Origin of the sequence: Methyloceanibacter sp. (genome assembly GCF_050726195.1) — a bacterium.
Lineage (GTDB): Bacteria > Pseudomonadota > Alphaproteobacteria > Rhizobiales > Methyloligellaceae > Methyloceanibacter.
Genome location: NZ_JBOHJC010000014.1, coordinates 57,397 through 97,988, shown reverse-complemented (window position 1 = coordinate 97,988; position 40,592 = coordinate 57,397). Strand labels below are relative to the sequence as shown.

General features: G+C 64.8%; 41 protein-coding genes and 3 tRNA genes (1 of these 44 running past the window's edge). 20 read left to right on the top strand and 24 right to left on the bottom strand.

Annotated elements, in window-relative coordinates; translation table 11 throughout:
• On the bottom strand, nt 1-485 hold a 485-nt coding region (locus tag ACRECX_RS11235; protein WP_431558926.1), incomplete at its 3' end, for a hypothetical protein.
• A gap of 217 nt (nt 486-702) precedes the next feature.
• Nucleotides 703-927, bottom strand: coding sequence for a hypothetical protein (locus tag ACRECX_RS11230; RefSeq protein WP_431558925.1), 225 nt, complete (start codon nt 925-927; stop codon nt 703-705).
• Nucleotides 928-1,377: 450 nt separating this feature from the next.
• On the opposite strand from ACRECX_RS11230, the gene ACRECX_RS11225 reads away from it, so the two are divergent.
• A tRNA-Arg gene (locus tag ACRECX_RS11225) sits at nt 1,378-1,453 on the top strand.
• Nucleotides 1,454-1,468: 15 nt separating this feature from the next.
• Here ACRECX_RS11225 and ACRECX_RS11220 read toward each other — a convergent pair.
• Entirely contained in the window at nt 1,469-2,389 is a 921-nt protein-coding gene (locus ACRECX_RS11220; RefSeq protein WP_431558924.1) for a leucyl/phenylalanyl-tRNA--protein transferase, read from the bottom strand.
• Between the two features lie 198 nt (nt 2,390-2,587).
• On the opposite strand from ACRECX_RS11220, the gene ACRECX_RS11215 reads away from it, so the two are divergent.
• Nucleotides 2,588-2,764 (top strand): hypothetical protein, encoded by a 177-nt coding sequence (locus ACRECX_RS11215; protein WP_431558923.1) that lies wholly within the window; start codon nt 2,588-2,590, stop codon nt 2,762-2,764.
• Nucleotides 2,765-2,774: 10 nt separating this feature from the next.
• On the opposite strand, the gene ACRECX_RS11210 is transcribed toward ACRECX_RS11215, so the two are convergent.
• On the bottom strand, nt 2,775-3,356 hold the full coding sequence (locus ACRECX_RS11210) for a hypothetical protein (protein ID WP_431558922.1): 582 nt from the start codon (nt 3,354-3,356) through the stop codon (nt 2,775-2,777).
• Between the two features lie 217 nt (nt 3,357-3,573).
• Between ACRECX_RS11210 and ACRECX_RS11205 the strand changes: the two genes are divergently transcribed.
• The 7 genes from ACRECX_RS11205 to ACRECX_RS11175 all read left to right on the top strand — a co-directional run bounded on the left by ACRECX_RS11205 (nt 3,574) and on the right by ACRECX_RS11175 (nt 9,395).
• A tRNA-Gln gene (locus ACRECX_RS11205) sits at nt 3,574-3,647 on the top strand.
• Between the two features lie 131 nt (nt 3,648-3,778).
• The gene (locus ACRECX_RS11200) at nt 3,779-5,446 is read left to right on the top strand and encodes a tryptophan halogenase family protein (RefSeq protein WP_431558921.1); all 1,668 of its coding nucleotides are present in this window, start codon (nt 3,779-3,781) and stop codon (nt 5,444-5,446) included.
• Nucleotides 5,447-6,185: 739 nt separating this feature from the next.
• Nucleotides 6,186-7,259, top strand: coding sequence for a calcium-binding protein (locus tag ACRECX_RS11195; RefSeq protein WP_431558920.1), 1,074 nt, complete (start codon nt 6,186-6,188; stop codon nt 7,257-7,259).
• Nucleotides 7,260-7,454: 195 nt separating this feature from the next.
• Nucleotides 7,455-7,889, top strand: coding sequence for a curlin (locus ACRECX_RS11190; protein ID WP_431558919.1), 435 nt, complete (start codon nt 7,455-7,457; stop codon nt 7,887-7,889).
• 30 nt (nt 7,890-7,919) lie between these two features.
• The gene (gene csgH / locus ACRECX_RS11185; protein WP_431558918.1) at nt 7,920-8,315 is read left to right on the top strand and encodes a curli-like amyloid fiber formation chaperone CsgH; all 396 of its coding nucleotides are present in this window, start codon (nt 7,920-7,922) and stop codon (nt 8,313-8,315) included.
• 28 nt (nt 8,316-8,343) lie between these two features.
• The gene (locus tag ACRECX_RS11180; RefSeq protein WP_431558917.1) at nt 8,344-8,748 is read left to right on the top strand and encodes a curlin; all 405 of its coding nucleotides are present in this window, start codon (nt 8,344-8,346) and stop codon (nt 8,746-8,748) included.
• A 158-nt stretch (nt 8,749-8,906) separates the two neighbouring features.
• The gene (locus ACRECX_RS11175; RefSeq protein ID WP_431558916.1) at nt 8,907-9,395 is read left to right on the top strand and encodes a hypothetical protein; all 489 of its coding nucleotides are present in this window, start codon (nt 8,907-8,909) and stop codon (nt 9,393-9,395) included.
• A 10-nt stretch (nt 9,396-9,405) separates the two neighbouring features.
• On the opposite strand, the gene ACRECX_RS11170 is transcribed toward ACRECX_RS11175, so the two are convergent.
• A complete protein-coding gene (locus tag ACRECX_RS11170) occupies nt 9,406-10,773 on the bottom strand; it encodes an OprD family outer membrane porin (RefSeq protein ID WP_431558915.1) in 1,368 nt (455 codons plus the stop codon).
• A gap of 212 nt (nt 10,774-10,985) precedes the next feature.
• On the opposite strand from ACRECX_RS11170, the gene ACRECX_RS11165 reads away from it, so the two are divergent.
• Nucleotides 10,986-11,996: a CFI-box-CTERM domain-containing protein gene (locus tag ACRECX_RS11165; RefSeq protein WP_431558914.1), complete on the top strand. Its 1,011-nt coding sequence runs from the start codon at nt 10,986-10,988 to the stop codon at nt 11,994-11,996.
• Between the two features lie 8 nt (nt 11,997-12,004).
• Here ACRECX_RS11165 and ACRECX_RS11160 read toward each other — a convergent pair whose 3' ends face one another.
• A complete protein-coding gene (locus ACRECX_RS11160; RefSeq protein WP_431558913.1) occupies nt 12,005-12,586 on the bottom strand; it encodes a hypothetical protein in 582 nt (193 codons plus the stop codon).
• Nucleotides 12,587-13,133: 547 nt separating this feature from the next.
• Between ACRECX_RS11160 and ACRECX_RS11155 the strand changes: the two genes are divergently transcribed.
• Entirely contained in the window at nt 13,134-14,480 is a 1,347-nt protein-coding gene (locus ACRECX_RS11155; RefSeq protein WP_431558912.1) for a hypothetical protein, read from the top strand.
• A 1-nt stretch (nt 14,481) separates the two neighbouring features.
• Here the strand turns inward: ACRECX_RS11155 and cysN are convergent, their stop codons facing one another.
• The 6 genes from cysN to ACRECX_RS11125 all read right to left on the bottom strand — a co-directional run bounded on the left by cysN (nt 14,482) and on the right by ACRECX_RS11125 (nt 21,484).
• Nucleotides 14,482-16,401, bottom strand: coding sequence for a sulfate adenylyltransferase subunit CysN (cysN, locus tag ACRECX_RS11150; RefSeq protein WP_431558911.1), 1,920 nt, complete (start codon nt 16,399-16,401; stop codon nt 14,482-14,484).
• Nucleotides 16,401-17,309, bottom strand: a complete 909-nt coding sequence (gene cysD, locus ACRECX_RS11145) for a sulfate adenylyltransferase subunit CysD (RefSeq protein ID WP_431558910.1) — start codon at nt 17,307-17,309, stop codon at nt 16,401-16,403. The genes cysN and cysD overlap by 1 nt, the downstream gene beginning before the upstream one ends.
• On the bottom strand, nt 17,306-18,199 hold the full coding sequence (gene pssA / locus ACRECX_RS11140; RefSeq protein WP_431558909.1) for a CDP-diacylglycerol--serine O-phosphatidyltransferase: 894 nt from the start codon (nt 18,197-18,199) through the stop codon (nt 17,306-17,308). The genes cysD and pssA overlap by 4 nt, the downstream gene beginning before the upstream one ends.
• Nucleotides 18,200-18,204: 5 nt before the next feature.
• Nucleotides 18,205-18,945: a phosphatidylserine decarboxylase gene (locus ACRECX_RS11135; RefSeq protein WP_431558908.1), complete on the bottom strand. Its 741-nt coding sequence runs from the start codon at nt 18,943-18,945 to the stop codon at nt 18,205-18,207.
• 25 nt (nt 18,946-18,970) lie between these two features.
• Nucleotides 18,971-20,905 (bottom strand): ABCB family ABC transporter ATP-binding protein/permease, encoded by a 1,935-nt coding sequence (locus tag ACRECX_RS11130; RefSeq protein WP_431558907.1) that lies wholly within the window; start codon nt 20,903-20,905, stop codon nt 18,971-18,973.
• Between the two features lie 129 nt (nt 20,906-21,034).
• A complete protein-coding gene (locus ACRECX_RS11125) occupies nt 21,035-21,484 on the bottom strand; it encodes a hypothetical protein (RefSeq protein WP_431558906.1) in 450 nt (149 codons plus the stop codon).
• A 163-nt stretch (nt 21,485-21,647) separates the two neighbouring features.
• On the opposite strand from ACRECX_RS11125, the gene ACRECX_RS11120 reads away from it, so the two are divergent.
• Together ACRECX_RS11120 and ACRECX_RS11115 are read left to right on the top strand one after the other, a co-directional pair.
• Nucleotides 21,648-22,268, top strand: coding sequence for a TIGR00730 family Rossman fold protein (locus ACRECX_RS11120; protein WP_431558905.1), 621 nt, complete (start codon nt 21,648-21,650; stop codon nt 22,266-22,268).
• A gap of 70 nt (nt 22,269-22,338) precedes the next feature.
• The gene (locus tag ACRECX_RS11115; RefSeq protein WP_431558904.1) at nt 22,339-22,542 is read left to right on the top strand and encodes an integrase; all 204 of its coding nucleotides are present in this window, start codon (nt 22,339-22,341) and stop codon (nt 22,540-22,542) included.
• 5 nt (nt 22,543-22,547) lie between these two features.
• Here the strand turns inward: ACRECX_RS11115 and cimA are convergent, their stop codons facing one another.
• From cimA to cysS, 3 genes are read right to left on the bottom strand one after another with little or no spacing between them, the layout of a single operon-like run.
• A complete protein-coding gene (cimA, locus tag ACRECX_RS11110; protein WP_431558903.1) occupies nt 22,548-24,146 on the bottom strand; it encodes a citramalate synthase in 1,599 nt (532 codons plus the stop codon).
• A gap of 3 nt (nt 24,147-24,149) precedes the next feature.
• Nucleotides 24,150-24,272, bottom strand: coding sequence for a hypothetical protein (locus ACRECX_RS11105; RefSeq protein WP_431558902.1), 123 nt, complete (start codon nt 24,270-24,272; stop codon nt 24,150-24,152).
• Nucleotides 24,269-25,669 carry a cysteine--tRNA ligase gene (gene cysS / locus ACRECX_RS11100; protein ID WP_431558901.1) on the bottom strand — a complete coding sequence of 467 codons (1,401 nt, stop codon included), beginning with the start codon at nt 25,667-25,669 and terminating at the stop codon, nt 24,269-24,271. The genes ACRECX_RS11105 and cysS overlap by 4 nt, the downstream gene beginning before the upstream one ends.
• Before the next feature lie 270 nt (nt 25,670-25,939).
• On the opposite strand from cysS, the gene ACRECX_RS11095 reads away from it, so the two are divergent.
• The gene (locus ACRECX_RS11095) at nt 25,940-27,106 is read left to right on the top strand and encodes a DUF2865 domain-containing protein (protein WP_431558900.1); all 1,167 of its coding nucleotides are present in this window, start codon (nt 25,940-25,942) and stop codon (nt 27,104-27,106) included.
• A 7-nt stretch (nt 27,107-27,113) separates the two neighbouring features.
• Here the strand turns inward: ACRECX_RS11095 and gltX are convergent, their stop codons facing one another.
• Genes gltX through ACRECX_RS11080 form a run of 3 tightly spaced genes read right to left on the bottom strand, consistent with a single transcriptional unit; the run spans nt 27,114 to nt 31,576 of the window.
• Nucleotides 27,114-28,451, bottom strand: coding sequence for a glutamate--tRNA ligase (gene gltX, locus ACRECX_RS11090; protein WP_431558899.1), 1,338 nt, complete (start codon nt 28,449-28,451; stop codon nt 27,114-27,116).
• Nucleotides 28,452-28,453: 2 nt separating this feature from the next.
• The gene (locus ACRECX_RS11085) at nt 28,454-30,127 is read right to left on the bottom strand and encodes an NAD+ synthase (protein ID WP_431558898.1); all 1,674 of its coding nucleotides are present in this window, start codon (nt 30,125-30,127) and stop codon (nt 28,454-28,456) included.
• 57 nt (nt 30,128-30,184) lie between these two features.
• The gene (locus ACRECX_RS11080; RefSeq protein WP_431558897.1) at nt 30,185-31,576 is read right to left on the bottom strand and encodes a class II 3-deoxy-7-phosphoheptulonate synthase; all 1,392 of its coding nucleotides are present in this window, start codon (nt 31,574-31,576) and stop codon (nt 30,185-30,187) included.
• Between the two features lie 130 nt (nt 31,577-31,706).
• On the opposite strand from ACRECX_RS11080, the gene ACRECX_RS11075 reads away from it, so the two are divergent.
• Complete coding sequence (locus tag ACRECX_RS11075; RefSeq protein WP_431558896.1) at nt 31,707-32,432, top strand: VIT1/CCC1 transporter family protein; 726 nt, start codon at nt 31,707-31,709, stop codon at nt 32,430-32,432.
• A gap of 48 nt (nt 32,433-32,480) precedes the next feature.
• Nucleotides 32,481-33,659 (top strand): carboxylate-amine ligase, encoded by a 1,179-nt coding sequence (locus tag ACRECX_RS11070; protein ID WP_431558895.1) that lies wholly within the window; start codon nt 32,481-32,483, stop codon nt 33,657-33,659.
• On the opposite strand, the gene ACRECX_RS11065 is transcribed toward ACRECX_RS11070, so the two are convergent.
• From ACRECX_RS11065 to rpiA, 3 genes are read right to left on the bottom strand one after another with little or no spacing between them, the layout of a single operon-like run.
• Nucleotides 33,656-34,411 carry an SDR family NAD(P)-dependent oxidoreductase gene (locus ACRECX_RS11065; protein WP_431558894.1) on the bottom strand — a complete coding sequence of 252 codons (756 nt, stop codon included), beginning with the start codon at nt 34,409-34,411 and terminating at the stop codon, nt 33,656-33,658. The two genes, ACRECX_RS11070 and ACRECX_RS11065, sit on opposite strands and share 4 nt — an antisense overlap.
• Nucleotides 34,398-35,792 carry a glutathione-disulfide reductase gene (gor, locus tag ACRECX_RS11060; protein ID WP_431558893.1) on the bottom strand — a complete coding sequence of 465 codons (1,395 nt, stop codon included), beginning with the start codon at nt 35,790-35,792 and terminating at the stop codon, nt 34,398-34,400. Before gor ends, ACRECX_RS11065 begins: the two co-directional genes overlap by 14 nt.
• Nucleotides 35,793-35,799: 7 nt before the next feature.
• Nucleotides 35,800-36,519 (bottom strand): ribose-5-phosphate isomerase RpiA, encoded by a 720-nt coding sequence (gene rpiA, locus ACRECX_RS11055; protein ID WP_431558892.1) that lies wholly within the window; start codon nt 36,517-36,519, stop codon nt 35,800-35,802.
• A gap of 94 nt (nt 36,520-36,613) precedes the next feature.
• Here rpiA and ACRECX_RS11050 point away from each other — a divergent pair, with 94 nt between their 5' ends.
• The 3 genes from ACRECX_RS11050 (at nt 36,614) to ACRECX_RS11040 (ending at nt 37,870) form a co-directional block, all read left to right on the top strand.
• Nucleotides 36,614-37,315 carry an HAD-IA family hydrolase gene (locus ACRECX_RS11050; RefSeq protein WP_431558891.1) on the top strand — a complete coding sequence of 234 codons (702 nt, stop codon included), beginning with the start codon at nt 36,614-36,616 and terminating at the stop codon, nt 37,313-37,315.
• A gap of 83 nt (nt 37,316-37,398) precedes the next feature.
• Nucleotides 37,399-37,653 (top strand): hypothetical protein, encoded by a 255-nt coding sequence (locus tag ACRECX_RS11045; protein ID WP_431558890.1) that lies wholly within the window; start codon nt 37,399-37,401, stop codon nt 37,651-37,653.
• Nucleotides 37,654-37,794: 141 nt separating this feature from the next.
• Nucleotides 37,795-37,870, top strand: a tRNA-Val gene (locus ACRECX_RS11040).
• 116 nt (nt 37,871-37,986) lie between these two features.
• On the opposite strand, the gene ACRECX_RS11035 is transcribed toward ACRECX_RS11040, so the two are convergent.
• Entirely contained in the window at nt 37,987-38,388 is a 402-nt protein-coding gene (locus ACRECX_RS11035) for a DoxX family protein (protein ID WP_431558889.1), read from the bottom strand.
• 148 nt (nt 38,389-38,536) lie between these two features.
• On the bottom strand, nt 38,537-39,571 hold the full coding sequence (locus tag ACRECX_RS11030) for a glutamine synthetase beta-grasp domain-containing protein (protein WP_431558888.1): 1,035 nt from the start codon (nt 39,569-39,571) through the stop codon (nt 38,537-38,539).
• Between the two features lie 427 nt (nt 39,572-39,998).
• Here ACRECX_RS11030 and ACRECX_RS11025 point away from each other — a divergent pair, with 427 nt between their 5' ends.
• Nucleotides 39,999-40,193 carry a DUF2735 domain-containing protein gene (locus ACRECX_RS11025; RefSeq protein ID WP_431558887.1) on the top strand — a complete coding sequence of 65 codons (195 nt, stop codon included), beginning with the start codon at nt 39,999-40,001 and terminating at the stop codon, nt 40,191-40,193.
• A 96-nt stretch (nt 40,194-40,289) separates the two neighbouring features.
• Here the strand turns inward: ACRECX_RS11025 and ACRECX_RS11020 are convergent, their stop codons facing one another.
• Nucleotides 40,290-40,592, bottom strand: partial view of a type III PLP-dependent enzyme gene (locus ACRECX_RS11020; RefSeq protein ID WP_431558886.1) — the 3' portion only. Its footprint extends 888 nt past the window's final position; 303 of the gene's 1,191 nt are visible here — the last part of the coding sequence; the start codon falls outside the window, past its right edge — the gene reads right to left on this strand; it ends in the stop codon at nt 40,290-40,292.

Sequence of the window (40,592 nt, the reverse complement as noted above, 5' to 3'; positions counted from 1 at the left end):
AGCACGACAATATTGTTGGTCACGAAGCGCTTGATCGGCTCGTCGAGGGCAAGCTCGATAAGGAGGAACGTAACCCCGACGAGAAGGCCGGCGAGCGCCGACTTGGCGAGAATGCGAGTCTCGTCCGCGGGGTGCAGAATAAAGGACGAGGCGACGAGAAACGCGGCCGCCACCAAACCGAGGACCGCCCCCGCCTTGGCGAAAGCGGCGCCGGGGTCCGACCCCCAGCACGCATTGACGAACAGATAGGCGATGAACAGGCCGAGCGCGATGCCGACCGGCGTGCGAAGCAGCGCCAGCGGGTGCCGCGGCTCGGCGCGCCAAACGTGGATCGCGGCAACAACCGCCAGCGCGCCCAGGATTGTCGGCAGCAGCCGCGGGATGGCCGCCGACGAGAAGCACAGAAGACCGAGCAGTCCGGCTTGAAGCCGGAACAGCGCGCTGCCACGAAGCGACAGGGTCTCTCCGGCGCGATGGACCGTCATGCTATGCCTCTCGCCCGCGGCCTAGCGGCCGGAGCGTTCCGGTTCCGCCGCCAACTCGATATGCCTGCAAGGTTCCCCCCTTGACCCGTGGGCAAAAGCTAGCGGTCTAGCCGCCGTTTGCCTATCGCTAGACCTTCTCCAACAGCAATAAATCCTGGAGTCTGTGGGACCAAGGGCGAGAATTTGGCGCTCCGGCCGCCTTTTTTCTTGACGGGGGCTAAGCCGCCTCGCTCTGGGAGGGGGTTTCGATGCCGCAAGGGCCCGTCGAGTCCGCGTCGACCGCCAGCGCGGCAATGATGGCCCTCATCATGGCCTCACGCAGTGAGGCACCGTGGGTCGCCAAGGCCAGTTCCAGCTCGACGGGGCTGATGCTGAGATAGACGGCAAGCGGATGGCGCGACGGCGTGACGTCGAGTTCGCATTCGAAGTCTGTATCGGTCATGGCCCTTCTCCTGGTCCGCAAGCCGGACCTTATTTGGGCTTTGCAAGCTATTGGAAGAATAGGACAGCTGGGCCCCAGGCGCCTTGATCTCGCTCAACAGAAAAACCCGTTGCCCTGCCCCAATTTGGGGAACCCAGAGCCAGCATCTTGGTTTAGCTCCCTGGCGACCCTCCGCCCGCATGGGCAACGGACGTCGCCAGCGCCGAAGGGGGTGCTCGATGATGCGAGATCTTATCATGGCTCTGATCCTGCTCGCCCTTGCCGCCATCCCCATGGCTTGGCTTGGCGGCGAGCCGAGGATCGCCGTGCAGAACATTGAGGCAAACCTCGGAAGGTGATCGGGGCGCTGTGACCCCCTCCTTCGCGCCGCCCTACGGCAATTGCTCGAGGGGAAGATGGAGAGCGGGCGCCCTCAGATGGTATAGCTTGGCAATACCGCCACGTGCCAATGCGCCCGTAGCTCAACGGATAGAGCACCAGACTTCGAATCTGGCGGTTGCACGTTCGAGCCGTGCCGGGCGCACCATTTTTCGCGAGAGAATCAGTTGTCGTCGCCAGGCCGCCAGTCAGCGACGGCCGCAAGGCCTGCCTCGGCCTGCCATCGTCCGCCGTGCGCCGGCGCGTCGGCCAGCGTGGCGAGCCAGCGCAGATACTCGGCCCGCGGGATCTCGCGAAAGCCCATCTGCGCCGTAGTGGCGTTCAGCCATTTGTTGTCGCACATGACGAAGCCCCAGCGGGCGAGATGCCAAGCGAGCACGGTGAAGCCGATCTTCGATGCGTTCGACTCGTGGAAGAACTGCGATTCGATGACGAACACGCGGCCCACGGCCACGCCATAGCCGCCGCCCGCCAATTCGCCGCACCGGTTCCACACCTCGAAAGTATGCACGTGCCCTGCATCGTAAAGCGCCGCATAGGCGCGCATCATGCGCGGCGTGATCCAGGTCAGGTGCAACCGGCCCTGGCGGCGCCCGGCACAGGCCTTGATCACGCCCTCGAAATCGCGATCGAAAGTGACGGTGTAGCGGTCCTGCCGCATCATGCTGCGCAGTCTTGTCGTGATATGGAACTCATCGAGCAGGAGGACGCCGCGCTTGGGCGGTGACAGCCACTTGGCCGGTCCGAAATGCGCATGGGGGAACAGGCCGCGCCGGTACGCGGCGAGCAGGGTCGGCACCGACAGGTCGTGCGCGATTCCGGCAAGCTCGCTATTGCCGCGGAGCGCGCCGGCATCCGGCAACGCGCGGCGCGGCGTGAACAAGCTTAAGAGCCATAGCCGCGCGAGCGGCAGAAGCCGCAGCACGCGTTTCAGCCTTAGCGCCCAGGCCGTGCCCAATACGACCCGCTCACAGGCCTCGAACGGCGTCTCGCGAAACAGGGCCGAGCGCTTGTCCTCTCTCGCGCCTCGCGCCGGACCGAACGATGCCGGCATGGCACGCGCTATGACCCTTTGCTCAGACAAGGCTTCTCCCCTCGCGGCTGTTCCCGACGGCCAACAGGAAAGCAAAGACTAGCAAGCGCCGTGCCGCCACCGGAGCCCGTATCAGAACGAGGTTAATCAAGGTTGTTCTGGCGTCACGCCACCCGCCGGACCCGTGGCAACGAAAGGCCGCGCCGGGCGTTTACCTTCCACGAACGGAAAAACCAGGAGAGACCGACCATGATGGACAAGTCTCATGAGCAGGTCCGGGACACCGGCGGCGCCACACCGAACCTGGGTCAGAAGAAGGCCGCGCGCGAGAAGGCGAGCGACGAGAAGCTGAGCCACATGGAGAAGGGCTCATCGCCCGGCCAGGCGAAGCACAAAGAACAGAAGACAGACAAGAAGCGGAAGTAACCCGGGCCGGCTACCGGGGATTGCGCCTGCGGTCCCACAGCCGGCCATCGAGCACGCGCTGCACGCGCTCGCCGGCCGGAATGGCTTCCAGCTCGCGCGTGAACGCGCGGTATTCGTGCTTGGCATCCTCTTCCCCGAAGCCCTGGAGAATGGTGTTCCGCCATTCGAGGAGCCGTCGCCAGCCGCGCGCATCGCCGCCTTGCGTGGGCGGCGGCACGCCGGCGCCGACCATGCGGCGCATGACGATCTGCGCCGCTTCGCTTTCGTCATAGCCGGCCTTGACCAGGAGATCGATCACCGCGGCGGCGCGCGCGAGCAGGGTCGGACTGGGAGAGGCGCTGCGGCGGCGATCGCGTGCTTCGCCAGCAATTTCGGCTTCGCCCCGCTGCTTATTCGTGCCGAGGGCGGCTTCGAGATCGACGAGCGGCTGCAAGTCTTCCGGCGTGACCCCTTCCGCCGCAAGCTGGGCGATGACCGCATGCAGGCACTTCGCGCCGAGCGCGGTCTTGTCCCCGGCGCCGGGCGTATGGGTCTGCCGCAGCGCCCGGAGCGCCGCGCCAATACGATCCGCGGATGGCGAAATCGTTTCCATGTCTGCCATCCTAGCCAGGAAGACGTGCAAAAGGCCGCGATCGCCAGGATCGTCGGCGCCTTCATCTTGGCCCCGAGGGTTAAAAAATCGTTAGATGGCCGGCTTTGGTTCTCTTTGCCCCAGCCTTGCCAAGGAAGCGCGCCAGCGGCTAGAAGGGGCCGGTCAGGCCTGCTCGCTGCTTGCAAGGCCGCCACGCAAGGCCACATGGTGGCCCTGGTGGGGGATCGTCTAACGGTAGGACAGCGGACTCTGACTCCGCCAGTCTTGGTTCGAATCCAAGTCCCCCAGCCACCATCGCCTGATTTCAGGCTCTCAGTCGACGCTCACCAAACACTCCCGTTGCCCAAAAATCGCCCTGGGCATTCCGGCTTGGCACTCGCCGGCCGGGCGTCTAGTTTCGGTCTGGACACCGGGGAACCAAGATGGGCCGACCTCTGCGCAGCATCACGATCGTCGGCGGTGGCACCGCAGGCTGGCTTGCGGCCGCCTTTCTCAATCGCTTCTGCAAATCGCAAGAGACAAGGCACAAGCTCGAGATCACGCTGATCGAGTCGCCGGCGATTCCGATTATCGGCGTCGGCGAAGCCAGCCTTCCCGGCATGGTCGTGCTGCTAAACCAGCTCGGCATTTCGGAGTCCGAACTCTTCAAGCAAACGGATGCGACCTTCAAGGTCGCGGCGCATTTCATCGACTGGAACCGCGACGGCAAGGGCCGGCCGATCGAGTTCCTGAATGTCCTCAATGCCCCCGGCGCGATCGATGGACGCCAGCTCGCTGACTATTTCATCACATTCCACCCGGCGCGCGACGCGTCGGACGCCGGCCTCGAGTATGTGCGCTCGTTTTCGCCGGTCGTAGAGATCGTTCGTGACAATCTCGCACCGCGCCGGCCGGGCGCGCCCGAGTTCAGCGGCGAGATCGGATACACATATCATTTCGACGCCACCAAGCTCGCCGCATTCCTAAAGGACCACGCGACCAGCCGCGGCGTGAAGCACATTCTGGACGATGTCGACGCCGTCAATCTTGACGAGCGCGGCTTCGTCAAATCGCTCAACCTGCGCCGCCAGGGCGAGCACGCCATCGACCTCGTCATCGACTGCACCGGCTTTCGCGGCTCGATTCTTCAGCAGGCTTTGGGTGAACCTTTCGAACCTTATGGCGACTATCTGCTGAACGACCGCGCCGCCGTCGTGCAGATTCCGCACAAGAATCCCAACGTCATCGCACCGACAACGCGGGCGACCGCATTTTCAGCCGGTTGGAATTTCAACATCCCTCTGACGACGCGCGTCGGCACGGGCTACATCTTCTCCAGCAAGTTTATCTCCGACGACGAAGCCATCGCGGAGCTTCTCGCCTTTTACGGCGATCAGGCGAAGGGGGGCGAGCCGCGCATCATCCCCATGCGGACGGGCCGCGTGCGTAATGCGTGGGTCAAGAACTGCGTCGCGTTGGGCCTTGCCAGCGGCTTCATCGAGCCCCTGGAGGCGACGGCGATTTTCATGACGGATCTCGGCGTGCGCTGGCTCCAGCACTACCTGCCGACGCAGGATTTCGAACCGGAACTCGCCGCCGCATATAATCGCCAGATAAGTCGCGTATTTGAAGAGGTGCGCGATTTCGTGCAGGCTCATTATCATCTCAATAATCGCCAGGACACCGAGTATTGGAGAACCGCGCGGGAAGGCATGAAACTCTCCGAGCGCCTCCAAGAAAACCTCAAAGTGTGGCGGCACACGACGCCAGAAGTTCTGGACCTGGAGAGTTCATTTCTCTTCAGCAGTCCGGTTTACACGCTTCTCCTGATCGCCAAAGGCTTTTACAAAGACGTTCGGTTGGCGCGGGCGCCGTCCCTGAACCCTGCCGCGTTCAAGCAGTACCGCGCCGCCGCGCGCCGCGCGCGTCCCGGTCAGCTCACGGGTCTCATCAGCCACGCCGAGTTTCTGAAAACCGGGGGCGCGGCGCCGGTCGACCCATTGGTAAGTCTACGCCCGGCCGAGGCGCCGGCCTTCCGACCAACCAGCACGAGCATCAAGCTCCCAAGCCAGGCGTTATTTCCATCCGTCCGGCCCAAGCCGAAGCGTTGATATTGACGTCCTCGCTTGCGGTCATTCGAAGTGCTTTGCAAGCAAAGCTCGTGTCCCCGCGAAGGCGGGGACCCAGCTGCCACGACTTCTTTTGGCTGCCGGAAATCTGTTCTTCAGGGCCGTGGGTGATCCTCCTGGCTTCTCGTTAGTCACCCCCTGACGGAACCATTCGCCCAGCTAATCAGTTGAGGGAGCTAGCCACCTGGCAAGTGGCCCTCGGAACGGGGCTGGTCGAAAATGTCAACTGCCTTCGATGTCCTCCTGACGACAGCGCTCCTCGTGATAGCAGCGACCACCATTGGTCAGCTTGTTAGCGTGTATAGGGGCACAAGATCGCGGGGAGCGGAGAATTCGTCAGGCGCTTCGCATCCCTCAGCGATGCTCCCGGATTGACTCCGTACGTCACCGCGAAAGCGGGGAACCAGGACTGGGCCCTGACCTAAACATCCGTGAAAGCTAGTTTGGCGCGCCACCGCGGCGTATGATGCCCATGAGAGGCGTGAGCGCCTGTCCCTTGCGGCGATCGACCGCTAGCCACAGCGCTGACGACCATCAAGCCGCCACGGCGGGCGGACCTGGGCCGCCAGTCCTACTCCCTCGAACAAATCTCTAGTGCCGCTCGCGGCCCCCTTGACCTGAAGGGAGGCAAGCCGCCAGCGCGTCGAAGCCGGCGGGACATCATCATTATCAAAAACGGCTAGGAGAATTCCGCAACGAACGCCAGCGAAGGAGAACCACCATGGCATGGCAGATACCACAATCGCAGACGATAGCGGGCATAGTCGCCGATCTTGGCACAACCGACGACGTCTTCGTGGCGAGCGGCGTGACCATCGCATCGACGGCAAGCTTAACGATTTTCGGCACCGGCAGCAGCCACGAGGTGCTGATCTACGGCACCGTCGCGAACCCCGTTACCAATCCGATTCTCCTGGGCGACAACGTGGCGTCCGATAGCGGCGAGACGGTGACCATCAAGCCTGGCGGCCAGGTTCATGCCTTCGAGCTTGGATCCGTGGCGATTGTCTTTTTCGCGATGAATTCACACGTGACGAACCAGGGGCTGATCGCTGCGCCAGACGGCTCTGGAATCGTTCTTGGCGGCGAGAGCGCCACGACGGCGTCGACGATCGTCAACAGCGGCACGATCGATGCCGGTCTCAACGCTATCGCTAGAAATATCGCTTCCACCGAAACGCTTGTTCTCCAGAACAGCGGCCTGATCTCCGGCGGCGACGCGGCTTATGCCCCATTTGGCGGTGGCAATCCCAACGCAAGAGATCTGATCACCAACACTGGGCAGATGATTGGCGACATTCTCCTTGCCGCCGGCAACGACGTCTATAACGGCGCCCAAGGCCGCCTGTCCGGCGATGTCTTCGGCGGAGCCGGCAACGATGTCATCACCGGCGGCATCGACCATGACACCTTCTTCGGCGACGACGGCAACGACACGCTGACTGGCGGTCTCGGCAGGGACCGCCTCACCGGCGGCGCGGACCGCGACTTCTTCGATTTCAACTCGGTCAAGGAAAGCGTCAAGGGCGCGAACCGGGACATGATCTTGGACTTCAACCGCGCGGACGATGATCGTATCGACCTCCGCACCATCGACGCCAAGACGGGCGTTGGCGGCAATCAGAACTTCAAGTTTATCGGCAAGAGCAAGTTTAACGACGAGAAGGGCGAGCTGCGTTATATCGACAAGGGCTCGACGGTGATCGTCCAGGGCGATGTGAACGGCGACGGCAAGGCCGATTTCGAGATCTTCGTCGCCGTGGGCGCGCTCGCCAAGGGCGACTTCATTCTGTAGGACCTTGCAGCGATAGCGCGAGGGCGGGGAGCCGGCTCCGGCGGTTCTCTTCGTCTCGTCCAACGCGCGAAGGCGGCTCGCCGCGTGAACATGCGCTGAACGCTGCGTTCAGGCCCGCTTCAAAGCGATTTTCCTAAAACGCTTACTCGAATGAAGTGCTGCGATCCCGGCGGCACACAAATTGGAGTAAGCACCATGACCTTCCGGACCTTCCTCATCACCGGCGCCGCGGCCTTGACCATGACCGCCGCCGTCGCACCCGCCCATGCCGGCTCGTATATTTCCGTCGAGCAGTATGGCTGGGGCAATGCCTCAGGCAGCGCGCAGACCGGCCGCAAGAATCGCCTGACCGTCTACCAGAACGGCTATTACAACGATGCGATCGGCGCCCAGACCGGCAAGCACAACCGCATCGTCATCGGCCAGGACGGCAAGCGGAACAATGCCAACGCCGCGCAGTACGGGCACGGCAACATCGCCGGCATCGCCCAGTTCGGCAAGGGCCACACGGCCTTCACCACGCAGGACGGTTACGGCAACGCCGTCGGCGTGATCCAAGCCGGCCGCGGCAACAAGGCCAATGTCACGCAAGTCGGCCGGGGCAACATCTCGGTCATCGTCCAGGACTGATCAAGGTTTGAATCGAGAAAGGTGATTCCCATGTCATCCATCATCGCAAAATCGTTCGCCGCTCTGCTGCCGCTCGGCCTTGCCTTCGGCGCGAGCGCCGGAGGCGACGTACCGCCGTCCGCAGCCGACCAGCCGTCATGCGACATCCGCGTCGCCCATCAAGGCGGCAGCGTCGTGCTGGAAGGCCTCGTCTATGCGCCCGAGCCCATCTCGGGCGTCTACCAGCTGCAGGTCTCTCAAAGCGGCGCCAATCGCTCCAATATCCGCCAGGGCGGAGAATTCGAGGCGGTCCCCGGCGCGCCCGCGTCGCTCGGCACGGTGACTCTGTCGCTCGGCTCGGGCGGCTATGTCGCCACCTTGAACGTGCAGTGGGACGGCGGCGCCACCGATTGCACGCGCCATGTCGGCAATGGCACGCAACTCTGACGCTCTCAGCACACCAGGAGACACGACCATGTTCGCATCAACCATCAAGGCCGGCCTTGCCGCCGCCGTCATCGCCGTCGCGGCGAGCGGCCCGGCATCGGCCGGCAGCTTCACCCTGTCGCTGACGCCGAAGGGCGAGAGCGCCGACGTCATCCGCCATGGGCTCCAGATCTACGGCATGGTCAATGAGCTCAAAGGCAAGAACCACGCCAAGGTCGACCAGAAGGGCCGCAACAACGCGGCGGCGGTCAGCCAGAAGGGCAAAGGCAATTCCGGCCTCGTCTATCAGCGCGGCGACAACCACGCCGCCACCCTGACCCAGGCGGGCCGCAACAACGCCTTCGGCATCTTCCAGTTCGGCCGCGCCACCAATGTCGACGTGGCGCAGTACGGCAAGGGCGATGTCGGCCTCGTGTTCCAGGGCGGCTGGTAAGCGCCCATGGCGCTATCGAGTGGCGGATGGCGCGTGGGGCTGCGCGCCATTTGACCCTCGTGCGCAAGACTTTATGGTTGCAGACCGACCCAGAACCGATGCGCCCTGATGGCGTTCCTAGAGCGCGCCGAGCGGGTCGGCTTGCGAAGGGGGAGCACATGCAACGGGCCGCGACATCTCTCATGTGCCTTGGCGTCTTGCTGCTGTTTGGGTGCGGCGATCCAGGTCCACAAGGCGAGCCAGGGCCGACCGGACCGCAAGGTGAAACCGGCCCGCGGGGTCCGGCCGGCCCCGCCGGGCCGCAAGGGGAAGCCGGCCCGGAAGGCCCGACTGGTCCCCAAGGCGAGACGGGGCCGCAAGGACCGGCCGGCCCGCAAGGAGAGCGCGGCGATCCCGGTCCCAAGGGTGAGACGGGAGCGCGCGGGCCGCAAGGCGACCCAGGCGTGCCCGGTACGTCCGGCATCCGCATGCTCGAGCCGGTCGGCGGCGGCAAACGCGCCTCCTGCGCGGCCGGCGAGATCATGATCGGCGCCTACTGCATCGGGACTTACGTCTCCTATCCCCTCCAGGTCGGCAACAACGAGGCATGGTGCTCGGCCGGCGCCGGCTCAGACGTGAAGGTCGTGGTCATCTGCGGCAAGCAGTAGCGCGGCAAGCTTACAAGAGCGGCACGAAGTAGTTCACGATCGCCCGGAACTGCGTGAGGTCGTCGCTCGGAAAGCCCAGCCCGAACACCTGCCAATCGATATATTCCAGTTCCACGCGCAAGCCCTGAAGTCGCCCCTCGTGCGGCTGATACACGAAGCGCAGATCGAGCTCGTCCTGGTCGGCGAACCCGCCATTGGTGGCGAGATCGGGTGTGCCATCCCCTTTGCCCCAGGCCACCTGAAACGTCACGCCTTCGAGGCCGATCCTCGCGAAGTCGTAGGACAGCGACAACATGTAGGCGCGCACGCTGGCCTGCTCGAAACTTGTGATGACCATGGCGGTGTACGACGTGCTGAAGCCGAACGGCTTTTGAATGTCCGCTTCGTCTCCGGTCTGCGACGCCGCGCCGGTGAACACGAACCCCCCATAACTTGCCACGAGCCGGGCCGAAGCCTGATAGGTGTCGCAAGGCGCGCCGGCGATCAGATCCGCGCCCACCGTCCTCTGGTCGAGAATGTTGGCGCCGACCCGCAGGCTCGGGCCGACGTCACCGTCGCGCAACACATAGTCGATCTCCGCATAGGCTGTGTTAAGCGCGTCGCTGACCCAATAATTGGCGATACCGGCATGCCATGATCGCGCGCTGTAGCTCGCGCCGGTGATGAGCATGCCTTCGTCGTCATCGACGCCGAGCCCTTCGCTGAACGAGATGAAGTCGCCGTCGTTCCACGGCTTGTAGCGCGTGAGATAGGACGCGATGTAGTCGAACGGCGCATGGTCCTCGGGTAACAGCACGATGCCCTCGAACGTCAGGGGGATCATCCTGATATCGTACGGATTGACGTAAGGCGTACGCACCAGCTGCCGGCCGGCTGTGACCTGTTGGCCGGCAAACTTGATGCGCCCGTGGATCTGGCCAAGCGTGGTGATTTGATCGCCGTCCGGCGAGAGGTTGTCCGTGTCCCCGGCCTCCGCGTTCGCATAGAGCGGCTGCGTGGTGTAAAGCGCGCCGCGCAGCTGGAAGAAGTCGGCGAGATAGCCCGACTGATAGGCGATGTGGCCGCCGGTCGTCAGCGCCTCGGGCTCGTTAAGACCAAACTGATCCTCGTCGAACCAATAGGTCCGGCTGTGGGCCCTGAGGTTCATATCGCGAATGAACGTCGGGGCGGTCGGCCAGCGCGTCTCGCGCAGCTCTTCGAGCCGCGCCTCGCCCGGATCGACATGGCGCCTCAGGCCTCTCAGGTCCTCGCGCGGTTCGATCGGGCTCTCGAACCCCTCGCGGATCGGGCCATAGGCCTCGATGGCATTCGACGGAATCGGATAGTCCGTCGCGCCCTGAGCTAGCGCCTGGCCGGGCAGCGCAAGGAGGGCAAGCATCAAGACGCCGTTTCGAGCCATACCTCGAATAAGCCCGGCCATAGCCTCAGCCCCCACCGCAACGAGGTCATTCCTGGCTCAACCTGCCGAACCTAGCCGATTCTGAGAGGGGTTGCGAATTGCCGCGGCCCCCTATCGGGCTCCCGCTCGCGCGCCCGCTTTGCTAGTCTCCCGCCACGAAATCTCCCCGGCAACGCTAACAGGGTCGGTTCATGGTCAGACACACACGCCGCCGCGCGCTCGGCCTTCTCATCGCCGCCTGCGCCGGCGCCCGGCTCATGCCACTGCAGCGCGCCATCGCCGCCGAGGAAGACACCGAGGCGACGGACGAGACCGAAGGCACGGAGGAAACCGAGGAAGTCGAATGCTACGACTCCAAAGCCTTCGGCGCCTGGAAGGCGGAAGCGAGCGACAAGAGCGCTGGCGCCAGCATGAACGAGGTTCCCCCGCTCAAGGCCTGCGACCTGACCATGGAGATCCAGGTCAATTCGAAGTTCGAAGCGAGAATTTTCGTCACCGGCGATCCCGACAAGACGCCGCTGCCAGAAGAATTTCTCGTCAAGGCGGAGAATAGGCTGATCGCCAAGGCGGCGGACGGCACGGTGGCAGTCGACGAACCATTGTGCGGCAACTGCACCGACATCTACGACGACGCGGTGAGCATCGTGCTCCCGCTCGCCACGGCGCCCCTGTTCCGCGAGGAGAAGTCCGTCGAGCTCGCCATCAGGCTCGCCGGCAAGGACGAAGACTGCCGCTTCAAGATCGATACGGTCACTATGCGCAAGGCGCTCGACTGGGCCGAGGCGCGGCGCGACGCCTTGGCCAAGCAGCTGACCGACGACGAATGCGTGTCGCCCGAGGGCTGCTTCATCACCACGGCCTGCTGCGAGGTGCTCGGCCTCGGCGACGACTGCTTCGAGCTGCGCACGCTCCGCCGCTACCGCGACGAGGTGCTGGCGAAAGCGCCGGGAGGCGAGGCCGCGATCGCGCGCTATTACGCGATGGCACCGCAAATCCTTGCGCGGCTGCCCGCAGCAACGCGCGACGCCCGGCTCTCTCTCGTCTACGCCTGCTACATCCTGCCGAGCGCCATCGCCGCAAGGCTCGGCTTCGACGCGCTCGCTTACCGTATCTATGTGCGCATGCTGAACGAACTTGCCCCCGAGATGCCGGACATGACAACGGGCGCAGGCTGTGGCCTGCGCCCGTTGCCGCGAACCTAGCCTCGAGCTTAGCTCACAGCCTCGCCGTCCTCGAACGACAGCGGCTCGCCGATGGGCTCGAATGCCCACACCATGGCGTCGCCGGTGGCGTTGCAGAGGAACAGGTCGCCGGCGTCGTTTTCGACGAACACCACATAGCCCGGGTCGTCGGTCAGCCCGTCGGAGGCGCTCGTGAGCACGAAGCCGCCGTCGGTGAGATAGGCCACGCAGACCTCCTCGGCGACGGTCTGCGGGTTATCCTCGAACTCTCCATCGGAGGTCAGCTGCAGGCCGATCAGCTCGGCGCCCGAGCCGTCAAGGAGGTCGTCCTTCACCAGGGTGTAGGAATAAACCGCCCCGGTATCGTCAGCGTCGCACATCCACAAATTGCCCTCGGCGTCGTTGAGCCATACCAGGCTGAAGCCGATGCCGCTGCCGTCCTCGACGGCGCCGATAGCCTCGACCGGCTGGATCGGGTTGATCGCCGAGCAGGCTTCGATCGCCGCTTCGTGGGTGATCTCGCCGGTCTTGGCGTTGACCGGAGCCAACGCAAGCACGGCAAGGGAGAGCGCGCCGACGGCGGCGCCGAGCATCAACGTTTTGGGGGTCATTTTTCAGTCTCCTTCGGACATGTGCCAGGGCGGGATTGCCTTTTGGCTTGGCCCACAAGTGGCGAGCCGAAAGGGCGCTCACTGTGAGCCGTGTCACACTGGCCCAAAGCGGTCCCGGCATCGCCCGATTGAGGCCAGCCCGGCGCCCCACTCCCCGGTTAGGCTTTTTATTCAGCGGCCTAGGAACCCTGAACCGGGGTCGCGCATTGAGATGCGGGAATGCCGGACGGGAGCGGCCGCCGGTCTTCGAGATTGAGGGATCTCGTGCCGTAGCTGTCCTTGCTTACCAAGCGCGAGCGTGCCGGCGGTCCGACCGCGGCGCGGATATGGCGTAACGCCGGAACACGGGGTGGTTTGTGTTGCGTACCAAGCTTCCAAGCTTCGCGTTTGCGCCGACGGCCGTTGCTCCGAGCACGGCACGAGAATTTGTTCAAGCACGACATGGAGTATCAGCGCGCTACGGGGCACGAATGCGCGCGTTCAAGGGGCAGTGGGGCGAATGCCGCGCGGCGTGTACCCGTGCGGCCAAAGAAGGGAGTCAATAACGATGATGAGTTCCACGATGCCCTTGGCCGAGCGCCTCGACTGGCACCCGGTTCATCGCGCTAACGCGCTGCTGCGCCGGGCGCTGCTCAATTCGGCGGCCATCTCCCCCGATCCGGCGGAGATTTGGGACGACCGCATGATGCGTCCCGCCCATGCGTTCACAGGACTCGCCCACGGACCGGTCAGCATCACCTATCCGGCGTCACCGACGGAGCTGCTCGGTCTGACCTCAATCGACGATGAACAAGTCATCTGTCAGCCGCTTGTCACGTACGAACCCGATGGTAGCGCGCCTTATGAAGGTGCAACGGAGGGGTTCGTGATGCTCGATGGGGCTGCGCAGGCACAGCTCAAAGGATTTGTGGAAGCCTTCAACCGGCGGCAGCGGCAGGCGAGCCTGCTCGTGGCCTGCTCGGTCGCCATTGCCTTCACTCTGACCCTTGGCGGTCTCCTCCTCATGTTCAGCGTCACCGACCCGAAACCAACGCCGCAGGAAGACGTGACGCCGAAGGACGTCGCCTCCATCGCACGGAGCGCCGAGATCACGCCCCCTTTTCCTGATCGCATCCGCGTGCGGGCGAACCGGTCCGCCAAGGCCGCCCTTCTCTTGATCCGCGCCAAGGCCGATATGGAACCGCCGGCCATCGGCGCGGCTGCCGCAAGCGATGCCCGGGTTATTCACGCCACCACCGGGCGTCCGCTCGCGCTCGCCTCCCTCCTGCCGCTCGGATCGGCGCGCTACCTCCTACTGCGGGGACTTCCCGACCAAGCGGCGCTCTCGGCCGGGCGCAAGACGGGAACTGGCTCATGGATGGTCAAGGACGAAGACGTGCCAAGCCTCACCTTGACCCTCGGCGGCAGCGCGAGCGGCGACTATCCGGTCGACGTCTATCTGCTCGAAGCGAATAGCGGGCCGCAGGCGCGGCGCAGTCTCGTGTTGCGTGTCGAGCCCGCGCCGCGGCTCTACACAGCGGGGCTGAGCCTCGGCTGGCCGTTGGCCCAACCCACGTCTGAGGCGGCGACGCCCGAAGCAACCGAAACGCCCCCGGTGGCCGTGCCCACGATCGAGCCGCGCGCCCTAGTTGAGCGGGCGCACACCCTACTCGCCGAAGGCGACATAGCCGGAGCACGGCTCATCCTCATGCATTTGGCGGAGCGCGGCGACGGGGACGCGGCCTATGCGCTCGCCAGCACCTACGATCTAGGCGCGCTTGGTCGGTATGGCGCGAATGGCGTGGCCGGCGACCCGGCCATGGCGCGCGCCTGGTATGAGCGCGCGGCACGCCAAGGGCACGCGGGCGCGGCCCAACGCCTGAAGGCCACCGCCGGCGGCTTGGCGGCCGAATAGCCTAAACGACGTGGCGGCGCCTGAGCTCGGCGAGCACCATGTCCGCAAGCGTCTCCGGACCGGTGTCGGTGGTCCTGAGCGCCAATTCGGCCTGCTCCGGCGGCTCGTAGGCCGAGTCGATGCCGGTGAAGTTGCGGATCAATCCGGCGCGCGCCTTGCGATAGAGACCCTTGGGATCGCGCGCCTCGCATATTTCGAGCGGAGTATCGACGAAGACCTCGATGAACTCGCCCTCGCCCACGAGCTCGCGCGCCATGCGCCGTTCCGAGCGGAACGGCGAGATGAACGACACCATGACGATCAGCCCGGCATCGACGAACAACCGCGCCGCCTCGGCGATGCGCCTGATGTTCTCCACACGGTCCGCGTCGGTAAAGCCGAGATCCTTGTTGAGGCCATGCCGCACGTTGTCGCCGTCGAGCATGTAGGTGTGGCGGCCGAGCGCGTGCAGCCGCCTCTCCAGCGTGTTGGCGATGGTGGACTTGCCGGATCCCGACAAGCCGGTAAACCACAATACGCAGGGCTTCTGGCCTTTAAGGCCCGCACGCGCCGACTTGTCGATGAAGAGCTCCTGCCATTGAACGTTGGTTGCCCGCCGCAGGCCGAATTCTATCATGCCGGCCGCCACGGTGGCATTGGTGAAGCGGTCGATCAGGATGAAGCTGCCGGTCTCGGCATTCTGCGCGTACGGGTCAAATACCAGCGGCTTCGCCATGCTGAGATTGCACAGGCCGACTTCGTTCAGCTCAAGTGTCTTGCCGGCCACGTGATCGAGATTGTCGACGTTGAGCTTGTATTTGAGGGTCGAGATGGTGGCCGTCGTGGTCTGGCTGCCGCATCGGACGGTGTAGGCCCGTCCGGGCAGCATGGCCTCCTCGTCGAACCAGATCACCTTCGCGGCGACCTGATCGGCCACCGACGGTGTGGCCTCGGGTCCCGTGACTACGTCGCCGCGGCTGACGTCGACTTCCTCGGCGAAGGTGAGCGTCACCGCATCGCCTTCATGCGCCTCGTCGAGATCGCCGTCGGCCGTGACGATCCGCGCCACGTGAACGCGTCTTCCAGACGGGTGGATCACCACTTCCTCCCCGACCTTCATGCTCCCGCTCGCCACAGTGCCGGCATAGCCGCGAAAATCGAGATGCGGCCGGTTCACCCACTGCACGGGAAAGCGGAACGGCCGGGCCGCCGACCTGTCGGCGACGTCCACCGTCTCCAAATGCCCGAGCAAGGTTGGCCCGTGATACCAGTGCATGTGGGCGCTCGGCGCCGTCACGTTGTCGCCCCGGAGTGCCGACACGGGGATGGTGGTGATGAGCTCGAAACCAAGCGGCTCGGCAAACCCCAGAAAATCCTCGGCGATGGCCTCGAACTTCGCCTGATCAAAATCGATCAAGTCCATCTTGTTGACCGCCACCGTCGCCTTTTTGATGCCAAGCAGCGACAAGATGCAGGCATGGCGGCGCGTCTGCGTCAGCACGCCTAGCCGTGCGTCGACGAGCAGCACGGCGAAATCGCAATTGGACGCGCCCGTCGCCATGTTGCGCGTGTACTGCACGTGGCCCGGCGTGTCGGCGACGATGAACTTCCGCCGCGGCGTGGCGAAATAGCGGTAGGCCACGTCGATGGTGATGCCCTGCTCGCGCTCGGCTTGAAGGCCGTCGACCAGTAGCGAAAGATCCAGCTCGCCGGCACGGTTCGCGCTCGGACGCCGCGAGTCGCGCTCAAGCGTCCTCAACTGATCCTCGAACACGAGCGCCGAGTCGTATAGCAGCCGGCCGATCAACGTGCTCTTGCCGTCATCCACGCTGCCGCAGGTGAGGAAGCGCAGCAGCCCCCGGTTCTCTTCGGCCACTATGCGCGCCGCGAGCCGGTCGCCGGCGCTCTCCTTCTCTTTGCCGACTACACTCAACTGCGGCATCAGAAGTAGCCCTCCTGCTTCTTCTTCTCCATCGAGCCCACCTGATCGTGGTCGATGACGCGTCCCTGACGTTCGGAGTGCCGCGAGGCAATGAGCTCTTCGATGACCTCCGGGACCGTGGTCGCATCGGATTCGATGGCGCCGGTCAGCGGATAGCACCCGAGCGTACGGAACCGCACCTTCTTCATCTCGGGCGTCTCGCCGGGGTCGATCGGCAGCCGGTCGTCGTCAACCATGATCCATGTCCCGCCGCGCTCGATCACCGGCCGCTCCTTGGCAAAATAGAGCGGCACTACGGGGATGTCTTCAAGATAGACGTAGGTCCACACGTCGACCTCGGTCCAGTTCGACAGCGGGAACACGCGCATGCTCTCGCCCGGCTTGACCTTGGTATTGGCGAGGTGCCAAAGCTCGGGCCGTTGACGCTTCGGATCCCAGTTGTGCGCGGCGTTGCGGAACGAGAACACCCGCTCCTTGGCGCGCGATTTTTCCTCGTCGCGCCGCGCCCCGCCGAATGCCGCATCGAAGCCGTGCTCGGCAAATGCCTGCTTGAGCGCCTCGGTCTTCATGATGTCGGTATGTAGCGCACTGCCATGCGTGATCGGAGAGATGCCGTCGCGCACACCCTGCTCATTGATGTGGACCATGAGATCGACGCCGAGCCGCTTGGCCTCCTTGTCGCGAAACTCGATCATTTCGCGGAACTTCCAGGTCGTATCCACATGCAGGAGCGGAAACGGCGGCTTGGCCGGATAGAAAGCCTTCATCGCCAGGTGCAGCAGTACCGAGGAGTCCTTGCCGATGGAATAAAGCATCACCGGGTGGCGGAACTCGGCCACGACCTCGCGCATGATGTGGATGCTCTCGGCCTCAAGCTGCCGGAGATAAGTGGATAGGCGCTGCTTCATGACCCTGCACTCAAACTCTTGTCCCTCTTGGCGGAGGACTTGCCGGGTTGAGGCTCGTCCTTACCGGCGCCGTGGCCGTTCTGGGCCTTGGCGTGCTCCTCGGCCTTCCGCTTCTCGGCGAGATAGCGATAGGCGCTGACCGGGATCAAGGCGAGATAGGCCACCGACCCCGCGGCGAGAGTGAGGGATGGATAGGTCAAAAGCAGGGCAATGAAAAGTGCCGCGAGCACAAAAACCGGGGGCACGTATTCCCGCCGGATTCTCTGGCCGATCATCTTGATCGAGAAGGTGGGCACATTGCTGACCATGAGCAGGGCGATGACGAGGGTGTAGACCAGCACCAGCGGCGTGAGAATGGGCAGATGCAGGCCGAGATCCTGGGCGTAGATCGGCAGCAACACGATGATGGCCCCCGCCGGGGCCGGCACCCCGACGAAGAATGCGTTCTTCCAGGCGGGCAAGTCGGTCCGGTCGAGCGACACATTGAAGCGGGCGAGACGGAGCGCCGAGCAGACCGCGAAGACAAGCACGGCAATCCAGCCGAGACTGCGCAAATCTTCAAGCGCCCAGTTGAACATGATGATGGCGGGCGCCACGCCGAAATTGACGAAGTCGGCGAGGCTGTCGAGCTCGGCGCCGAAGCGCGACGACGCTTTCAACAGACGCGCGACATGGCCGTCGATGCCGTCGAGAAATGCGGCGAACACGAGCGCGGCCACCGCCAGGTCCCAGCGGTGCTCGATGCCCATGCGGATCGCCGTAAGTCCGGCGCACAGGCCGACCAGTGTGAAGATGTTGGGGATGAGCACGCGGATGGGGACTTGGCCCCGGGCGAAGGCGAGCGGCCGCCGCTTATGGTCGTCTCTTTCGGGATCGAAGGGAGGAAACATGCCGCCTACACTCCCCCTGCTACGGATGCGGTTCGTGACCCGCCTGCAACGGACCGCTCGTCGCGCGTAAATGCCGCCAGCACCGTCTCGCCGCCGATCGCAGTCTGACCGACATCGGTAAACAATTCGGCGCTGGCCGGCAGGTAAAGGTCGACGCGGCTGCCGAAGCGGATCAGGCCGATGCGCTCGCCTCGCGCCACGCTAGCCCCCTCGCCCACAAATGTCACGATCCGTCGCGCCACGAGGCCGGCGATCAGCACGACGCCGATTTTCACGCCGCTCGCCGTCTCGACGACAAGTGCTTGGCGCTCGTTGTCCTCACTCGCCTTGTCCAGCTCGGCATTGACGAAGGCCCCCGGGACGTAGGTGCTGCGGACCACCCGGCCGGGCACCGGCGCGCGGACAATATGCACATCGAAGACAGACAGAAATACGGAAACCCGCGTCAGCGGATCAGGTCCCATCGCAAGCTCCCGCGGCGGCGGAACGCTCTCGGTAACGCTAACGACCTTCCCGTCGGCGGCGCTTACGATCAGCCCCGGACGGTCCGGCGTCACCCGGTCCGGATCGCGAAAGAAGTAGGCGCATGCCGCAGTGGCAAGCGCGGCGAGCCAGCCGAGCGGCGGCGCCACCAGGAACAGGAACAGCGTGGCCACGGCGAAGGCGGCGACGAATTTGTAGCCGTCCCGGTGAATGGGCACGAAGGCCCCTGCGATGCTGTCGAGCAGAGTATGCCGATGGTTCATGGCGTGTTGAGGTCCCCCGGTTTTGTCAGGTTGAGGCAAGCGCCTCGTCCTCCAGGCGCTCGGCGGCGCGGGAATCCGGAAGATCGCCCTCGTCGAGCGCGTGCGCAAGCCGTTCGCGCGCCTCGTCCGCCTCGCGCTGCCGCATCCACAGGCTCGCATAGAGGCCACCCTTGGCGAGCAGATCTGGATGCGTCCCCTGCTCGACGATCTGTCCCTGATCGAGCACGATGATGTTGTCGGCGTGCACCACCGTCGACAGACGGTGCGCGATCACCAGGCTCGTGCGGTCGCGCGCCACGCGCTCGAGAGCGTCCTGAATGTCTTTCTCCGTGTGGCTGTCGAGCGCCGAGGTCGCCTCGTCCAGCATCAGGACCGGCGGCGATTTGAGGATGGTGCGGGCGATAGCCACGCGTTGCTTCTCGCCGCCGGAGAGTTTCAGGCCACGCTCGCCGACCAACGAATCGTAGCCTTGCGGCAAGGTCATGATGAAGTCGTGGATCTGGGCGAGCCGCGCGGCCTCACGCACTTCCGCCGCCGTTGCGTCCGGCTTGCCGTAGCGAATGTTGTACTCAATCGTGTCGTTGAACAGGACCGTGTCCTGCGGGACCATGCCGATCGCCGCGCGGAGCGACTCTTGCGTCACCTCCTCGATGTTCTGGCCGTCGATGGCGACCTTGCCGCTCGACAGATCGTAGAACCGGAACAGGATACGAGAGATCGTGGACTTTCCCGCGCCAGACGGCCCGACAATGGCGACCATCTTGCCCGCCGGCACGTCGAAGCTCACATTCTTCAGGATCTGGCGCCCCGGCTCATAGGCGAACGAAACGTCGTCGAATGTGATCGCGCCTTTCGTCACGTTGAGCGGCTTGGCGCCCGGCCGGTCGACGATCTCCGCCGGCTCGTGCAGCAGGGCGAACATGGTCTCCATGTCGATCAGCCCCTGTTTGATCTCGCGATAGACCATGCCCATGAAGTTGAGCGGCATATAGAGTTGAATCATGATGGCGTTGATCATGACGAAGTCGCCTACGGTGAGCACGCCGCGCGTGACGTCGCGCGCCGCCAGCAGCATGCAGACGATCATGCCGAGGGTGAAGATCACCGCTTGTCCGGTATTCAGCACGCCGAGCGAAGTATAGGCGCGAACGGCCGCCTTCTCGTAGCGCCCCATGGACGCATCGAACCGCCGCGCCTCCAGCTCCTCGTTGCCGAAATATTTGACCGTCTCGAAATTGAGCAGGCTGTCGACCGCCTTGGAGTGCGCCTCGGTGTCGCTCTCGTTCATGTCGCGGCGGATGGCGATGCGCTTCTCGCTCGCGAAGAATGTGAACCACACATAGACGACGACGGTGGCGAACACGACCACCACATAGATCCAGCCGAAATACCAAGCGACCAGCCCTGCAATCAAAACGAGCTCGACCGCGGTCGGGATCGAGTTCAGCACCGCCATGCGCATGATGGTGTCGACGCCGGAGACGCCGCGTTCGATGACGCGGTTAAGCCCGCCCGTGCGCCGCTCCAGATGGAAGCGTAGCGAGAGTTCATGCAGGTGGCGGAAGGTGCGGTTTGCAAGCCGGCGCACGGCGTTCTGCGATACGACCGTGAACACCACGTCGCGCAGCTGCGCGAACAGCACCATCAGGATGCGGCCGACGCCATAGGCGATGATCAGCATGGCCGGCACGATGGCCAACCCGAGGAATGAGAGGTCCCCGCTAGCGCCTGCGGTCTTGTCCCCGGTGAGGAAGTCGACGGCGTTCTTGTAGGCGATCGGCACCGCCAAGGTCACGACCTTGGCAATCACGAGCGCGGCAAAGGCGAGGACCACGCGGAAGTGCAGATCGGGCCGGTTGCGCGGCCAGATATAGGGGACGAGCTCGCGCAACACGGCGAGGTGCCCCGCCCGCGCCTGGAGCACGGTGTCGCTTCTCGATTGCGGCAGTCGATCTTGCATGAAAAGTCTTTACTATCAGCGCGGTAGCGCGGCAAAAGGGGCAGCGTCAGGCGCTGCCCCTGCTCTGAAACCGATATAGTCCCCCGAGGCTCCCGCGCCAAGCGGGGTCGGCCGCTCGGAGCCCGAAGCTCAGGGTTGAGTGGCTGCTGGAGCGTCGCCTTCCGCAGCGCCCTTGCCGTCGTTAGGCTTGGCGCGCGAAAGACTGAACATGGCTCTTGCCGCGAGCATGCGGGTCGTATCGTCGTATTGCTCGACGCGCACTTGGTGCACCGCGTCGCCGAGCTCCACCGTGTTTTCCACGCTCCACTTGCCGTCGCCGTCGGCGATGACCTTGCCGAGCGGCTTGTCGTCCATGAAGATATAAACCGCGCTGCCGGCTAACGCTGTGCCCGCAAGCTTCAACGTGCCGGGACCCTCGCCGGCATCGGCATAATCGACCACGTCGACATGGATGGGCGATTTGGGGGACGCCGACTCCGCGCCGCCCTCACCCTCCGCCGCCATTGCCGGCGCCATACAAATCGTGCCAAGGGCAATCGCCAAAGCCGCCGCCCACAGCATGAATTTGCTACCGATCATCCCGTCATTCCTTCGAAACACTTTTGTTTAAGGCGCACCAAAGGCCGAATTGCGGTCGGCCCGCGGCCAAGCTGGCGGAACCCTATCGGATCGTTCAGCGCCTCGCCAGCTTGTTGGTGCACCCTTGCTTGACGCCTGACGAAGCCGGGTGGCAGATGGACCCATGAACGAAATCAAGGGCACTTCCAACATTCAGAATATCTGCGTCTATTGCGGGTCCGGTGGCGGCCGAAATCCGGCGTTCCTCGAAGCCGCGCGCGCGTTCGGGCGCATCCTTGCTACGTCCCGCATCGGCCTCGTCTACGGTGGCGGCAGCCTTGGACTCATGGGCGAGATCGCCCGCTCTGTTCTCGATCATGGCGGCCATGTCACGGGCATCATTCCCGGTTTCCTGAGCGAGCGCGAGCACATGCTGATCGAGGCGCAAGAACTGATCGTCGTCGACGACATGCATCAGCGAAAGCATTTGATGTTCGTGAAGTCGGACGCCTTCGTGGCGTTGCCGGGCGGTCTCGGCACCTTGGAGGAGTTTGTCGAGCAGCTCACCTGGGCCCAGCTCGGCCGTCACATGAAGCCGATCATCTTGGCCAATATCGAGGGCTACTGGGATCCGCTCATCGTGATGTTCGACCGAATGAGCGGCAACCTCTTCATCCGGTCCGGGCTCGAGCTCAAGATGCTGCTTGTGGACCGCGTCGAGGACATTGTCCCCACCATCCAGCGCGCACTCAGACCCTACCCTGACGAATTCGCGGCTGAGACGGAGGTCACGGCCAAGTTCTGACCTGGAGTTCAATAGTCATGGGGCTGGACAACACACCAACGAAGTTCCATTTTGCCGTTAGGAGTGACCAATGGCGACGATGATCTCTGAGGTCTATGACGCGTTTGTCTCGGCCGGTGCGCCGGAAGACAAGGCCCGCAAGGCTGCGGAGGCGCTCGCCGACTATGAGAACCGATTCACCAAGTTTGAGGGGGAACTCCTGGTCCTCAAATGGATGGTCGGCTTCGTCATTGCCCTTGATGTTGCCATCCTAGCCCGCGTGTTTTTCTCGTAAAGGGACTAAGGCGCGGGCGCGCCGTCGCGGATCAGCTTGTAATTGATGGAATCGAGCAACGCCTCGAACGAGGCGTCGACGATGTTGGGCGACACGCCCACGGTGAACCAGCGGTTCCCCTCGCCGTCGCGGCTCTCGATCAAGACGCGCGTCACGGCGTCGGTGCCGCCGGTCAGGATGCGCACCTTGTAGTCGACCAGCTCGAGGTCGTCGATATAGCTCTGATAGGGGCCGAGATCCTTGCGCAGCGCATTATCGAGCGCGTTGACTGGGCCGTTGCCCTCGCCCACGGACATCACCGCCTCGCCGTCGATCGTCACCTTCACCGTGGCTTCCGAGATGGTGACGAGACGTCCGAGCGCGTTGTGCCGCCGCTCGACCAGGACGCGGAAGGAGTCCACGTCGAAGAACTGCGGCACGTTGCCGAGCATGCGCCGCGCCAACAGCTCGAAGGAGGCTTCCGCCGCCTCGTAGGCGTAACCCACGGCCTCCCGCTCCTTCACCTCGTCGAGAAGACGGCCGATCCGCGGATCATCCTTGGGCACGGCGATGCCGATGCGGTCGAGCTGCGCGAGAATGCTTGAGCGGCCGCCCTGGTCCGACACCAGGAGCTTCCGCAAATTGCCGACCGACTCCGGCGGCACGTGCTCGTAGGTGCGCGGGTCCTTCTGCACGGCCGAGACATGGATGCCGCCTTTGTGGGCGAAGGCGGACTCGCCGACATAAGGCGCGTGCCGGTTTGGCGCGCGGTTCAGTACCTCATCGAGAATGCGCGAGGCATGCGTGAGCGTGCGCAGCTTGTCCGGCGTGACGCCGGTCTCGAAGCGTTCGGCATAGCCCGGCTTCAGCATCAGAGTCGGGATGATCGACGTGAGGTTGGCGTTGCCGCAGCGCTCGCCGAGCCCGTTCAGGGTGCCCTGGATCTGCCGCGCGCCGGCGCGCACCGCAGCCAGAGAATTGGCCACTCCGTTGTCGGTGTCGTTGTGCACATGGATGCCGAGATGATCGCCGGGCACGTGCTTCACCACCTCGCCGACGATTGCCTCGACCTCCTCTGGCAAGGTGCCGCCATTGGTGTCGCACAGCACGACCCAGCTTGCGCCGGCTTCGTAGGCCGCCTTGGCGCAGGACAGCGCATAATCCGGGTTGGCCTTATAGCCGTCGAAGAAATGCTCGCAGTCGAGCAGCGCCTCGCGGCCGCTCTCCACTACGGCGGCGACCGAGTCCCTGATGCCTGCGAGATTCTCCTCGAGCGTGCTGCCAAGCGCCACGTCCACATGGAAGTCCCAGGTCTTGCCGACGAGGCAGATCGCGTCCGCCTTGGCGGCAAGCAGCGCCTGGAAGCCGGGGTCGTTCGAGATCGACCGGCCGGCGCGCTTGGTCATGCCGAAGGCGGTGAACTTGGTGCCAAGCTTGCGATCCTCGGCGTACAGCCGCGTGTCGGTCGGGTTGGCGCCGGGATAGCCGGCCTCGACATAGTCGATGCCAAGCACGTCGAGCTGCTGGGCGATCAGCAGCTTGTCCTCGAGCGAGAAGTCGACGCCTTGAGTCTGGGCGCCGTCCCGCAAGGTCGTATCGTACAAGGAGAGCTTTTCGCGGACCATGACCTACACCACACCGAAGAAGAAATGCACCGCGAGCAGCACGGCGAGCACCAGCACCGCGAGCTTGATCGCGAGATACACGAAGCGCGAGCCCTTGAACGGCACATCCTGGAAGAACGGCTTCATCGCGCGACCTCCCAGGTGGTGACGAGCTCGCCGGTCTTCGGGTCCTTGGCGTCTTTTACTTCGATGCCCATGGCTTGTAGCTCATCGCGGATGCGGTCGGCCTCCTTGAAGTCCTTCGCCTTGCGCGCCGCGTTTCGCGCGGCAATAAGGGCATCGACTTCGTTCGCGTTGGCAATGTCGGCGCCGTCCTGCCGTACGCGTTCGATCTTGCCGCGCTCGCCGGAGAACCCGAGAAATTGCAGCGCCGCGCGAAGCTCCTCGAAATGCCCGGCGCCATGCAGCCTGTGCAGCTCGGTGATGACCTTCGGGGTATTGAGATCGTCACCGAGCGCCTCGATCACCGGCATAGGAACCGGCGCGGCGGGCGTGGCGTTCTCCGCGTCGCCGTACCAATCCCACAGCACCTTGTGCGCTTCGTCGAGCCCGACCAGGGTCCAATCGAGCGGCTGGCGGTAGTGCGTCCTGAGCATATTGAAACGGAGCGCTTCGCCGGGCCAGGCGTAGCTGTGCCACCCGGTGAGCAACTCATGCACGGTGACGAAGTTGCCGAGGCTCTTCGCCATCTTCTCTCCCTCCACCTGGAGGAAGCCGTTATGTAGCCAGTAATTCGCCATCACCGTCGTGCGGTAGGCGCAGCGCGACTGCGCGATCTCGTTCTCATGATGCGGAAACACGAGGTCGATGCCGCCGCCGTGGATATCGAACGTCTCGCCGAGATGCGCCGCCGACATGGCCGAGCACTCGATGTGCCAGCCCGGACGTCCCGGCACCTCGATGCCGCCAGGCGACGGCCACGACGGCTCGCCGGGCTTCGACGGCTTCCACAACACGAAATCCATTGGGTCGCGCTTGAACGGCGCTACTTCGACCCTGGCGCCCGCGATCATCTCGTCGAGCGAGCGTCCCGACAATTTCCCGTAGTCGGGCATCGATGCGACATGGAACAGCACGTGGTCCTTCGCCACGTAAGCGCAGCCATTGGCGATGAGCCTGTCGATCATCACCCGCATCTGCTCGATATGTTCGGTGGCGCGCGGCTCGGCGGTGGGATCGAGCGCGCCGAGCGCATGCATGTCCTCGTGAAACTGCGCCTCGGTCTTCTTGGTGACCTCGCGGATCGCCTCGTTCAGCGGCAGGCTCGGATAGTCCTCAGCCGCCCGGGCGTTGATCTTGTCGTCGACGTCGGTGATGTTGCGGACATAGGTGACGTGGTCCGGCCCATAGAGGTGCCGCAGCAGGCGGAACAGGACATCGAACACGATGACCGGTCGCGCATTGCCGATATGGGCGTAGTCGTAGACCGTGGGCCCGCACACATACATGCGCACGCGTGCCGGATCGAGGGGCTCGAACGGCTCCTTCTGGCGGGTGAGCGTGTTGTAAAGCGTAAGCGCCACTGACAAGCCCCTCTGGCTTGAGGCCCGCCGGATGTTCGTAAGTGAAAGATATGTTTGGTTAAAGGAGGAACGACCCGCGCGAGCTTGATTTGCTAGCCCGGAATGATGCCGCAGGAAATCATAAGGATGGGTTGCTCGTGCATCATCTCGGGGCCGCTTATGGCCGGAAACGGCCAAATCGTCAAGCAAACCATCTTATTGATGCCTCATTGACCCCGGATTCTAAGGGCGCATAATGGGTCAGAGGCTCCCCGGGGATCGGACACCATCGTGAGTGCCACTCGCCATCTCAGGCGCGTTCTGCCGTCGTCTGTGCGGTCGCTCGGCCGCGCGGGCCTTATTGCGCTCGCCCTCGCGGCCTTGGCCTTGCCGGGCGAGGCGGTGGCCCAAGGCCTAACCGAGCAGCAGATCCGCTGCATGCAGCTCGAGCAGGAGCTTGCCGCTGCCAGAGGCGGCGGCGCGAATGCGGGGGAACTGGCCCGCCTGGAGCAGCAGATTGCCCAGCACGACCGCGTCTTCCAGGGCACCCAGGCCGCCATGGAGGACGCCGGCTGCTACGAGCGCATGTTCATTTTCGGCCGCGCCCTGAAGCGCAGCGCCCAATGCCTCAACATGAACAACCGCGTCGAGGACGCCCGGCGGCAGCTTGCCCGCCTCCAGGAGCAGCGCAGTGCTCTCCAGCGTGGCGGCGGCAACAAGCGCCGCCAGGCCGAGCTGCAGCAGGCGCTGGCACGCAGCGGCTGTGGCGGCGCCCCGCGCCGCGGCGGCGGCGGGCTGTTCGACTTCTTCGGCGGGGAGCGCGAGCCTGAATATCAGACCCCGGTCTATCGCAGCATTAATCCCAACGGACGTTACCGGACGGTGTGCGTGCGGCTGTGCGACGGCTTCTACTTCCCACTCCATCACTCGATCTATGGCAGCCAGGTCGCACAGGATGCGGAACAGTGCCAGGCAAACTGCGCCGCCCCTGCCGAGCTTTACGTCTATCACAATCCCGGCCAGGAGATTGAGCAGGCGATCTCGCTGAGCGGCTCGGCCTATATGGACCTGCCGGTCGCCCTGAAGTTCCGCAAGGAGTTCGTCAAGGGCTGCTCCTGCAAACAAGTCGAGTACAATCCGACCGAAATCGAAGCCGCCAACAAGAAGGCGGATGCCACTCAGGCGACCGGCGCGACACCCGCCCAGGCTGCCGCCGCACCGGCGGCGCCGGCCGCGCCCGAAGGCGAGGTACCGCAACTCGACCTCGACATCACCGGCAGTGCCGAGCCGCCCGCGGCAGCCCCGGCGCCACCGGCGGAAGAGGTAGAGGCCGAAATCGCGCCGCCGCCGCCGCTTCCCGCGGCGGAGGCCCCCTCGCCGCCTTCTCCGCCACCTGCGGCCGAGGCCCAGGGGCAATCCACCATCACCAAGACCAAGCCTCAGACGTCCGCGAACTAGCCGCGCCTCACGCCGTCTTGCCTTCGAGCCGCGCATGAGCGCGGTCGCGGCCGATCAGCGGCAGGAGATGCTTGAGTTCGGGCCCGTGTTCCGCGCCGGTGAGCGCAAGCCGCAGCGGCTGAAACAGCGCCTTGCCCTTGGCTCCGGTCGCGGCCTTGACCGCGGCGGACCACGCCGGCCACGTCTCCTCGTCCCAGGGTTCCAGCGGCAGCACCCTCGCCGCCGCAAGACAAAGTTCACGGTTCTCGATCACGGGCGTGAGCGGTCCCGCCACCACGCGCCACCACGCTTCGGCGTCCTTGAGCACGGCGAGATTGCCGCGTACCGCATGCCAGAACGCCTCGCCGCCGCCGATGCCGAGTGCGCTCAACCGCTCCACCACCGCTGCGTATGGTAGTGCATGCAGCAACTTCGCATTCAGCAGGCGAAGCTCGTTCTGGTCGAACCGCGCCGGCGCCCGCGACAGCTTGGCGAAGACGAACAGCGCCACGAGTTCGTCGAGGCTGGTGTGGGGCGCAACCGGGTCCGAGGTGCCAATTGTTGCCGCATAGCTCGCGACAGCCAGCGGTTCCAGCCCGTCCGCGCGCAGGCCTTCGATGGCAAGCGAGCGGTCGCGCTTCGACAGCGCCTGGCCGTCGGCGCCCACCAGGAGATTGTGATGGCCAAGCGCCGGTGGCTTTGCGCCAAGCGCCTCGAAGAGTTGGATCTGCGGCGCCGTGTTGGCCACATGGTCTTCGCCGCGAATGACATGGGTGATGCCGAGGTCGATGTCGTCCACCACGCTCGGCAGAGTGTAGAGATAAGTCCCGTCGGCGCGGACCAGAACGGGGTCGGACAGCGAAGCGGCGTCCACGTGCTGGGTCCCGCGCACCAGGTCCTCCCACACCACGTCGCGCTGCTCGAGCAGGAACCGCCAATGCGGCTTGCGTCCCTCGGCCTCGAGCTTGGCCTTGTCGTCCGCCGAGAGTTTCAGCGCCGCGCGGTCGTAGACGGGAGGCTTGCCGCGGGCGAGCTGGCGCTTGCGCTTCAGTTCGAGCTCCTCCGGCGTCTCGTAGGCCGGGTAGAGGCGCCCCGATTTCTTCAGTATCTCGATCGCCGCGTCGTAGAGCGCGAAGCGGGCGGACTGGCGGACTTGCTTGGCCCATTCGATGCCGAGCCAGGAAAGGTCCTCCTCGATGCCGCGCGCGAACGCCTCCGTCGACCGCTCCCGGTCGGTATCGTCGAGGCGGAGAATCAGGCGCCCGCCCATCTTTCGCGCGAACAGAAAGTTGAGCAGCGCCGTGCGGATATTTCCTGCGTGGAGCCGGCCCGTGGGACTCGGCGCGAAACGGACGATGACGGTCATGCCTAAAGCCGCTCGCGGAACTTGTTGGTGATGGGATAGCGGCGGTCGCGGCCGAAATTCTTGGCGGTGATCTTCACCCCCGGCGCCGCCTGCCGCCGCTTGTATTCGGCAAGATAAAGCATGCGCTCGACCTTCTTGACCAGTTCCGGCGTATGCCCGCGCGCCACGATCTCGGAAAGCGGCAGCTCGAGCTCGACCAGGCAGTTCAGGATATCGTCCAGCGCCTCGTAGGGCGGCAAGGTGTCCTGGTCGCGCTGGTTGGGCTTCAGCTCGGCCGACGGGTCCTTGGTCAGCACGCTCTCGGGGATGATCGGACCTCTCGGACCGCGGCAGTCCTTGGGACGGTTGGCGTTGCGGTAGCGCGCCAGCGCGTAGACCTGACCCTTGTAGAGGTCCTTGATGGGATTGAACCCGCCGTTCATGTCGCCGTAGAGCGTGGCATAGCCCACCGACACCTCGGACTTGTTGCCGGTGGTGAGCACCAGCGGGCCGAGCTTGTTGGAGACCGCCATGAGCAAGGTGCCGCGCGCGCGCGACTGCAAGTTCTCCTCGGTGGCGTCGCGGGGCAGCCCCTCGAACAACTTCTCGATGCTCTTGGTCAGACCCTCAACGCTATCGTGGATCGACACGATGTCGTAGCGCACGCCGAGAGCCTTGGCGATCGCCTTGGCATCGCTCAGGCTCTCTTCGCTCGTGTAGGTGTAGGGCAGCATCACGCAATGCACGCGCTCGGCCCCGAGCGCGTCCACCGCCATCGCCGCGCACAGCGCCGAGTCGACTCCGCCCGAGAGGCCGAGCACCACGCCGGGGAAACCGTTCTTGTCGATGTAGTCGCGTAAGCCGGTGACGCAGGCGAGATAGTTGGCGGCGTCGCCCTCCTCGACCATCGCCATCGGCCCCGGCAGACAGTGCCAGCGTCCGCCCTCGCGCCGCCACTCAGTGACGCCGAGCGCGATTTCCCAGGCCGGCAACTGCACCGCCAGATCCTCGTCGGCGTTGAGCACGAATGACGCGCCGTCGAACACCAGCTCGTCCTGCCCGCCGACCTGATTGACATAGGCGAGCGGCCGCCGCGTTTCGCCCACCCGCGTCTCGGCGACGCCGTAGCGGGTCTCCTGCTTCCCCATCCAGTAGGGCGAGCCGTTGGGGACGATCAGGATCTCGGCGCCGGCTCCCACCAGCGCCTCGCACACGTCCTCGGCCCAGATGTCTTCGCACACCGGCACGCCGAGCGAGAGGCCGCGAAAGTGGATCGGCGCCGGCAGCGGGCCCGGCGCGAACACGCGCTTCTCGTCGAACACGCCGTAATTCGGCAGATTGTTCTTGTAGCGGACCGCGCCGATGCGGCCGCCGTCGAGCAGCGCCATCGCGTTGTAGACGAAGGGCGCCTCGCCCCAAGGCAGCCCCATGAGTATGGCCGGACCGCCGTCCGCCGTGTCGCGCGCCAAGTCCTCGCAGGCTTCGCGCGCGGCCTTCTGCAAGGCGGGCTTCAACACCAGGTCCTCCAGCGGGTAGCCCGTGAGGTAGAGCTCGGTGAAGACGATCAGATCGGCGCCCGCCTCGCCAAGCGCCGTGCGCACCTTACGCGCCGTCCGCAGATTGCCCTCGATATCGCCCACGACCGGATTGAGCTGCGCAAGCGCGAGCTTGAAGCTGTCCTTGATGTCACGGGCCATGGATCGAACTTAGTCTTGGACGCAAGGCAGGCAAGCGCGGTCGGCGGATATCCCCGCCTACTCGCCCGCGGCGATGGAGATCTCGGGCAGCCGCCGCTCTTCCCGCTCCCGCTTCAGCCGCTCGGCCACGATGAAGGCGAGCTCGATCGACTGATCGGCGTTGAGCCGCGGGTCGCAATGCGTGTGGTAGCGGTCCGACAAATCCGTCTCGGTGACGGCCTTGGCGCCGCCGACGCACTCGGTGACGTTCTGCCCGGTCATTTCCACATGGATTCCGCCGGCATGAGTGCCTTCGCTGCGATGAATGTCGAAGAAGGCTTCGACCTCCTTGAGGATGAGGTCGAAGGGCCGCGTCTTGTAGCCGCTGCCGGCCTTGATGGTATTGCCGTGCATCGGATCGCAGGCCCACACCACGGACTTGCCCTCGCGCTCCACGGCGCGGATGAGTGCCGGCAAATGGTTGCCGACCTTGTCGGCGCCGAATCGGCAGATCAAGGTGAGCCGCCCCGGCTCGTCCTGCGGACTCAAGAAGTCGATCAGCCTGAGCAGATCGTCGGCTTTCAGGCTCGGGCCGCACTTCACGCCGATCGGGTTCTTGATGCCGCGCAAATAATCCATATGCGCATGGTCGAGCTGGCGGGTGCGGTCGCCGGCCCACAGGAAATGTCCCGAGGTCGCGTACCAGTCACCGGACGTGGAATCGATGCGCGTCATCGCCTGCTCATAGCCGAGCAGGAGCGCCTCATGGCTCGTGTAGAAGCTCGTGGTGCGCAGCTGCGGCGCGTTGTCCGCGGTCAAGCCGATGGCGCGCATGAAGCGCAACGTCCCGGCGATCTGCTCGGCCAGCTCCTGGTAGCGATGCCCGGCGGGGCTGTCCTTGACGAAGCCGAGATTCCACTGATGCACGTGCTCGAGATTGGCGTAGCCGCCTTGCGCGAAGGCACGCAGCAGGTTGAGGGTCGCCGCGGCCTGGCGATAGGCCATGTGCATGCGCTGCGGGTCCGGCGTTCTGGCCGCCTCCGTGAATTCGATGTCGTTGATGATATCGCCTCGATAGCTCGGCAGCTCCTTGCCGCCTTGCGTCTCGGTCGGAGCTGAGCGCGGCTTGGCGAATTGGCCGGCGATGCGTCCGAGCTTCACCACCGGCGAGCCGCCGGCATAGGTGAGCACCACGGCCATTTGCAGGAACACGCGGAAGAAGTCGCGGATCGTGTCGGCACGATGCTCGGCGAAGCTCTCGGCGCAATCGCCGCCTTGCAGCAGGAAGGCCTCACCTTGCGCGACGCGGGCGAGCTTGGCCTTCAGCTCCCGCGCCTCGCCTGCAAAAACCAGCGGCGGAAACGTGGCGAGCTGCTGCTCGACCTGAGCGAGCTGGGCCCCGTCCGGATAGACCGGAACCTGCTCGATCGGCTTCGTGCGCCAGCTGTCGGGGCTCCAACGCGGGGCCATGTTAGGCTCTCCTGAAAAGTCCACGCTATATAGGCGATTGACGGGATCGTGGCTAGGCGGCCTCGCGCCATTTGCCCGACCCCGGTCATGCATGCCACATATGTCTTAAGGCCAGGAAAAGGAACGGGATTTGCCTCCACGTCTCGAGCACGGCCATAAGCCGGGCGAGATCGCCAAGCGCCTCGGCAAGGGGCCGCGCGTGAGCTACCTGCGCGATTGGGTCTATGGCGGCATCGACGGCACGGTCACGACCTTCGCCATCATGGCGGGCGTGGTGGGCGCCAATCTCTCCCCCACGGTGGTGATCATTCTCGGCGTCGCCAACCTCCTCGCCGACGGCTTCTCCATGGCGGCCGGCAACTACACCGGCACCAGGGCAGAGCGCGACGAATACGACCAGCTGCGCCGCATGGAGGAGCGCCACATCGACATCGCCCCCGAAGGCGAGCGCGAGGAGATCAGGCAGATCTTCAAGGCCAAGGGCTTCGAGGGTGAGGCGCTTGAATCCGCGGTCGACATCATCACCAAGCGCCGCGAACGCTGGGTCGACACCATGATGACGGAGGAGCACGGCATGCCGGCCGTGGTGCGCTCGCCGGTCCACGCCGCGCTCTATACCTTCGCCGCCTTCGTGCTGTGCGGCAGCGTTCCGCTCATTCCTTACATCTTGCAGCTCGACGAACCGGAACTACCCTCGGCGGTGATGACCGGCATCACCTTCTTCGCCATCGGCTCCCTGCGGAGCTACTGGTCGCCGTCGCCGTGGTGGCGCACCGGGCTCGAGACCCTGATCATTGGCATGTTCGCTGCCGGCGTCGCCTATGTCATCGGCGGCTTTTTGGAGGGGCTTGTCTAAGGGGTTGCCCCCTCCCTTCACCAAGCAAGTTGTGCCACATTCCCCGTCATGGCCATCAAGGAACCGAGTTTCTCCATTGGCATCGAGGAGGAATATCTCCTCGTCGACAAGGACAGCCGCGACCTCGCGCCTGAGCCGCCCCCTGCGCTTCTCGCCAAAGCCGAGGAGGCGCTGCGCGGCCAGGTCAGCCCCGAGTTTCTGCGCTCGCAGATCGAGGTCGGCACGCGCGTCTGCAAATCGGTGCAGGAAGCGCGCGACGAGCTGGTCCATCTTCGATCGACCGTAGGCCGCATCGCCGACGAGTTCGGCCTGGCGCCGATCGCGTCATCGACCCATCCCTTCGCCCAATGGCAGAGCCAGCACCACACCGACAAGGAACGCTACAACGTGCTGGCCAAGGACCTCCAGCACGTGGCGCGTCGCCTCGTCATCTGCGGCATGCACGTGCATGTCGGCATCGAGGACGACGACCTGCGCGTCGATCTCCTCGGCCAGGCGCCCTACTTCCTGCCACATCTGCTCGCGTTGTCGACCTCGTCGCCGTTCTGGCAAGGCAACCAGACCGGCCTCAAATCTTACCGCCTGTCGGTGTTCGACGAGCTGCCGCGCACCGGCATCCCGCACAACTTTTCGAGCTACAGCGAGTATGAGCGCTCCGTCGACCTAATGGTCAGCGCCGGCCTGATCGAGGACGCCACCAAGATCTGGTGGGACATGCGGCCGTCGGCGCGCTTCCCGACGCTGGAGATGCGTCTCACCGACGTCTGTCCGCTGGTCGAGGACGGCGTCTGCATCGCCGCGCTTTATCTCTGCATCCTGCGCATGCTCTACCGCTTGCGGCGGCAGAACCAACGCTGGCGGCATTACCCGCCGTTCCTCGTCCGCGAGAACCGCTGGCGCGCGCAGCGTTACGGCATCGAGCAGGGCATGGTGGATTTCGGCAAGGGCGCCATCGTGCCGTTTGCGCATCTGCTGGAGGAGCTGTTCGAGCTCGTGGCCGAGGACGCCGCCTATTTCGGCTGCGTCGCCGAGGTGAAGCATGCGCGGACCATCCTGCAGCGAGGCACAAGCGCCGACCGCCAGCTTGCCCGTTATGAAGCGGTGAAGGCGCTTGGCGGATCGGAGGAAGCGGCCCTGGTCGCCGTGGTCGACGAGATCGTCGAGGAGACCGTGACGTTGCCCGAGACGAAGAAGCAGCCTTCGCGGCCGAAGGCAAAATCCGCCTAGAGCGTCGTGGCCATGCCGCCGTCGACGTTGAGACTGGCGCCGGTGATGTAGGCGGCCTCGTCGGAGGCGAGGAACAGCGCCGCGTTGGCGATGTCGTCCGGCGTGCCGAAGCGGCGCAGCGGCGTCTGTGTGAGCAGCGCCTTGGCGATCATCGGATTCTGCAAATAGCGCCCGATCAGCGCCGTCTCGACATAGCCCGGTAGCAAGGTGTTCACCCGGATGCCGTAGGGCGCGTACTCGACCGCCAAGCTGCGCGACAGCGCCGACACCGCGCCCTTGGTCGCCGAGTAGACCGCCATCTGGCGCGTGTGCTTGGCCGCCATGATCGAGGAAAGGTTGATCACCGAGGCCTTGCCCGAGGCGCGCAACAGATCGAACGCCTCGCGCGCACAGCGCACCGTGCCATCGAGATTGACGGCCCACACTTTGTCCCAGGCCTCGTCGCCGAGATGGCGGAAGTCGGCGCGCTCGCCGACGCCGGCATTGTTGACCAGCACGTCGAGGCGGCCATGCGCCGATTTGATCGCCTCCATCAGCGCCTTCACCTGGCCCGTATCAGTGACATCGACGGTATGGGCGGAGGCGGCGCCGTTCGCCCTGACGATGGCGTCGGCCACCTCTTTGGCCGCGTCGGCGTCGATATCGGCGACAACCACGTGCGCACCCTCGCGGCCGAAGGTCTCGGCGATGGCGCGGCCGATGCCGGCGCCGGCGCCCGTCACCAGCGCGATCTTGTCCTCAAGCCGCCGCATCGGACCCCTTGATCGGCACCGGCGGCTCCCAGCGATGGCGCATGGTCACCAGCTCCTCGGCGATGCTCGGATGCAGCGCCATGGTTGAGTCGAGCTGTGCCTTGGTGACGCCGAGCTTGAGCGCGACCGCCGCCATCTGCACGATCTCGGCGGCGTCGGGCCCGAGCATATGACAGCCGAGAACCTTGTCGGTTTCCGCGTCGATGACAAGCTTCATCAACACCTTCTCGTTGCGGCCGCTGAGCGTCGCCCGCATGGGCTTGAAGCTCGACTTATAAATGTCGATGCGCGCGCACCGCTCCCGCGCCTGCTCTTCGGAATAGCCAACGGTGCCGAGCTCCGGCTCGGTGAACACCGCCGTCGGGATGAACGTATAATCCATCGCCGCCGGCTTCCCCTGGAACACTGTCTCGACGAAGGCGTTCGCCTCGCGAATGGCGACCGGCGTCAGGTTCTTGCGGTCGGTCACGTCGCCCACCGCATAGATGCTGTCCACCGACGACTTCGAGTACTCGTCCACGACCACGTGGCCGTTCCAGCCGAGCTCGACCCCGGCCTGCTGCAACCCGAGCCCCGCCGTGTTCGGCGCGCGTCCCGTCGCCGCCATCACCAGGGCCGCGGCGACCGATCCGCCCTCCTTGAGCTTGACGCGGTAGCAACCCTCCTCCTTCTCGATTGAAGCGACATTGGTGGCCATGCGGAGGTCGACGCCGCGGTCACGCAATGCCTCCGCCACGCCGTCGCGCAGGTCCATGTCGAAATCGCGGAGCACCTGATTGCCGCGATAGAGCACGGTGACTGCGACGCCGAGGCCGGCGAAGATTGAGGCGAACTCCATGCCGATATAGCCGGCGCCGATGATGACGATGCTCTCTGGAAGCGCCTCGAGGTGAAAGCACTCATTGGAGCTGATCAGGTGCTGAGCCCCTGGGACCTTGGGCATGACCGGATGCGAGCCCGTCGCCACCAGGATGTATTTGGCCGAGATTGGCGTATCCCGGTCGGCGAGCCTCACGCTGTGCGGATCCTCTAGGGTGGCGTGGGTGAGGAACTTGTCGACGCCGGCGTTCTCCAACGTGCGCGTATAGACGCCGTTCAGCCGGTCGATCTCGCGCCGTACGTTGTGGATGAGCGTGGGCCAGGCGAAGCGCACGCCCTCGCAGGTCCAGCCATAGCCGCGAGCATCCTCGATTTCGCCGCCATAGCGGCTGCCGTAGACCAGCAGCTTCTTCGGCACGCAGCCGCGGATCACGCAGGTGCCGCCGATGCGATATTCCTCGGCGATGCCGACCTTGGCGCCGAGCTCGGCGGCAAGCCGCGCGCCGCGTACCCCGCCGGAGCCCGCGCCGATGACGAACAGATCGTAGTCGTACTCTGCCACTTTCGCCTCAGGCTCCCGGGCGGCGTATCGCCTTGACCCCATCGCTGCCGGCCACGATAGCCAAATCGGCAAGGCCGAGAAACAGCCCGTGCTCAACCACGCCCGGCACGCGCTTCAGCGCAAATGCGAGCACTTCCGGCTCGGGGATGGCGTGGAACGCGCAGTCGACGATGAGATTGCCCTGGTCGGTGACGAACGGCAGATCGCCCTGCCCGGGTCTCAGCCTGATCTCGCCCTCGCACCCGGCCTCGGCGGAAAGCGCCTCGATCAGGCGCATGGTCGCGGCAAGCCCGAAGCGCACCACCTCCACCGGCAGCGGATGGGAGCCCAGCGTCTCCGACAGCTTGCTGTCATCGGCGATCACCACCATGCGCGCCGAGGCGGTGGCCACGATTTTCTCGCGCAACAGCGCGCCGCCGCCGCCCTTGATCAGGCGAAGCTGGTCGTCGATCTCGTCGGCGCCGTCGACCGTGAGATCGAGCTGCGGCGTCTCGTCGAGCGTCGAGAGGGGAATGTGCAGCTTTTCGGCATGCGCCCGCGTCGCCTCGGACGTCGGCACGCAGAGCACTTCGAGACCGTTTGCCACGAGCTCACCCACGGCTTCGACGAAGTGATACGCGGTGGAGCCGGTGCCGAGGCCGAGCCGCATGCGCGGCTTCACCAGCTCGACCGCGGCGCGGGCAGCCTCGGCCTTAAGGTCGTCGACCTTGGTTGCCCTGTCACCCATCGGCCCTCAGCCCCCTTCATGACGTCTGTCCGCGGTCTCCCTGGTCTCTACGCCGCCGCTTGCCAGGCCGCAAGCCACGTGTGAGAGAGGCGCCATGTTGAACGGAGCCACCATCGTCTTCGACCTCGACGGCACGCTCGTCGATACCGCGCCCGACCTCACCAATGCGCTGAACGCCGTGCTCGTTCGCCGCAGTCACGATCCCGTCGTGCCGGGCGCCGTCCGTGCCGCGGTCGGCCGCGGGGCGAGGGTGATGATCGAGACGGCACTCGCCATGACCGGGACCGAAGACGACGTGGATCAAATGCTGGCCGAGTTCCTGGTCCACTATGAGGCCAATATCGCCGCCGAAAGCCGTCCCTTCCCCGGCGCCGTGGCGGCGCTCGACCGGCTTGCCGCCATGGGCGCCACGCTTGTCGTATGCACCAACAAGCGCGAGCGGCTGACCCGCCTGCTGCTGCAAGCGCTGGAGCTCGAAGACTATTTCGCCGCCATCGCCGGGCGCGACACGTTCAAGGTGTCGAAGCCAGACCCGGGCCACGTCACGGGCGTGATCGCGCTTGCCGGCGGCGATCCGTCCCGCGCCGTCATGGTCGGCGACAGCGATGTAGATATATATGCCGCGCAAGCCGCGCGCGTGCCATCGATCCTGGTGAGCTTCGGCTACGCCGCGCCGCCACCGGGCGGCCCCGCCGCCGACGCCGTCATCGACCACTTCGATGCGCTCGACGAGACCGCGATTTCGCTCTTGCAACGCTTGCCAACCAAACGCCATGGTCGGGGACTAGCGTCGTGAGCCTCTTGGGAATTGGTTCCTTGCAGGCGGGAGCGACGGGAATGCTGAGACTGATGGTGGCCGGCGCCTGCATAGCGTGTTTCATGAGTACGGCCGCCTACGCCGCGGAAGACACGCCCAAGGAGCCGCCCGTCGACATGGAGTGCATCCAGCAGCTCATTCGCGCCGAGAAGCTCGTGGAAGGCAAGGTCGAGGCTGAGGCCCTGAGCGAGGCCGATCAGGAGAAGCTCTACCTGCTTCTCGACGAGGCCGATGCCTTCTGCACCGAAGGCAACGCCAAGCAAGCGAACAAGAGCCTCGCCGCCGTCAGGAAGATGGTCTCGGAGGCGAAGCAGTAAACTCCCGATTTGAAGGCGCGCCGCAGGCCGGCGGCCCTTCCTTGACTTCTCCGGGGCCCAATCGCTAAATCCAAGGCTCCAGCCGCATCGTCCGGAAAGGCAACCGGTCTTCCGAACAGACGATGCGCCCGCGAAGACAAAGGGCGGTTAGCTCAGCTGGTAGAGCACTGTGTTCACATCGCAGGGGTCACTGGTTCGAGTCCAGTACCGCCCACCAGCCTTCGCACTTCGCGCTTCGGCTTGGCAAGCCAGACGAAGCCGATAGGAGAAGGCTGTCACGCCGTAGTTGCGTTAGCAACGAAGGCGGACCACTCCCAACCTGAGCGCCCAGACTTAACCCTTATTCCGCCGCAGCGCGTCGAGGCTCCACGGGCCGGGGCCGGCGAAGGCGATATAGAGAAACACGAAGCAGTAGAGGATGGCGGCGTCGCCGCCATTGAGCACCGGGAAGGGACTCTGCGGCGCGTGCGCCATCCAATAGGCGAACGCCATCTCGCCCGCGAGGATGAAGGCGACCGGCCGCGTGAACAGACCGAGGACGAGCAACGCCCCGCCGACCAGCTCCAGCGCGCCTGCGATCCAAGATAGCGACAGCACCTCCGGAAAGGAGTGATCGGAGGGCGGGAAGCCGAGCAGTTTCGAGGTCCCATGCTCGAAGAAGAGCAAGGCCGCGACGATGCGCAGGATGCTGAGGACGCGTGGCGCCCAAACGGTCTCAAGCGTTTCGGTATTCATGGCCGGCAACTTCCCCCCTTTAGGCTCTGGATGTGATCCAAGGCTGGAAGTCTAACCCGCCCGCAGGCCGGCCGTCAGCACACAACAAATTGTGCGGGGGCCGCAAGGGCCCCCGCACGTCGCCTGGCGCGCGATTCGCGCCCCCCGTCTAAGCCGCGGCGCTGATCTTGATTGGCACGGAAGCGATCGTCTTCAGGACCTGCGAGGCGATCTGGTAAGGGTCGCCTTGCGAGTTCGGCCGGCGGTCCTCCAGATAGCCCTTGTAGCCGTTCCTGACGAACGAGTGCGGCACGCGGACCGAGGCGCCACGGTCGGCCACGCCGTAGCTGAACTTGTTCCACGGCGCGGTCTCGTGCTTGCCGGTCAGACGCATGTGGTTGTCCGGGCCGTAGACCGAGATGTGGTCCTCGATGTTCTTCTCGAACTCGGCCATCAGCGCCTCGAAATAGTCCTTGCCGCCCACCTCGCGCAGATACGCGGTGGAGAAATTGCAATGCATGCCCGAGCCGTTCCAGTCGGTGTCGCCGAGCGGCTTGCAGTGATACTCGACGTCGACGCCATATTTCTCGGTGAGCCGCTGCAGGAGATAGCGGGCCATCCACATCTCGTCGGCGGCCTTCTTGGAGCCCTTGCCGAAGATCTGGAACTCCCACTGGCCCTTGGCCACCTCGGCGTTGATGCCTTCGTGATTGATGCCGGCGGCAAGACAAAGATCGAGATGCTCCTCGACGATCTCGCGCGCGACCGAGCCGACATTCTTATAGCCGACACCCGTATAGTAGGGTCCTTGCGGCGCCGGATAACCGTCCGCCGGGAAGCCGAGCGGGCGGCCGTCCTTGTAGAGGAAATATTCCTGCTCGAAGCCGAACCAGGCGCCCTCATCGTCGAGGATGGTCGCCCGTTTGTTGGACGCATGCGGCGTCACGCCGTCCGGCATCATGACCTCGCACATCACCAGCACGCCGTTGGTGCGCGCGCCGTCGGGATAGACCGCGACCGGCTTTAAGACGCAGTCCGAGCTGTGGCCTTCCGCCTGCTTGGTCGAGCTCCCGTCGAACCCCCACAGCGGAAGCTCATCGAGCGTGGGAAAGCTGTCATACGCCTTGATCTGCGTCTTGCCGCGTAGATTCGGCGTCGGCGCATAGCCATCGAGCCAAATATACTCGAGCTTGTATTTTGTCATCGCGAGTCCTTCGTGAGCTGTTGAAGCGGATGTGCGTCCCCTGACGGCGCCAACGGCGCTGGCGGCCAATGGCTGCACTAAGCACCAACTGTGCCAATGGCATCGGCCGCCGCGCGCGGTCTGCGCGACACCGCTCCGCGGGCGCGGCCCGCACGCTCCACATTCATTTTTCGTGAGGAATTTACGGCACTTGGCCGAACGCTGGCAGCTGTCCTTGATGCACGCATTGCGCTGCGGCGATGCACGTCAACCGCAGTCGCGACGACTGCCGCGCACAGATGCAAATGCTAAAGCGCTGAAATAGTAGTCATTCCGCGAATTTGTTGTGCAAACGCTCTTTCGAGTCGGCTAACTGGATCCCACCTAAGGTCGGCCCGCCGAGTGTTGGCCAAGAGCATTCGAGGAGAGCATTCGAGGAGACGAAACGATGACAGACACAAACCGGCAGTCCGCCACAATCTATCAGTTCCCTGCGGGTGGTCGCGTACGCCTCGGCGGCCGTCGCGACATGGCCGCGCCCGCCGAGCAGTTCGTTGCCCCGCGCGCCGTGAAGGCCGTGCTGGGCGGCGCCTGGTATCACGACGAGGCCATCGAGGAAGCGAACCGTGTCCGCAAAAACTGACGGCGGCGTACCACGAGGACAATGTCCTCGACCAACCGCCTCTCATTGAGAGGGCCAACTCCCGAGTTGGCCCTCTTTTGTTTTGGATGAATGCCCCTACGCCCGCGCCGTCATGCGCGCGGGCGGCGCCTCGTCCTCAGTGCCCTCGTACATTGACAGCATGGGCTCGTCCGTAAGGACCACCTCATCGTATTCGCCGAAGCCGTTGAACCGAGTCGCCATGGCGCGGCCATAGGCGCCGACCTGCCCGATCTCGAGATAGTCGCCTTCGGCCACGCCCGCCGGCAGCACGAACGGCCCGGGCAGATGGTCCGAAGAGTCGCAGGTCGGGCCGTAGAGCGAAAACTCCGCCTCCGGCTCGCCCGCGCGTGCCTCCCCCCCGATCAGCCGCGCCGGGAA

What these genes read in the sequence shown, in the direction of transcription:
- ACRECX_RS11230 (WP_431558925.1), bottom strand. Translation starts at nt 927, where the DNA reads ATGACCGATACAGACTTCGAATGCGAACTCGACGTCACGCCGTCGCGC.
- ACRECX_RS11215 (WP_431558923.1), top strand. Translation starts at nt 2,588, where the DNA reads ATGATGGACAAGTCTCATGAGCAGGTCCGGGACACCGGCGGCGCCACA.
- ACRECX_RS11210 (WP_431558922.1), bottom strand. Translation starts at nt 3,356, where the DNA reads ATGGAAACGATTTCGCCATCCGCGGATCGTATTGGCGCGGCGCTCCGG.
- ACRECX_RS11200 (WP_431558921.1), top strand. Translation starts at nt 3,779, where the DNA reads ATGGGCCGACCTCTGCGCAGCATCACGATCGTCGGCGGTGGCACCGCA.
- ACRECX_RS11195 (WP_431558920.1), top strand. Translation starts at nt 6,186, where the DNA reads ATGGCATGGCAGATACCACAATCGCAGACGATAGCGGGCATAGTCGCC.
- ACRECX_RS11190 (WP_431558919.1), top strand. Translation starts at nt 7,455, where the DNA reads ATGACCTTCCGGACCTTCCTCATCACCGGCGCCGCGGCCTTGACCATG.
- csgH (WP_431558918.1), top strand. Translation starts at nt 7,920, where the DNA reads ATGTCATCCATCATCGCAAAATCGTTCGCCGCTCTGCTGCCGCTCGGC.
- ACRECX_RS11180 (WP_431558917.1), top strand. Translation starts at nt 8,344, where the DNA reads ATGTTCGCATCAACCATCAAGGCCGGCCTTGCCGCCGCCGTCATCGCC.
- ACRECX_RS11175 (WP_431558916.1), top strand. Translation starts at nt 8,907, where the DNA reads ATGCAACGGGCCGCGACATCTCTCATGTGCCTTGGCGTCTTGCTGCTG.
- ACRECX_RS11170 (WP_431558915.1), bottom strand. Translation starts at nt 10,773, where the DNA reads ATGCTTGCCCTCCTTGCGCTGCCCGGCCAGGCGCTAGCTCAGGGCGCG.
- ACRECX_RS11165 (WP_431558914.1), top strand. Translation starts at nt 10,986, where the DNA reads ATGGTCAGACACACACGCCGCCGCGCGCTCGGCCTTCTCATCGCCGCC.
- ACRECX_RS11160 (WP_431558913.1), bottom strand. Translation starts at nt 12,586, where the DNA reads ATGACCCCCAAAACGTTGATGCTCGGCGCCGCCGTCGGCGCGCTCTCC.
- ACRECX_RS11155 (WP_431558912.1), top strand. Translation starts at nt 13,134, where the DNA reads ATGATGAGTTCCACGATGCCCTTGGCCGAGCGCCTCGACTGGCACCCG.
- cysN (WP_431558911.1), bottom strand. Translation starts at nt 16,401, where the DNA reads ATGCCGCAGTTGAGTGTAGTCGGCAAAGAGAAGGAGAGCGCCGGCGAC.
- cysD (WP_431558910.1), bottom strand. Translation starts at nt 17,309, where the DNA reads ATGAAGCAGCGCCTATCCACTTATCTCCGGCAGCTTGAGGCCGAGAGC.
- pssA (WP_431558909.1), bottom strand. Translation starts at nt 18,199, where the DNA reads ATGTTTCCTCCCTTCGATCCCGAAAGAGACGACCATAAGCGGCGGCCG.
- ACRECX_RS11135 (WP_431558908.1), bottom strand. Translation starts at nt 18,945, where the DNA reads ATGAACCATCGGCATACTCTGCTCGACAGCATCGCAGGGGCCTTCGTG.
- ACRECX_RS11130 (WP_431558907.1), bottom strand. Translation starts at nt 20,905, where the DNA reads ATGCAAGATCGACTGCCGCAATCGAGAAGCGACACCGTGCTCCAGGCG.
- ACRECX_RS11125 (WP_431558906.1), bottom strand. Translation starts at nt 21,484, where the DNA reads ATGATCGGTAGCAAATTCATGCTGTGGGCGGCGGCTTTGGCGATTGCC.
- ACRECX_RS11120 (WP_431558905.1), top strand. Translation starts at nt 21,648, where the DNA reads ATGAACGAAATCAAGGGCACTTCCAACATTCAGAATATCTGCGTCTAT.
- ACRECX_RS11115 (WP_431558904.1), top strand. Translation starts at nt 22,339, where the DNA reads ATGGCGACGATGATCTCTGAGGTCTATGACGCGTTTGTCTCGGCCGGT.
- cimA (WP_431558903.1), bottom strand. Translation starts at nt 24,146, where the DNA reads ATGGTCCGCGAAAAGCTCTCCTTGTACGATACGACCTTGCGGGACGGC.
- ACRECX_RS11105 (WP_431558902.1), bottom strand. Translation starts at nt 24,272, where the DNA reads ATGAAGCCGTTCTTCCAGGATGTGCCGTTCAAGGGCTCGCGCTTCGTG.
- gltX (WP_431558899.1), bottom strand. Translation starts at nt 28,451, where the DNA reads ATGACCGTCATCGTCCGTTTCGCGCCGAGTCCCACGGGCCGGCTCCAC.
- ACRECX_RS11085 (WP_431558898.1), bottom strand. Translation starts at nt 30,127, where the DNA reads ATGGCCCGTGACATCAAGGACAGCTTCAAGCTCGCGCTTGCGCAGCTC.
- ACRECX_RS11080 (WP_431558897.1), bottom strand. Translation starts at nt 31,576, where the DNA reads ATGGCCCCGCGTTGGAGCCCCGACAGCTGGCGCACGAAGCCGATCGAG.
- ACRECX_RS11070 (WP_431558895.1), top strand. Translation starts at nt 32,481, where the DNA reads ATGGCCATCAAGGAACCGAGTTTCTCCATTGGCATCGAGGAGGAATAT.
- ACRECX_RS11065 (WP_431558894.1), bottom strand. Translation starts at nt 34,411, where the DNA reads ATGCGGCGGCTTGAGGACAAGATCGCGCTGGTGACGGGCGCCGGCGCC.
- rpiA (WP_431558892.1), bottom strand. Translation starts at nt 36,519, where the DNA reads ATGGGTGACAGGGCAACCAAGGTCGACGACCTTAAGGCCGAGGCTGCC.
- ACRECX_RS11050 (WP_431558891.1), top strand. Translation starts at nt 36,614, where the DNA reads ATGTTGAACGGAGCCACCATCGTCTTCGACCTCGACGGCACGCTCGTC.
- ACRECX_RS11045 (WP_431558890.1), top strand. Translation starts at nt 37,399, where the DNA reads ATGAGTACGGCCGCCTACGCCGCGGAAGACACGCCCAAGGAGCCGCCC.
- ACRECX_RS11035 (WP_431558889.1), bottom strand. Translation starts at nt 38,388, where the DNA reads ATGAATACCGAAACGCTTGAGACCGTTTGGGCGCCACGCGTCCTCAGC.
- ACRECX_RS11030 (WP_431558888.1), bottom strand. Translation starts at nt 39,571, where the DNA reads ATGACAAAATACAAGCTCGAGTATATTTGGCTCGATGGCTATGCGCCG.
- ACRECX_RS11025 (WP_431558887.1), top strand. Translation starts at nt 39,999, where the DNA reads ATGACAGACACAAACCGGCAGTCCGCCACAATCTATCAGTTCCCTGCG.